The sequence below is a fragment of the Bartonella ancashensis genome (genome assembly GCF_001281405.1).
Lineage (GTDB): Bacteria > Pseudomonadota > Alphaproteobacteria > Rhizobiales > Rhizobiaceae > Bartonella > Bartonella ancashensis.
In genome coordinates, this window is sequence record NZ_CP010401.1 from 97,501 (window position 1) to 155,171 (window position 57,671).

At 39.1% G+C, this 57,671-nt stretch carries 42 protein-coding genes, 1 tRNA gene and 1 pseudogene (2 of these 44 only partly in view); 15 read left to right on the forward strand and 29 right to left on the reverse strand.

Annotated elements, in window-relative coordinates; all coding sequences use genetic code 11:
- Positions 1–335: the end of an HlyD family secretion protein gene (locus PU02_RS00520; RefSeq protein ID WP_053943613.1), read on the forward strand. 769 nt of this gene lie to the left of the window's left edge; only the last 335 of its 1,104 coding nucleotides appear in the window; the start codon falls outside the window, past its left edge; it ends in the stop codon at positions 333–335.
- A 56-nt stretch (positions 336–391) separates the two neighbouring features.
- Entirely contained in the window at positions 392–1,915 is a 1,524-nt protein-coding gene (locus tag PU02_RS00525) for a DHA2 family efflux MFS transporter permease subunit (RefSeq protein ID WP_053944591.1), read from the forward strand.
- Positions 1,916–2,343: 428 nt separating this feature from the next.
- On the opposite strand, the gene PU02_RS00530 is transcribed toward PU02_RS00525, so the two are convergent.
- The 4 genes from PU02_RS00530 to PU02_RS00545 form a co-directional block, all read right to left on the reverse strand.
- Positions 2,344–3,477 carry a type III PLP-dependent enzyme gene (locus PU02_RS00530; RefSeq protein ID WP_053943614.1) on the reverse strand — a complete coding sequence of 378 codons (1,134 nt, stop codon included), beginning with the start codon at positions 3,475–3,477 and terminating at the stop codon, positions 2,344–2,346.
- 60 nt (positions 3,478–3,537) lie between these two features.
- Positions 3,538–3,774 carry a hypothetical protein gene (locus PU02_RS00535; RefSeq protein ID WP_053943615.1) on the reverse strand — a complete coding sequence of 79 codons (237 nt, stop codon included), beginning with the start codon at positions 3,772–3,774 and terminating at the stop codon, positions 3,538–3,540.
- Between the two features lie 335 nt (positions 3,775–4,109).
- Complete coding sequence (trhO, locus tag PU02_RS00540) at positions 4,110–5,030, reverse strand: oxygen-dependent tRNA uridine(34) hydroxylase TrhO (RefSeq protein WP_053943616.1); 921 nt, start codon at positions 5,028–5,030, stop codon at positions 4,110–4,112.
- Positions 5,031–5,441: 411 nt separating this feature from the next.
- The gene (locus PU02_RS00545) at positions 5,442–6,272 is read right to left on the reverse strand and encodes a ferredoxin--NADP reductase (RefSeq protein ID WP_053943617.1); all 831 of its coding nucleotides are present in this window, start codon (positions 6,270–6,272) and stop codon (positions 5,442–5,444) included.
- Positions 6,273–6,856: 584 nt separating this feature from the next.
- Here PU02_RS00545 and alr point away from each other — a divergent pair.
- Positions 6,857–7,978 carry an alanine racemase gene (gene alr, locus PU02_RS00550; RefSeq protein ID WP_053943618.1) on the forward strand — a complete coding sequence of 374 codons (1,122 nt, stop codon included), beginning with the start codon at positions 6,857–6,859 and terminating at the stop codon, positions 7,976–7,978.
- A gap of 256 nt (positions 7,979–8,234) precedes the next feature.
- Here the strand turns inward: alr and gcvP are convergent, their stop codons facing one another.
- Genes gcvP through gcvT form a run of 3 tightly spaced genes read right to left on the reverse strand, consistent with a single transcriptional unit; the run spans position 8,235 to position 12,529 of the window.
- Positions 8,235–11,021 carry an aminomethyl-transferring glycine dehydrogenase gene (gene gcvP / locus PU02_RS00555; protein WP_053944592.1) on the reverse strand — a complete coding sequence of 929 codons (2,787 nt, stop codon included), beginning with the start codon at positions 11,019–11,021 and terminating at the stop codon, positions 8,235–8,237.
- Between the two features lie 11 nt (positions 11,022–11,032).
- Positions 11,033–11,401, reverse strand: a complete 369-nt coding sequence (gene gcvH, locus PU02_RS00560) for a glycine cleavage system protein GcvH (protein ID WP_053943619.1) — start codon at positions 11,399–11,401, stop codon at positions 11,033–11,035.
- A 6-nt stretch (positions 11,402–11,407) separates the two neighbouring features.
- A complete protein-coding gene (gene gcvT, locus PU02_RS00565) occupies positions 11,408–12,529 on the reverse strand; it encodes a glycine cleavage system aminomethyltransferase GcvT (RefSeq protein WP_053943620.1) in 1,122 nt (373 codons plus the stop codon).
- 959 nt (positions 12,530–13,488) lie between these two features.
- Between gcvT and PU02_RS00570 the strand changes: the two genes are divergently transcribed.
- The 5 genes from PU02_RS00570 to PU02_RS00590 all read left to right on the forward strand — a co-directional run bounded on the left by PU02_RS00570 (position 13,489) and on the right by PU02_RS00590 (position 19,905).
- Positions 13,489–13,680: a Trm112 family protein gene (locus PU02_RS00570; protein ID WP_053943621.1), complete on the forward strand. Its 192-nt coding sequence runs from the start codon at positions 13,489–13,491 to the stop codon at positions 13,678–13,680.
- Between the two features lie 1,653 nt (positions 13,681–15,333).
- Complete coding sequence (locus PU02_RS00575; RefSeq protein ID WP_053943622.1) at positions 15,334–16,365, forward strand: aspartate-semialdehyde dehydrogenase; 1,032 nt, start codon at positions 15,334–15,336, stop codon at positions 16,363–16,365.
- Between the two features lie 1,019 nt (positions 16,366–17,384).
- Positions 17,385–18,203, forward strand: a complete 819-nt coding sequence (locus PU02_RS00580; protein ID WP_053943623.1) for a MetQ/NlpA family ABC transporter substrate-binding protein — start codon at positions 17,385–17,387, stop codon at positions 18,201–18,203.
- A gap of 6 nt (positions 18,204–18,209) precedes the next feature.
- Positions 18,210–19,244, forward strand: a complete 1,035-nt coding sequence (locus PU02_RS00585; protein WP_053943624.1) for a methionine ABC transporter ATP-binding protein — start codon at positions 18,210–18,212, stop codon at positions 19,242–19,244.
- Positions 19,237–19,905: a methionine ABC transporter permease gene (locus PU02_RS00590; protein ID WP_053943625.1), complete on the forward strand. Its 669-nt coding sequence runs from the start codon at positions 19,237–19,239 to the stop codon at positions 19,903–19,905. Before PU02_RS00585 ends, PU02_RS00590 begins: the two co-directional genes overlap by 8 nt.
- Here PU02_RS00590 and PU02_RS00595 read toward each other — a convergent pair.
- Positions 19,902–20,381 (reverse strand): MaoC family dehydratase, encoded by a 480-nt coding sequence (locus PU02_RS00595; RefSeq protein WP_053943626.1) that lies wholly within the window; start codon positions 20,379–20,381, stop codon positions 19,902–19,904. The genes PU02_RS00590 and PU02_RS00595 overlap by 4 nt on opposite strands.
- Positions 20,382–20,552: 171 nt before the next feature.
- Here PU02_RS00595 and PU02_RS00600 point away from each other — a divergent pair.
- Positions 20,553–21,883 (forward strand): annotated as a pseudogene (locus tag PU02_RS00600) (NAD(P)H-dependent oxidoreductase).
- Positions 21,884–22,061: 178 nt separating this feature from the next.
- Here PU02_RS00600 and PU02_RS00605 read toward each other — a convergent pair.
- The 7 genes from PU02_RS00605 to PU02_RS06795 all read right to left on the reverse strand — a co-directional run bounded on the left by PU02_RS00605 (position 22,062) and on the right by PU02_RS06795 (position 38,709).
- Complete coding sequence (locus PU02_RS00605) at positions 22,062–25,172, reverse strand: autotransporter outer membrane beta-barrel domain-containing protein (protein WP_053943627.1); 3,111 nt, start codon at positions 25,170–25,172, stop codon at positions 22,062–22,064.
- A 192-nt stretch (positions 25,173–25,364) separates the two neighbouring features.
- Positions 25,365–26,429 (reverse strand): autotransporter outer membrane beta-barrel domain-containing protein, encoded by a 1,065-nt coding sequence (locus PU02_RS00610; protein WP_053943628.1) that lies wholly within the window; start codon positions 26,427–26,429, stop codon positions 25,365–25,367.
- A complete protein-coding gene (locus PU02_RS00615) occupies positions 26,426–31,594 on the reverse strand; it encodes a right-handed parallel beta-helix repeat-containing protein (protein ID WP_053943629.1) in 5,169 nt (1,722 codons plus the stop codon). The genes PU02_RS00610 and PU02_RS00615 overlap by 4 nt, the downstream gene beginning before the upstream one ends.
- Positions 31,595–31,828: 234 nt before the next feature.
- A complete protein-coding gene (locus tag PU02_RS00620; RefSeq protein ID WP_053943628.1) occupies positions 31,829–32,893 on the reverse strand; it encodes an autotransporter outer membrane beta-barrel domain-containing protein in 1,065 nt (354 codons plus the stop codon).
- Positions 32,890–37,821, reverse strand: a complete 4,932-nt coding sequence (locus tag PU02_RS00625; protein ID WP_053943630.1) for a right-handed parallel beta-helix repeat-containing protein — start codon at positions 37,819–37,821, stop codon at positions 32,890–32,892. Before PU02_RS00625 ends, PU02_RS00620 begins: the two co-directional genes overlap by 4 nt.
- A 320-nt stretch (positions 37,822–38,141) precedes the next feature.
- Entirely contained in the window at positions 38,142–38,579 is a 438-nt protein-coding gene (locus PU02_RS00630) for an autotransporter outer membrane beta-barrel domain-containing protein (RefSeq protein WP_053943631.1), read from the reverse strand.
- A complete protein-coding gene (locus PU02_RS06795) occupies positions 38,533–38,709 on the reverse strand; it encodes a hypothetical protein (RefSeq protein WP_158404009.1) in 177 nt (58 codons plus the stop codon). The genes PU02_RS00630 and PU02_RS06795 overlap by 47 nt, the downstream gene beginning before the upstream one ends.
- Before the next feature lie 472 nt (positions 38,710–39,181).
- On the opposite strand from PU02_RS06795, the gene PU02_RS00635 reads away from it, so the two are divergent.
- The 5 genes from PU02_RS00635 (at position 39,182) to PU02_RS00655 (ending at position 43,027) form a co-directional block, all read left to right on the forward strand.
- Entirely contained in the window at positions 39,182–40,102 is a 921-nt protein-coding gene (locus PU02_RS00635) for a siderophore ABC transporter substrate-binding protein (RefSeq protein ID WP_053943632.1), read from the forward strand.
- A 125-nt stretch (positions 40,103–40,227) separates the two neighbouring features.
- Positions 40,228–41,184, forward strand: a complete 957-nt coding sequence (locus PU02_RS00640; RefSeq protein WP_053943633.1) for an ABC transporter permease — start codon at positions 40,228–40,230, stop codon at positions 41,182–41,184.
- The gene (locus PU02_RS00645) at positions 41,177–42,127 is read left to right on the forward strand and encodes an iron chelate uptake ABC transporter family permease subunit (protein WP_053943634.1); all 951 of its coding nucleotides are present in this window, start codon (positions 41,177–41,179) and stop codon (positions 42,125–42,127) included. Before PU02_RS00640 ends, PU02_RS00645 begins: the two co-directional genes overlap by 8 nt.
- Positions 42,124–42,882: an iron ABC transporter ATP-binding protein gene (locus tag PU02_RS00650; protein ID WP_053943635.1), complete on the forward strand. Its 759-nt coding sequence runs from the start codon at positions 42,124–42,126 to the stop codon at positions 42,880–42,882. Before PU02_RS00645 ends, PU02_RS00650 begins: the two co-directional genes overlap by 4 nt.
- A 71-nt stretch (positions 42,883–42,953) precedes the next feature.
- A tRNA-Gln gene (locus PU02_RS00655) sits at positions 42,954–43,027 on the forward strand.
- 518 nt (positions 43,028–43,545) lie between these two features.
- Here PU02_RS00655 and fliQ read toward each other — a convergent pair.
- The 14 genes from fliQ to fliF form a co-directional block, all read right to left on the reverse strand.
- Complete coding sequence (fliQ, locus tag PU02_RS00660; RefSeq protein ID WP_053943636.1) at positions 43,546–43,812, reverse strand: flagellar biosynthesis protein FliQ; 267 nt, start codon at positions 43,810–43,812, stop codon at positions 43,546–43,548.
- Between the two features lie 20 nt (positions 43,813–43,832).
- The gene (flgD, locus tag PU02_RS00665) at positions 43,833–44,324 is read right to left on the reverse strand and encodes a flagellar hook assembly protein FlgD (protein WP_071628350.1); all 492 of its coding nucleotides are present in this window, start codon (positions 44,322–44,324) and stop codon (positions 43,833–43,835) included.
- A gap of 11 nt (positions 44,325–44,335) precedes the next feature.
- A complete protein-coding gene (gene flbT / locus PU02_RS00670) occupies positions 44,336–44,779 on the reverse strand; it encodes a flagellar biosynthesis repressor FlbT (protein WP_071628351.1) in 444 nt (147 codons plus the stop codon).
- A gap of 11 nt (positions 44,780–44,790) precedes the next feature.
- On the reverse strand, positions 44,791–45,159 hold the full coding sequence (gene flaF / locus PU02_RS00675; RefSeq protein ID WP_053943637.1) for a flagellar biosynthesis regulator FlaF: 369 nt from the start codon (positions 45,157–45,159) through the stop codon (positions 44,791–44,793).
- A gap of 13 nt (positions 45,160–45,172) precedes the next feature.
- Positions 45,173–46,255: a flagellar hook-associated family protein gene (locus PU02_RS00680; protein WP_053943638.1), complete on the reverse strand. Its 1,083-nt coding sequence runs from the start codon at positions 46,253–46,255 to the stop codon at positions 45,173–45,175.
- A gap of 7 nt (positions 46,256–46,262) precedes the next feature.
- Positions 46,263–47,633: a flagellar hook-associated protein FlgK gene (gene flgK / locus PU02_RS00685; RefSeq protein WP_053943639.1), complete on the reverse strand. Its 1,371-nt coding sequence runs from the start codon at positions 47,631–47,633 to the stop codon at positions 46,263–46,265.
- 20 nt (positions 47,634–47,653) lie between these two features.
- Positions 47,654–48,868 (reverse strand): flagellar hook protein FlgE, encoded by a 1,215-nt coding sequence (locus PU02_RS00690; RefSeq protein WP_053943640.1) that lies wholly within the window; start codon positions 48,866–48,868, stop codon positions 47,654–47,656.
- 234 nt (positions 48,869–49,102) lie between these two features.
- Positions 49,103–49,789 (reverse strand): response regulator transcription factor, encoded by a 687-nt coding sequence (locus PU02_RS00695; protein WP_053943641.1) that lies wholly within the window; start codon positions 49,787–49,789, stop codon positions 49,103–49,105.
- A 230-nt stretch (positions 49,790–50,019) separates the two neighbouring features.
- Positions 50,020–50,577 (reverse strand): transglycosylase SLT domain-containing protein, encoded by a 558-nt coding sequence (locus PU02_RS00700; RefSeq protein ID WP_053944593.1) that lies wholly within the window; start codon positions 50,575–50,577, stop codon positions 50,020–50,022.
- The gene (gene fliK, locus PU02_RS00705) at positions 50,540–51,652 is read right to left on the reverse strand and encodes a flagellar hook-length control protein FliK (protein WP_053943642.1); all 1,113 of its coding nucleotides are present in this window, start codon (positions 51,650–51,652) and stop codon (positions 50,540–50,542) included. Before fliK ends, PU02_RS00700 begins: the two co-directional genes overlap by 38 nt.
- Positions 51,652–52,899, reverse strand: coding sequence for a chemotaxis protein (locus PU02_RS00710; protein ID WP_236824011.1), 1,248 nt, complete (start codon positions 52,897–52,899; stop codon positions 51,652–51,654). The genes fliK and PU02_RS00710 overlap by 1 nt, the downstream gene beginning before the upstream one ends.
- A 95-nt stretch (positions 52,900–52,994) precedes the next feature.
- Complete coding sequence (locus PU02_RS00715) at positions 52,995–54,143, reverse strand: flagellar motor protein MotB (protein WP_071628352.1); 1,149 nt, start codon at positions 54,141–54,143, stop codon at positions 52,995–52,997.
- Positions 54,140–55,006 (reverse strand): hypothetical protein, encoded by an 867-nt coding sequence (locus tag PU02_RS00720; protein WP_053943644.1) that lies wholly within the window; start codon positions 55,004–55,006, stop codon positions 54,140–54,142. Before PU02_RS00720 ends, PU02_RS00715 begins: the two co-directional genes overlap by 4 nt.
- A 22-nt stretch (positions 55,007–55,028) precedes the next feature.
- On the reverse strand, positions 55,029–56,672 hold the full coding sequence (gene fliF, locus PU02_RS00725) for a flagellar basal-body MS-ring/collar protein FliF (protein WP_053943645.1): 1,644 nt from the start codon (positions 56,670–56,672) through the stop codon (positions 55,029–55,031).
- A 629-nt stretch (positions 56,673–57,301) separates the two neighbouring features.
- Here fliF and PU02_RS00730 point away from each other — a divergent pair.
- Positions 57,302–57,671 carry the start of an autotransporter outer membrane beta-barrel domain-containing protein gene (locus PU02_RS00730; protein ID WP_053944594.1) on the forward strand. 2,198 nt of this gene lie beyond the right edge of the window, so 370 of the gene's 2,568 nt are visible here — the first part of the coding sequence; the start codon lies at positions 57,302–57,304; its stop codon lies off the right edge, out of view.

Consider the following 57,671-nt stretch of genomic DNA (forward strand, 5'->3'; position numbering starts at 1 on the left):
TTCATGCACTCTATGCTGAAGCAAACTATAAAGAGACAGAAATTAAAAATATTCGTAGCGGACAAACCGCTTACATTTCTGTTGATTCCTTCAAAGGTAAAGTCTTTAAAGGAACTGTTCTTTCTGTCTCACCTGCAACAGGAGCTGTTTTTTCTCTCTTACCTCCGCAAAATGCCACGGGTAATTTTACTAAAATTACTCAACGTATACCGGTTCGCATCTCACTCCCTGACGATGCGCTGAAAGATGGGTATTTGCGAGCAGGAATGAGCATTTCAGTAACCATTGATACTCACCCAAAATCACACTATGAAAATCTTTCACGACAAAAGTAAACCTTATACCGAAAGGCACCGTTTTGGCTTCTGCTGACATTCAAAAACGCACAGGAATGCGTGAAATTATAGCTTTCATTGCTATGACCTTTGGTATGTTCATGGCTATCTTGGACATCCAAATCGTTTCCTCATCTCTAGCTGAAATTCAAGCTGGTCTATCAGCAAGCTCCGACGAGATTTCATGGGTTCAAACTTCCTATCTCATTGCAGAAGTTATTATGCTGCCTCTTTCTGGATTTTTGGGGCGTCTACTTTCAACAAGAATTTTATTCAGTTTATCAGCTGCCGGCTTCACCATTGCTTCCATTTTGTGTGCAACAGCAACATCCATCGAACAAATGATCTGTTACCGAGCTCTCCAAGGATTCATTGGCGGAGGAATTATCCCCTGTGTTTTTGTAGCATCCTATACCATGTTTCCACCCTCTAAGCGTTCAATTGTTTCACCAATCATTGGACTTGTGGCGACATTAGCACCTACAATAGGACCAACAGTGGGAGGCTATCTTAACCATGCATTATCTTGGCATTGGCTCTTTCTTATCAATGTTCCTTTTGGAATTATTATTTCGATTTTAGCCTGGAAACTTATTGACATTGATAAAGCTAACCATTCCCTCTTGAAGAAATTCGATTGGTGGGGACTAATCTTCATGGCGCTTTTCTTAGGATCTTTGGAGTATGTTCTAGAAGAAGGAGCGCATCACGACTGGTTTAATGATAGCATGATTACTAACTGCTTTATCATTATGGTTTTATCGGCTATTTTATTCCTATGGCGTGCGTTTACAGCAGAAGAACCAATCGTCGATCTTACTACTTTTGCAAATCGCAATTTTTCAATTTCAGCTGCCTTCTCCTTCATGCTAGGCATAGGTCTCTACGGCCTCACTTACTTATATCCTGTCTACCTCAGTCAAATCCGCCACTATGATGCGCTCCTGATTGGAAAAACACTATTTATCTCAGGTTTATCCATGTTCATGACAGCCCCTCTTGCAGGATTTCTTTCAACACGAATTGATGCTCGTTTTATGATAGCCATCGGATTTGCAGGCTTTGCATGGGGAACTTGGTTGGCCACTTCAATTACAGATAACTGGGGATTTTGGGAACTTTTATGGCCTCAAATCTTTCGCGGTACTTCCATTATGTTATGCATGGTTCCTATAAACAATATTGCCTTTGGCTCACTCCCTCCGGAAAAAATGCAAAATGCCTCAGGACTCTTCAATCTAACACGAAATCTCGGTGGAGCGGTGGGACTTGCTGTTATCAGTACTCTGATAACACAACGCACGAATCTTCACTACGCGCGAATAACTGAAACAATCCAACAAGGAAATATCCAAGCAACTGAAATTCTTGCAAAGCTTTCTAAATTTTTTGAATTTACTTCCTTTGACTCAAAATCTCTTGCATTATCCCAGCTTTCTAATATGATTCGCGCACAAGCTGCTGTTATGGCTTTTGGTGATATCTTCTTTATGATGGTTTCTCTTTTTAGCATTTTGACCTGTTTAACTTTTTTGCTGAAAAAAATACCACCGTCCGCCACAAACTCTCTAGGCCACTAAATAAAGCACAGAGAACATCTTCCTACGTTAATATATGACATAAACTTCATAAAAATATATCAATGCACACTGGATGATTATTGTTAATTCTTCTCACAACCCAGCCGGAGTGATGGATGATCTTGGATCACTGCTTAAAATATACCCGTATAACTCTCAAAGAACACAACCGTACATTCTCCTAAACCATTAAGAGTATTAAAATTAAAACACTTTCTTAAAAACCTAACGAATCACCGGACAACTGCACTACAAAACTACAAAAACCTTTTTAATTTCTCACTAAAGATAATCTTCTATAGTCCTCATATTAAACGCAATGCTTAAAATCGGTTACAAAAATCAGATATTCAAAACATCTTAATTGTAGACAACAACCTAAATCACTATGCGTGGATGCAGTGCTAATTCACCATGACGACAAAAAACTAAATGACATAAGAGCGCAAAGGTTCAAAACCATTAAATGCAACAGAAGCATATGTTGCCGTATAGGCACCAGTTCCATGAATCAATAACTCATCCCCTACCGTTAGAGATAAAGGAAGCAAATAGGGCGCTTTTTCATACATGATATCAGCCGAATCGCACGTTGGTCCTGCTAAAATACAAGGCTCCACAGCTTGATCGTCATGTACCGTTTCAATAGGATAGCGAATCGCTTCATCCATAGTTTCAACCAGGCCATTAAATTTACCAACATCAAGATAAACCCAACGTACGTTATCATTATCTGCTTTCTTAGATATAAGAATGACCTCTGTACGAATAACTCCAGCATTTCCAACCATTGCACGCCCTGGCTCAATAATTGTTTCAGGAATACGATTACCAAAATATTTCTTTAACGAATCAAAAATCGCCATGCCATAAACCTGTGGTGTGGGAACATCGTACAAATAACGTGTTGGAAAGCCCCCTCCCATATTTATCAATTTTAGCTGAATTCCCTCTTTCTCTAAATGCTCAAAAACCATGGCAACATCAGACAAAGCACGATCCCATGCATTCGGGTTTGTTTGCTGAGATCCAACATGAAAAGAGACACCATATGCCTGTAAACCTAATTGATGTGCTCGTCTCAAAACATTCACCGCCATGGCAGGAACACAACCAAACTTGCGTGATAATGGCCATTCCGCACCTTCCCCATCTGTCAGGACTCGGCAAAAGACGCGAGCACCTGGTGCAGCACGTGCAACTTTTTCAACCTCTTCAATACAATCCACGGCATAAAGCGAAACACCGAGCGCATGCGCATAAGCAATGTCACGTTCCTTTTTGATAGTATTGCCGAAAGAAATACGCTCAACCGTCGCACCTGCTTCTAAAACCATTCTAATTTCTGAAACTGAAGCAACATCAAAAGATGACCCCAAAGAAACAAGCAATCGCAAAATTTCAGGTGCAGGATTTGCCTTAACTGCATAAAAAATGCGCGACTGAGGAAGAGCTTTCTCAAAGTTTAAATAATTCTCATGAACAATGTCAAGATCAACAACAAGACACGGACCGTCAGGACGGTGTGTTGAAAGAAAATCACGAATACGCTGTGTTACCATCTGCAACTCTCCCTGAAAAACAAAGGTTACATCCCTTTTTTGTGAACAGCACAAAACCGTTCACAACCAAAGAACAAAACACAGACAACCACCGTTCCATACCCAAAAATAAGGAAGAAACCAGCGTTGCATGCCATAAAAGAACAGCGCGAAAACGCGTTGTCCTACTTTGTCTGCCTCTTTGATTGGAGTTGCACAAAACACTTCCGCACTGAAGGCAATGAGGTGTGCCTCTACAGTTACCCCAGCACTAAAAGCTGGAAGACACCAGAAAGGCCCGCACCGTCGTTGCTTCAAGATGTCCTCATTCTTCCAAAAACTTGAAAAAATGACTGGAGCTGAAAACTCCAGGTACCGTACCGGTTAATCTCATCCCCTTGAGGACCAGCGGACACCCACAGGCACGTGCGACTTTGGGCAATGCTGCGTATAAAGATAATTATTTCTCATTGCAATATTTTTTTTGATTTTAAGATTTTTTTAACTTTAAAATCTAAGATGATGTAAAAAAGCAACAGAATTCTTAAGAAAACAAATTCAAGAGCACGTTATTTTTATACAAAAAGCAACCCAACCAAGTCCCAACATCTATTCTCTAAAACAGAAAATAATAGTAAAAACCCAAGAGGTGATTATAATTCTTCTTGATGAAATTGAAGCGCACGCGCCTTTGATAACTGAAACTGTTTATGACGCTCTCTAAAACGCTGCCTATCCGCTTCACTGCGCGTCTCATAACAGGCATCGCAAGATACCCCTTCTTCATAGTAAGGAGATAACTTTCCTTCAATACCAAGAGGATAGCGGCATGCCCTGCATAACTCACGCCCACACTCCTCAAGACCATGTTTTACGGAAACTCGTTCATCAAAAACAAAACACTCACCCTGCCACAAACTTTCCTCTTTTGAAATTGTCTCCAAATATCGAAGAATACCACCTTTTAAGTGGTAAACCTCATCATAACCTAAACCTTTCAAATAAGACGTGGACTTTTCACACCGAATACCCCCTGTGCAAAACATGGCAATTCTTTTCTTCTTTTTCAAATCACTTTCATGCTTAGCAACCCATTCAGGAAATTCACGGAAAGTTCTGATATGAGGATCAACTGCCCCTTTAAAACTTCCGAGCATATATTCATAATCATTACGCGTATCAATGAGTAGAGTTTCCTCGTCCTGAATCAGGGTATTCCAATCTTCAGGAGCCACGTAAGTGCCAACCGCCTTCAACGGATTAACATCCTCTATCCCCATCGTTACAATCTCTTTTTTCAATCGCACTTTTATGCGATGAAAAGGCATTTTTGATGCCCACGAATATTTAAGTTCAAGCTCTCGAAATACAGGCTTTGCAGTAATAAAGCGCACTAGCACTTCAATCGCATCAGGAGAACCCGCAACAGTCCCATTTATCCCCTCTTTGGCTAAAAGCAATGTGCCCTTGATACCATGTGCTTGACACAAATCAAGCAAAGGTCTTTGTAATTGACAACACTCTCCCAAATCCGCAAAACAGTAAAGAGCAGCGACTTTAAATTTCTTTTCCATGCTTCTTGCTATAGCGTGCGTTTTATTCAATTTCAAGAGTCCATTACGTCCAAACTATCTGTACATTGTATCAATCTTTTTTTGTTATAAATGATTAAATAACAACACCATACACTGAAATGCTCTGTGCAGAATGACCATCTCCCTTCATCCTTCCCTTAAAACATCCCATCTAATCTAATTTGGTGAAGGAGAAAATTCATAGCAATGTTTTTAAAATATGCATGCAGCCGATAAAAGGATAATCAATAACCTTCAAATCATTTCTTGCTAAAACAGTCAAAAACACCCTGCAATCTCATACTTCCTTAAACTCAACTTACGCACATCCCTAATCCCTAGGAAACTTCCCAGCAACCCACCATAACTAAAAATCATAAAATTAATACGCACAAAAGTGCAACAACCACTTTAACCTACAAAAGCACGCTCCACAACATAAGTGGATGGCGCATTATTAGCTCCTTCTACAAGCCCAAAAGACTCACATATTGCCGCACAATCTTTAATCATCTCAATCGAACCACAAATCATGGCTCGATCTTCATCAGGATTAATGGGAGGTAAACCTGCCATTTCAAAAAAAGCACCACTCTTCATAGCTGTCGTAATACGCCCCATATATTGCGAAGGTTCTCGAGTAGTCATGGGATAGAACATTAATTGTTGTGCATATTCACCAATTAACTGATCTTTTCGTAATGATTCAACAAGATCTATCGCATAAGTTAATTCACTACACTCACGTGTTGTTTGAACAAGAATTATTTGAGAAAATTTCTCATATGTCTCAGGATCACGAATCAAACTGGCAAAGGGAGAAACACCTGTCCCCGTTGAAAGAAGATAAAGACGCTTCCCTGGAATAAGTGCATCAAGAACCAACGTTCCCGTCGATTTTTTGCGCATCAAAACTGTATCCCCTACTTTTATTCTTTGAAGATGTTCCGTTAGTGGTCCTCCTGGAACTTTTATTGAAAAAAACTCAAGCTTCTCATCCCAAAACGGACTCGCAATTGAATAAGCACGATAAACTGGTTTTTCTGCATTTGGCAAACCTATCATAACAAATTCACCGGAACGAAAACGAAAATTTTCTGGACGATTGAGGCAAAACTTAAATAAACGATCCGTATAGTGGCAAACTTCTTGGACAGTTAGTGCAAACACATTTTCAGGAATTGGAAAACACGATGCACCACCACTGATAGCCGACTTTAAATTGGTGATAGATGCATTCATAAAATTCTTCTTTTCAGGCTTCTATTAGATACTTGGTTTCAAATCTTGCAGATTGTATAATATCCACAAAACGATCTGCCAATATCTCTATTTAAACATAAACAGCTCTTGGCATTGTAATTACCAAGAAAACCCATAAAAGCTAAGTTAGATTCATTAACTGACATAAATAACTTTACTGTAAATAAATTTTTTGCACTTTTTCACATATAATCACTATCAACATGATTATTAAGCGGTACAGCTTTGACTTCAACAACGACTCGCACGTACTTTCCTTTTAAAAACAAGAAAAACGTCCGAAATTGTATTAAATACTCTTCCTCCACAAGATCCACAATGACACAGGTACTTTAACAAGGTAGGATTATCTAAAAAGATAAAAAATCTGTTCTTTAAATTCTAAACACATTATTCAATAAACAACATAAACAGGAAACATGTGCATTTGCCGTATAAAAATTGAATCTTTTTAAAGATTATTTCATACATCATTGTTGAGTGTAAACTATCAATACTTTAGGCACAACAACATCACCCAAAAGGAGTTTTGTGTCCTTAAACATAAGATTAGGATCCTAAAAATGGATAATCCTGCCAATTATGAAATAAGCACAGTCCTGCCCTATACTGCCGTTGCAACCATTGATATTGGTGCCATTGTTGCAAATTATAAAACTTTAGCCCAACGCGTTGCACCAATAGAGTGTGCAGCTGTCATAAAAGCCAATGCTTATGGAATGGGTGCTGAAAAAGTTGCTCCTGCACTTTATCAAGTAGGCTGTCGCATTTTCTTTGTTGCTCAAATTAATGAAGCACTGCAATTAAAAAATATCCTGCCTCCAAATACTATTCTCGCGATCCTAAATGATTTTCCGCCACAAACTGAAGAGTGGGTAGCTCAAGCTGGGATTGTCCCCGTTCTCAATTCTTGGCAAACGATCGAACGCTGGCAAACACTCTGTCAAAAAAAGAAGCAGAGATTTCCCGCAATCATTCAAATTGATACTAATATGAATCGATTAGGGCTTAATCAAGAAGAACTACATTTATTAATCAAACGTCCCCTTATCTTTGAAAAAGCAACCATAAAATACATTATAAGCCATCTTTCTAGCGGAGATAATGTCGCTCACCCATCTAATAATAACCAATTAGCTGTTATGCAAAATCTTCTCACACAGCTTCCTCCATGTAAAGCTTCTCTTGCTAACTCTGGAGGAATTTTCCTTGATTCAGCATTTCATTTTGACCTCGTTCGTCCAGGTATCACACTCTATGGAATAAACCCTCATGATAAACACCAAACATTCCTCAAACCTGTTTTAAAACTTGAAGCACAAGTCATCCAAAGCCGTTTTGTTGATTCAGGAGCTTCCGTTGGCTACGGAGGAAGCTTTGTTACAAACCGCCCAAGCATCCTCACAACTATTGCCATCGGCTACGCTGACGGTTGGCCATATAGCCTTTCTAACAGAGGTTCCGTTTATTTTAAGGAGCACAGGCTCCCCATTGTTGGGAAGGTATCTATGGACTCCACCATCGTTGATGCAACCGATCTCGAACACAAAAAACCTGAACGAGGTGATTGGGTAGAGCTCATTGGACGGCACCAAAGAATTGAAGATATTGCCGTAGATGCTAACACTATTCCTTATGAAATTTTGACATCTCTCGGTGCGCGCTGCAAACGTATTTACATCTAAATGCTTGAAAATGGGACCCATCAACACATTGATAACATCCCCATACTTTCAGAGAATTCTCTTACTGGTATCGCTTTCCTTGCAGAATATTTCTATAAAGCACACCTTTTTTCGTTCTTCACACATCCACTTCGCAAAAAGCAGAAAAACAATACCAATAATGACAATTCTTTCTCGTAAACAACTCTACTCAAAAAAGAAACATCTGATCCGTCATGCTTTCCCAATATGAACATAACTTCAACAGAGGCTCTCACTACACTAATGGCGGACAAGAACAAATTAGAGTCCTATCACCAGAAACATTATCAATGCGTGATACAGGAGGCCAATACTTATGAGCAGAATCAAAGGAACAACTGGGAAAAGCAGCCTCTTGTCGTGAATAAGGCCTTTTCCAATCATCATTTACGACATCAGCTAATGTATGCGGTGCATTAACTAATGGATTATCATCTTTAGGCCAAACCCCTGCACCCACTTTCTGAGCCTCTTCAGCAATTGCCAATAAAGCGTCACACAAACGATCAATTTCTACCTTTGGTTCCGATTCAGTCGGTTCGATCATCAGTGTTCCAGGTACCGGAAATGACATTGTTGGTGCATGAAACCCATAATCAATTAAACGCTTTGCAACATCGTCGATAGTGATACCGTAGTGCTCTTTCAACAAGCGCATATCAACAATACACTCATGAGCAACATGCCCACGCTTTCCTCGGTAAAGAATGGAGTAAACCTTTGAAAGACGCGCAGCAATATAATTAGCATTCAATATGGCTATCTGCGTCGCATACTTCAAACCATCAGCCCCCATCATTCGAATATACATCCACGTAATGGCCAGAATAGAAGCACTTCCATAAGGAGCTGCTGAAACTGCATGTGTTGTCTTTCCCTGCTCATGGCCAGGTAAAAACGGCTTCAAATGCTCTTTCACACCAATAGGACCAGCACCAGGCCCCCCACCACCATGAGGAATTGCAAAAGTTTTGTGAAGATTCATATGGCAAACATCTGCTCCTATATCTGCCGGACGTGCAAGACCTACTAATGCATTCAAATTAGCACCGTCAAAATAAATCTGTCCCCCATTATCATGGATAATGGCACAAATTTCTTTAATATTCTCCTCATAAACACCATGCGTTGAAGGATATGTTATCATCAATGCTGCTAAAGAATCCCTATACTTCTGTGCTTTCATTTTAAGGTCATCAATATCAACATCTCCGTCACTTAGACATTGAACAACAACAACCTCCATACCAGCCATGTGAGCAGAAGCTGGATTGGTGCCATGAGCAGATGCAGGAACAAGACAAATATTGCGTCCATGATCGCCACGTGACTGATGGTATCGACGAATAGCTAAAAGCCCTGCATATTCACCTTGAGCACCAGAATTTGGTTGAAAAGAAATCTGAGAAAACCCTGTAATTTCACAAAGCCAGACATTCAGATCATTGATCATTTTTTTATAACCCAGCACATCTCCTTGAGGAGCAAAAGGATGGATATTAGCTACCGTAGGCCAACTTAAAGGGATCAATTCAGCTGCTGCGTTCAGCTTCATCGTACAAGAACCAAGTGGTATCATTGCTCGATCCAAGGCCAAATCCTTATCAGATAAACGACGCAAAAAGCGCATCATATCTGTCTCTGAGTGAACCATATGAAAAAATGGCTGCGAAAGAAAAGAGGCATCACGTTCCTTACCAAAAAGCCTTGGAGATGCTTGATCAACCAACTGCGCTCCAAAAAGACGCACCAGAGTACGGACATCATCTTCCGTTGATAATTCATCAAAGTTTATTGCAACATGATCATCATCAAGAATACGAATCAAATATCCTTCCATTTGTGCTTGAGCAGCAATTTCTCGAGCTTTATTCTCAACAAAAATAGTGACACAATCGAAAAAATACTGCCCTTCACAATGAACCCCAGAAGCATCCAAACTACGAGCAAAACGACATGCTAAAGAGTGAATTCGACTAGCCATCGACTGCAAGCCTTGCGGCCCGTGCCAAAGGGCATAGGCCGTTGCCATATTAGCCAACAAAGCCTGTGCCGTACATATATTTGATGTTGCTTTATCGCGTCGAATATGTTGTTCACGAGTTTGCAGTGCTAAACGAAAACCAACACGTCCTTTAGTATCGACTGACTGACCTACAATACGCCCTGGAATTAAACGTGTTAAATCAGCACTAACCGCAAGATAACCTGCATGAGGACCACCATACCCCATGGGAACACCATAGCGCTGCATAGAACCTACCACAATATCAGCACCCCACTGACCAGGAGCTTCCATAAGTGTCAACGCTAAAGGATCTGCAACAACAATTACCAAAGCACCTTTTTCTTTTGCTTCTTTGATAAGATCACTATAATCACTGAAACAGCCTTTTGTGTCTGGCCAAGATAAAATAATAGCTGCTGTATCAGAGCAAACATCGCCATTTTCACTAACCTGAAATCCTTGTGTTTCAGCACGTGTCTGTACAACACTAAGCGTTTGAGGATGTAAAAGACTCTTAATTAAAATCTTTCTTCTCTTCCCACGTGCAAAACGCACAGCTACGGCATTAGCTTCAGCTAAAGCTGTGGCTTCATCAAGAAGAGAAGCAGCAGCAACAGGCAACCCAGTCAACTCGCTAATTAATGTTTGAAAATAAAATAGGAGTTCCAAGCGCCCTTGACTTATCTCTGCCTGATAAGGCGTATAGGCAGTGTACCAAGCAGGATTTTCAAACAAATTACGCAAAATAACGGGAGGAACACATGTTCCATAATATCCTTGGCCAATGAAGCTTTTATGTAAATGATTGCACCCCATCATTTCAGCCAATTCCTCTAACGCCCGCCTTTCACTTACCGCTGCAGGCAAATTAAGTGAATGCTCTAAATGGATAGACTGTGGAACTGCTTGAGAAACCAATGTTTCGACAGAATCAAGTTCTAAGATATCTAGCATTTCCTGAATTTCACTGGGACGAACCCCCACGTGCCGTGAAAAAAAACTCCGTTCCTGCATATGCATAACACTCATCCAACTAATAACTTATAAGCATCCTCGTCAAGCAATTCATCTAGCTGCGTTTCATCATGTAATTTCATTTTCCATAACCAGCCTTCTTTTTCAGCTTTTTGATTTACCAACGCAGGATCATCTGCCAACGCAGAATTTACTTCGAGAACTTCTCCATCAATAGGCGCATAAACATCTGATGCTGCCTTTACTGATTCCACAACAGCAGCAGAATCTCCCTTAGAAATCTGCGTCCCTACCTGTGGTAAATCAACAAAAACCAAATCTCCTAATTGCTCTTGAGCATAGTGAGTGATGCCAATTGTGGCAACCTGCCCCTCAATGCTCAACCATTCGTGATCTTGTGTGAAGTAAATTTTAGACATTAGATATCACCCTTTAAAATAACGCTGCTCAACAAAAGGAAGCTTAGAAACGGAAAGCACAATCTTCTTGCCTCGCAATTCAGTGAATACTTCTTTTCCTAAAGTATTCCAGCCAAATGCAACATAACCCATAGCTACTGGTCCATCAACCGAAGGACCAAAACCACCAGATGTCACCATTCCAATCTGATTACCTTGATCATCTAAGAGAACTGCACCTGCACGAACGGGTTGACGACCTTGTGGTATCAAACCAACCCGACAACGGGAAGGTCCCTTTTGATAAGCATCAAGAAAAGCTTTTGATCCATAAAACCTTGCATTTTCTCGAACATTCTTGGAAACAGCCCATGTTAATGAAGCTTCAATGGGAGTAATATCAGGCGTAATATCTTGACCATGCAAACATAACCCTGCTTCTAGCCGAAGGCTATCACGCGCGGCAAGACCAACCCATTTGACACGGTGATCATGAAGTAATTTTTCGGCTAGTGAATATGCCTGGTCTTCTGGTAATGCAATCTCAAAACCATCTTCCCCTGTATAACCAGAACGCGCAACAAGCCAATCCTTTTTGGGTTCAAAACCTTGCATGAACAATAAATGATTATAAGACAAACCTGCATCTGCCATAACAGCCGCAGCCTGCGGACCTTGAAGAGCAAGTATAACCCTCTCAAGTGCTACTAATTGACACTCAAAACCATCCATCCGTCGTTCTAATTCAACAAAATCAGCATGTGCATTACCCGCATTCACAACAAGCATAAAACGTCTTTCACCTAAGCGAGTGAGAATAAGATCATCTAGAATACCAGCCTGCTCATTGAGTAAATAGCTATACCGTGATTGATTTTCCTTTAAAAGAGCTGCATCTACAGGAAGAGCATACGATAAAAACTCGATCGCTTCAGCCCCCTCAACCATAATTAATTTCATGTGAGAAATATCAAAAAGGCCAGCATGAGAACGTGTATGAAGATGTTCTTTCAAAACACCCAAGGGATAAGTTAGAGGCATCTCCCAACCTGCAAAAGCACCAAACCTTGCTCCAGCCTCTCTGTGTAACTCGTACAGAGGAAGTTTTTTTAAAGAAACTTCCTTAAATTCTTGCGATACAGTACCCATCACTTCTCCATCACAGCTCCCCAACAACACAACGAATCCTACCCTTTATAAGTTTCTTAAACTTATAAATAAGATCCTGCCCCGTCTTTGGTGCAGATCTTTTCAAATTCCTAAATCTTCTCCATTATTTCATGGTTCTTATTAACTTGGAAAATCACAGACAACTCATCTCCTTCAACAAAACGTGGAACTTGCACTATATCCACCTCTTACAAAAAAGATAACAGAACCCTTTTAGCATACCGTCGCCTATAACCTATCTTCTCCCTGCTGTCATTAACAAAGATTATATAACCCCGGATTTTAACATTCTTTCATCACTTCTAAGTTACCAAAAATTTTATCCCTAACATACAATAAGAATAACGGTTATCCTACCCGTGTAAAACATGAAGTAGACTGTTTTACCAAATTATACAAAACCAAAAATTACATTCTCTTCCGCTGCTCATAACTTAATGAATAATAAACCATTACTCTTAAATCGTACAAAGAATTGTACAACAACGATAACACCTAAAATAGGGGAACATACACAACTTCGAATTCTTTTATCAGAACCGTTTATCAGAACCGTTACTTTTTCATGTAATAAGCAAGCAATTGATCATTTCACTTATGAGTAAAGTCGATAAAATCTTTGTAAATATTGGGATCACATAATTATCCTACCACACTGCAATACCATACCATAAATTCTAAGTGGTATGAGATAAAGGCTATCAAACCACTACAAAAATTTAAAATATCAGATACAATAGCGGTGAAAATTCACTGAAAGTAGCCTTTTACCTCTGTCTTAAAGAAATACAACCACTGTTACCTGGAGATATACCCGCTGTAGCAAAATACTTTTGGAGTAGCTAGGGTGTTATAGCACGCAATCGTCTATCGTGATATTTTCAGTCCCTTGCAGAATAAAAATACCACACTATCACCTATTGAGTAAACTTTGCGATATGCCTAAAAAAATAACCACTGACCCTAAAATGCTTGAACTTCTTGTCTGCCCGATCACAGGGGGAACACTTTCCCTAAATAAGAAAACACACGAATTAATTTCACGCAAAGCAAAAATTGCTTACCCTATTCGCAATGGTATCCCTATCATGCTTCCTTCAGAAGCCCGTTCTTTACAACCCGATGAATGATACCTTTTCTCGCAAGAATTATCTTGTTGAATATCCCCAATCTTAACTAAAATCATATTTTCTCCTCTCCAACTAAAGAAGTTAGAAAATATCCTAAATAACTAGAGAAAAGTGATCACCTTTTAACTCAAAAAATGAGTGCAAATTAACTTCATCATTCCATACGTTTCAAACTTTTTTAACAAGAAATAGCTGCAAAAATTGTATCGCAAACGATAATTACTTCTTTTCGCAAATAATACCTATAATAATTTTGATAAAAAAGTCGCAAATAAAACAAAAGAAGAAGAATAAAACAGTATATTTACAAATATTTTTTGATACTAACAACTAATTACAAATAATATAATTGACAAAAATTAAGTATGCACACATAATGTCATAAATAATACTTACTATAAATGTAAAATTATCTTTATCTAAGTATTAAAAATATAAATCAATTATCAATTTGAGGGGAATCATTATGATTGGTATTTTTTTAGGTCTTTTCAGTTTTGCAGTAGCCGTCGCTGATTTTGTGAATGGCATCCTTCACCACGCTGTTTAGGTTTTTCTAGATAATCCTTCAACAAGAAGGTATACAACAACCTATCACCCATTCTGAATAAAAAATTTGGGTGATATCTTTTTCATTGAACAGTGAATCCGCCATAACTGAGAATTTAGCTCACCACCTTATTTATACGAAAAAGATCAGTCTTTTACACTGAAATACTTGTCACTTTAAACAAATTTCCTACAGTTTATACCATTGCTGCAGCCTTAAAATACCGATCCAAAATCAGTAACTCGGCAACGCCTCATTAATAACTGAAAACACCCATCTCCAATCAACATAGATGGATCATATAAGTACCATGCTCACAACAAGAAAATAATTACATCTCTACCAAATATACTAGATAAACTAAACTAATGATAATAAAACAATTTCAAAATATTATCTTACAAAATCAAGTATAAATTTCAAAATATAAAAACATGAAATCTTTAATTAACAAGAGATCTTCATTAACTGAGTTAATGACTTTTCTTTTATAGTTACTTTTACTTTAATTTGAAAACATAAAAAATGCAGAGTCTGTCGGAAAATTTCTTCCCAACTTCAACATATAACACCCAAACAGTTTTTACTTTACCAAATTAACTTTAGTGAAATGACACGTGACAGGCTTTAAGCTCATTAAGAATATAATTCTTGGACCTGTTATTTAGTTTTTTAAATTATTATACAAATCTGTTTTAAATTTTCACAAGATGTATAATATTGATACCAATAATTTCATCTTTATGAAACAATTTGCTAAATTTCAAAGTTTCAAGCCATAATACATAATAATTGACAGAACACCGTAAAATCTCTAGACTTCGGGGATATCAGAAGGTTTCTTAAAGACTCTGCCATGGAGTACTTAGATTCTATCTGCTTTTATTCGAGGTTAAGTGGAATAAAGCGTTGTGGATAAAATTTCTCCGAACGTTGTGATTACGGCTATATAACTATGGCTATAAAAATCTAGAAAATATGATTTAAAATGACTGAATATCCCTTTAGCCAACTCCTCCTTCTTAAACCTATTATCAAGGGGAAGACCGGCAGCGTATCAATTCGATTGTGCAAAATATCAAGAAGAACAGGAGTATAGGGTAATGACTTTTAAAATTGCTGTCGTCGGCGCAACCGGCAATGTAGGGCGTGAGATGCTGAAAATTTTAGAAGAACGAGGCTTCCCCTCAAATCAAGTCGTTCCTCTAGCTTCACGGCGCTCGTTAGGACAAGATGTTTCCTATGGTGATAAAACCTTAAAAGTGAAAGCACTTGACACATATGACTTTTCCGACACAGACTTATGTCTCATGTCTGCTGGTGGAAACGTTGCCAAAGAATATGCTCCTAAAATTGGCGCTGCTGGTTGTGTGGTGATCGATAACTCATCTTTTTGGCGTTATAACACAGACGTCCCCTTGATTGTACCAGAAGTAAACGCAAAAGCTATAAGTGGATTTTCTAACCGAAACATTATCGCTAACCCAAATTGTTCAACAATCCAACTTGTCATGGCCTTAAATCCTCTCCACAACGCTGCAGCTATCAAACGCGTTGTTGTTTCTACATATCAATCAGTTTCTGGAGCTGGAAAAGAAGGCATGGATGAACTATTCGAACAATCACGGGCTGTCTTTGTCGCAGACCCAATCTCATCAAAAAAATTCACCAAGCGCATTGCCTTTAACGTCATCCCTCATATTGATGTTTTCATGGAAGATGGATATACCAAAGAAGAGTGGAAAATGATGGCTGAAACAAAAAAAATTCTTGATCCAAAGATCAAATTAACAGCTACTGCTGTTCGAGTTCCTGTCTTCATAGGTCACGCTGAAGCGGTCCATGTTGAATTTGAGAAACCACTAAGTGCCCACGACGCACAAAAACTCCTACGTCATGCACCGGGTTGCCAACTCATCGATAAACATGAAGATGGTGCTTATGTAACTCCCTATGAATGTGCAGGAGAAGATGATACCTTCATTAGCCGTGTACGTGAGGATATCACCGTTGAAAATGGCTTAGCTTTTTGGATTGTTGCTGACAACTTAAGAAAAGGAGCAGCACTAAATGCAGTTCAAATTGCTGAATTACTCATTTCTCAAAATATGATTAGACCCAAATCAACGCTCTAAGACAAAAATTTTTCTAACATGGAGCGTAAAGCTACAATAACTTTCTTCCTTTTACAATAACAAACCTCGTTTCATCATTGAAGACGAAAACAACATAACGATATCTCATGATATTCAACGTAGCTAGGATTAATACACCTAGAAACAACGAAATTATACATTAGCTCTCAATGAAAATAGCAAGACCACTCCGGAAGAAAACGAGCTTAAAATACTCGTTTACTCATCCAAGATTACGTTTTGCATCACTGCAGTATGTTCTTATGGATTCATCTTTACTCCTTTGAGATCGTAGCAAACTCAAAAGAAGAAATTCACTATACAAAATAATTCTTATAATTTTGTCACAAAAATTAGTTTAACCCATATTTATGTAAAATATCTGCAAGAATATTATTGCATTTAAGCAAGCTATAGGCGCTTTCTAACTATTCTCTTATAATAAAGTTAATATATAAGCTTCTACTTAAACATGAAATTGTTATTATTTTTATTTATGTAAAAGAACAATAAAACCATTAACTAAATTTCAATAAGTATATAGAAGTAATATTTACCGTTTTACTTAAAAAGTGTTCTTACAAACTCATCACAAAATAACACCAATTCTACATATTACTCAAAAATTCTTAAATCATCATGGTGCTTAATTTTTTTAAATATGATACCTTAATTCATAAAATCATAATAAAATTTTTTTGAAAATTGATCATGTGCTAGTTAAACAGTAAAAAAATATTCTCTGTTAAAAGAGAAGTTTATATTTTTAAAAATTCCTCTTCATACACGCACAGTGGTCACACATATTGAAACGATTACTCCAAAAAAAATCCCCATTAATAACTGTTCTAAAGAGCATATTTGTGTCATCCACTCACTCTCAAAGTAAGATTTTTTGAAAAAATGTAGTATTTATTTCCTTTTTACATATATTTTACAATATTAATGTTTAATATATAAGTAGTTTTAATAAAAATTAAATAATAATATTAATTTTACAAATAAAGAAAGAAAAATGTATGATATTAAAACTACATTGCAAATACACAATAGCTTTACTGTTCCTTTCCTTAGTTGCATTCTTCTTTTATGCTCCTTTTACCATAGCTGCAAATAAATCTACGATCAGACTCGGTGTCATGGAAGGAGAAGAAGCAACCATTTGGAAAGTTGCTGTTGAACAAGCTAAAAAAACAGGGCTAGATATTGAACTTGTTTATTTCTCCGACTACACACTCCCTAATGATGCTGTTAATGCAGGAGATATCGATGCCAACGCTTTCCAACATGCACCATACCTCGATACTCAAATGAAGCAGCGTGGCTATAAGCTTGCAATTGCTGGATATACTTTTATTACTCCAATCGGTATCTATTCACATAAAATTGAGGGCCTAAAAGATCTCCGTGATAAAGCAAGTATAGGTATTCCTAATGACCCATCTAATGGTGGTAGAGCATTACTTTTGCTTGATTCTTTAGAAATCATTAAACTGAAAGACCCACGTAATGTCCTTGCATCTCCACTTAATATTGTTGAAAATCCTAAAAGTGTAAAAATCCATGAATTAGATGCTGGTATTTTAGGACGAGCAATTGATGATTTTGACATTATAATTGTCAATACAAACTGGGCTCTGACTACGGGGCTAAATTTACAAAAAGATGCTATTGCGTGGGAAAAAGCAGAAAACAATCCCTATAATAATATTATTGTTGTACGCACTGAAGATAAAGACGAGCCATGGGTTAAAAAATTAGTCTCTGCTTATAACAGTGAACCAGTTCGTGCAAAATTAAAAGAAATATTCGGTATAGCAGCCCAAACATCTTGGTAAATATTTATGGAATATCCTACACTCATCTCTTTACAAAATATTAGCCGTCGCTTTTCTACAACAGCCTCCATACCAGTCCTTAAAAACTTATCTCTTAACATTTATGCAGGTGAAATCCTTGGTATTATTGGACGTAGTGGTGCAGGGAAATCAACACTTCTGCGCTGCTTGAATGGATTAGAACGTATTGATGAAGGAAATATCTTTTTTGAAGGAGTGAATGTTTCAAATTTACCAGAAGAAGGATGGATAGCTTATCGTCAACGTATTGGTATGATTTTTCAAAATTTTAATCTTTTATCATCCCAAAAAGTCATTGATAACATCGCATTACCCCTAAAATTAATGGGTGTTAAAAAAAACAACGTCACGAAAAAATCCCTTGAACTTATTGAATTGGTAGGGCTATGCGGTAAAGAATCCCATTATCCAATAGAATTATCAGGAGGGCAAAAACAACGTGTCGGCATAGCACGCTCGCTAGCAGCCAATCCTCAAATATTACTATCAGATGAAGCTACTTCTGCTCTCGATCCTGAAACAACGCAATCCATTCTACAACTCCTTTCTGATATTAATAATCGCCTTAATCTCACTATCGTCCTCATTACTCATGAAATGGAAGTTATCCGTACTATCGCACATCGTGTCGTTGTCCTTAATCAGGGGAGCATTGTGGAAGAGGGAAAAGTAAAGGATATTTTTACATCACCACAAGAAGACACGACTATTGCCATGCTCAAACTCGTAACACCGCAACTACCTATAGAGATAGCTCAGAAACTTAAACCAACTGGCCAAGAAGCTGTCATTGAAATTAATATTGATGGTGAAATTGTTCAACAGCCTTTTTTAAATATTCTCGAAGATCAAACAAATTTAAGAGCATGTATTCTACATGGTGGTATTGATACCGTTCAAGGAGAAACTATTGGACGTCTTTTTTTAGGTATACCTAGCCAAAACAAAATAGCCTTAGAAAAAGCCATCACATGGTTAAAAAAGAAAAGCCGATATTGCGAGGTACTAGGCTATGTCTAACCTTTTTTTTCATGAATTGCCTAATGCTATTATTGATACACTATTTATGACAACTAGTTCTTCTTTGATAGCACTTATCATAGGGCTCCCTATCGGATTAATACTATGTATAACAGCTCGCGAAGGACCCTGCACATCCTTCCTTATTAATTATCCTCTGAGCATCATTATTGACTGTATTCGTGCAATTCCTTTCATTATTCTTGCCTTTTATCTCTTGCCAATCACTCGTAAAGTCGTAGGAAGTGGAATAGGAGTTTCTGCAGTAATATTTGTTTTAACCATTTCAGCCATTCCTTTTTATGCACGTATGGCAGAGCTATCTTTTAAAACAGTTGATATTAGTTTGATAAGGGCCGTTCGTTCTATGGGTGCTAGCTACTTGCAGATTGTTAAATATGTGCTCATCCCCGAAGCGTTACCAAGCTTAATTAAAGGTTTTGCAGTTATGACTATTTCTCTCATCGGAGCAACCTCACTTGCAGGATATCTTGGTGGAGGAGGTCTGGGTGACATGGCAATCCGCTACGGTTACCAACGTTACAATACCTCCGTGATGACAACCGTTATCGTTGCATTGATTATCCTCAATGTTACTGTTCAATGGTCCTTCGACAAAATTGCACAAAAATTAGATAAAACAAAAATTAAAAATATCTAATTGCCTAATTTTTCGCCTTCAATGGCTGTGATAATAATCCAATGAGCAGTCAGAGCCGGATTTTTTAACTGATCAATTTCTACTGTAACCTGATAATGGAAAATAACTCTGCCAGAAGGACGAACTTTAGCATCGTCCAGAACGAAGTGAGCGCGCACTCGTGCACCTGCTTTTACAGGACTTATAAACCGCACTTTATCAAAACCATAATTAATCCCCATGGTTGCTCCTTCCAGCTCCGGTAACGCTTCATGAGCCAATGCAGACAAAAGTGACAACGTCAAAAAACCGTGAGCAATTGTACCTTTAAAAGGCGTGTTTTTTGCTTTTTCTTCATCTACATGGATCCATTGATGATCATCTGTTGCACATGCAAATTGATTGATCATATCTTGTGTCACTAGACGCCACTGCGAAACACCAACCTTCTTCCCAATAAAGCCAGTTATATCTTGTAGTGCTACCTTCCGCTGCATGATATCATTCCTACTTTATTTGGTGAAAGCATATATTCTTCTCTCTTGCTTTTATAAAACCCATTGATTAGAGCATCAACAATAAAAGAAACAAAATATCTTAAAAATAAACATAACCTATTAAGGGAGCTACTCCACCTAAATGGGTAAAATACAAATAGGAAAAAAATAATGACCAGTAATGTGAATTTAACGGGTCTAGCACGCGATTTGAAACAACATGCAGAAAACCATAAACCTATTCGTATTGGACTTATTGGCTGTGGCGAAATGGGAATGGATTTAATATCAAGTGTTGCACATATGGATGGTATAATCATCGCTGCAGTTGTTAGTCGAAAACCATCACGTGTTCTTGAAGCTGCTGCTTTAGCTTATGGTGAAGAAGGTCATGCACGCGAAGTTGAAAATACTCACGCATTAACCCAAACTATCGAAAAAGGCTTAATTGCTGCCACAGGTGATCTTGATCTTGTTTTAGGTCATGAGCAAATCGATATCATCATTGATGCAACAGGACATCCTGAATCTGGTGCTGAAATTGGGTTTAAAACACTCAAAAATAATAAACATCTTGTTATGATGAATGTTGAAGCAGACGTTACAATCGGCACTTATCTGAAACATGAGGCGGATAAAAAAGGCCTTATTTATACATTAGGAGCTGGTGATGAACCTTCTTCTTGTATGGAGCTTATCGAATTTGTTTCAGCACTCGGACATCAAATTGTTGCAGCTGGTAAAGGAAAAAATAATCCACTGATTTTCGATGCAACACCTGATGCTTATGAAGAAGAAGCTTCACGACGTTATATGAATGTTCGTATGTTAGTCGAATTTATTGATGGATCCAAAACTATGGTTGAAATGGCTGCTATCGCTAACGCAACAGGACTTGTTCCTGACTGCCCAGGGATGCACGGTCCACAAACCGCACTAAAAGATTTAAGTACAGTTTTTATTCCAAAAAAAGATGGTGGTATCTTAGAAAGATATGGTGTTGTCGATTATTCTACAGGTCAAGGAGTTTCCCCTGGTGTCTTTGTTATTGCAAAAATAGAACACCCACGTTTGCGTGAGCGCATGGAAGATTTAAAAATCGGAAAGGGACCGTATTTTACTTTTCATCGTCCATATCACTTAACTTCAATGGAAGTCCCTCTCACCTGTGCACGTGCTGTACTTTACGGTAAAACAGATATGGCCCCTCTTCATCAACCCGTAGCAGAAGTATGTGCTGTTGCTAAAAAAGATCTGTACCCTGGTGATAAATTAGATTTTATCGGCCTTTACAGCTACCGTGCTTGGATCATGAGCGTTTCAGAAGCACGTCATCAAAAAGCTATCCCTTGCGGTCTTTTAGAAAGGGCAACAGTTACAGCAAAAATTAAAAAAATGAACTCATTACAGTGCACAACACAGCTGTCCGTAAGGAGCAGTGGATTACACGTCTTCGTACTCAACAAGATCTATTACTTAATCTTCCTTCTTCTTGGAACTGAGTAACGATATCTTACATCTTTACAGTATTCATAAAAATTATTTTAAAACAAATAAATCGGAATCATCTCCCAATAATCCAACTGTAAAGCAATTTTCTTATTTTCACACAAAAAAACTGCCCCTCCACAGCTTAAAACTCACGGAGGGGCAATCAAAAAAGACTAACTTAAATTCACATTAGAAACGGTAACGCAAACCTCCGGAGAAACTTATCCCTGAAAAACCTGCATCTCCGAGTCTATGCTGATACAAAACATCACCATGGAGAACAACAGCTGAGGATAACTCTGCATTAACGCCTACCCCTCCTTCTAAGTAAGAACCGAATGAACTTAAGCGGAACGCATCCTTAAAGAACACAGACTGCTCTTTCCCATAACTTTTGGTCATGTAAAGCTTTCCATAAAGGGATACTGCACCATCCTTTTCTAAATCCCAAACCATCTTACTCACATCTCCCCCGATACGCGCTGTAAATTGATCCGGATGATCGAAATTTACATCAAAACCATCGACATCACGTACCTTGCTCATGAAAAGCTTCTGATAGACAACTTGAAACTGCGGCTCAACCGTGAATTTTCCATACTTTACTGCAAAGGGACGACCACCTGTCAAAGAAAGATTCACAGGGATCCCTCTCAGATGAGCTGTCTTTCCCCGTGCTGCTGTCGTAACATCACCACGGACAAAACCATAGGAGATAGAACCTTCTGCATAGAGACCACCGTCACGTTGTACACGTGCATAGGTCATCACGGAAAATTTATCAAACGTATCCCTTAAGCTGTACTCAACTTCTTTAGGCTTCAGAAGCAAGTGACCATAAGACCCTGCTGCTCCAAAAGAAAGAACATTTTTGCCAATTTCCGTTGTTTTCAACACAGCCCCAATCTGCAGCGCACTGTAGCTAACATCCGCTCCATAACCATACTCACGCGCAGACAAATCAGAAGCGTATTTGTAAGCACCACCATAACCATTCATAATGAAAGCTGAAGGTCTTAGAAGATTTACTGCTGTTTCAAATAATTTATGCTGATTCTTAACATCCATTAAATCAACATGAAACAGAGTATTTGGCAAAAGCAAATATGTCGGGACCTGCGGAACAACAGCTCTTATTGGTAACTTAGGCCCTCCATCCTGTCCATATTCTGCTTCAATATACTTATTTTCTAAACGGAAATCCCAAAAATCTCTATCACTATCAATTAACTTCCGGGAAGATTCACCCTTACGTAACTGAGTATTTGGACCATAAGCTTTCAACACATACTGATAGGGGAAACCATCAACCGCAGTATAAGGACCATCCAAGACAAAAGAGTCATCTTGCGCGGCACCAAAGACCTGGATAAGAGAAACATCCCGATATCTAACACCATCAACACTCTCTACGTCCGCTTCACATCTAACACGGCCTACTACACGCACCTTTGTTGCAGCACTCTCCTTAGAAATATCTCCATCAATCACAACATGATCCGCTCTGCGACTATCAAGCCAGCCTTCACTATCTAAGTGAACGTTCAGATGTAACCGTGCATCACCAGAAGCGCTATAAACAACTCTCCTTTCTTTTTGATGGACTTCCTGCTGTCCCTGCACCCTATCTTCCCTTTGCACAGAAGAAACTCTATGACCAATATGAAGCGTCTGATAGCCATAATTCTTCAGTGAAGAAGGAGCAAAAACAATCTCGCTATCCTCAAGAGCTATAGAGGAAATATTTGAATGAACTGCGGAGTGTAAACGACCTTGAGAACGATTCTCTCCTCCTACTAAGGTCCACCTAGAACCATTCCTTAAATCGAGTTTAGCAAAAGACCCACTATCAACATGAGTTCCTCCAGTCAAAGAAGACTGATCTGCATAAACCTCTACCAAAGGAGAAAAATTGACAACACGCAGCAATTCTTTCCCAGAAATCTTTGATCCCTTCGATAAACGCACATGACCAGAAGAACCACTACTATAGATAGCCGCATTATCCGAAACCGAAAGAGCTGCAGCCTCCAAAGAAATTATCCCTCCAGACCTCTTCTCTTCACTACCTCCTTTACCTTGCACAAGAAGTTCTTCTCCATCTTCTCTTTCATGTAAGAAGTACACCCCATAAAACTTCTTCCCTTTTACTGCGATATCGGAACCTACAACACCCACCCTGTAACCACTACTACATCCACCATAAGCCCCATCTCCAGATCGAACTAAAAAAGCATGAGAGTGAGAAAGATCAACCTTCCCCCCCTTAAAAAGGGTCGAGCCACCGCAGCCCAAACTAAAAGCGGCATTCTCTCGATCCTTTTCACTATCGCGCACTACGTCTGAAGAGGAATCTGAGACGGTTACACCCGTAGCAACAAAGGAACCATCCTTGTGTACACGAATTGCATCCCCCCCCTCAAAACGAAGCGATCCACCTACCATGGTAGCACTCGCTTTATCATAAACATAAACAGCTACGTTGCTTAAAAAGAGTCGTGTATTTTTTGCATGCTCAGATACATCTTCACGCACCTCAACAGACACACCCTGTAGCTGTACAGCCGCGTTCCTCCCAACATGAACTCCTACATTTCTTGACGAAATCTTACCACCCGCCATTTTAACAACCGCAAATTCTTCAGCATGAATACCCCTACTCACATCTTCAAAAGAAACCTTATCCAAAATGACCTCTGCACCATTCTCCCACACAGACACCCCTTCAACCGCCTCTATAATCGACCCACCGACCATATGGACTTTCCCGTTTCCTGCAAGACCTACATTCACGTCCTTAAAGTTAGAATTCTTTAAATTTATCTGGCTTCCCTTGAAAAGAATGACCCCAGAAAAAGGAACTCTCTTAAGACGAGAAACACCCTGAAAAGTCTCATAAGTATATAAATCAGAAGGACCAACAACATTCACGTTTGTTGCAACAACGGTAGCACCCTCCTTCAAGTCTATGGCGGAGACATTGCTTCTTAAAATCCTCCTTTCCTTTCCTAAATCGCTATCCTTAACTCTCGATATTGTCACATTATCAAGATTGACACTTGCATTACCTACCGAAATACCATTCGCATCCCTAAATAGGATAGAAGTATCCCTCAGGTTAAGAGCGCCCTCAGAAACATCATACCCTTCATAAATATCATGAGACAGCCCCCCGTATAAACCCTGCACACCTGCAACAACATCTGCACCGTGAAGAGCCAAAAAAACACCTCCTGTAAAAACAATCGCACGAAAAAAGCTATACAAACGACTTATATTCCCAAATTTCATAATCATCATTACCGCCAAATTTCCTAACAAATACAAAAATGCCCCCTATACAGCATCCACAGTGCGCTCCGCGTTTTGTGAGGTAAAATTAAATTATGGCAATAATAAGTTACCCCTTTACTGGGGATAAACCAACAAAGGGGTACAAAATAATCAATCTTTTCAGAAAAAAATAAGCGTTACATTAAATATAATGAAGAACTAAAAGCGATAACGAAAACCTCCAGAAAAGCTGCTCCCTGAATGACCTGAAGAACCTAACTTATGCTTGTAAACTATATCTCCATGGAACGCTACAGAAGACGATAATTCAGCATTAACTCCTAACCCCCCTTCTAAGGACGAACCAAAATCACTCAACGCGAATGAGTCCTTAAATGATACAAACTGTCTTCCTCCATAACTACTCGTCACATGGAACGTACTGTAAAGCGAAACAGCACCATCTCCCTGGAAGGATGAAACCGCCTTACTTAAACGACCTCCGGCACGCATCGTCAATTGATCAGGACGACCAAGCCTGATATCAAAGCCATCAACATCACGCGCAGGATCTGAAAGTAATAATTGGTAAACAAGATGAACCTGAGGTTCAACAACAACACCCCCTAAACGGTTAGTGAATGACTGACCTCCCTTGAACAAAACTGTAAACGGTTGTCCTGTTAAACGAGCCGTCTTCCCACGGGCCAATGTAGTAACATTTCCACGGAATAGACCATATGACAGAGAACCATCCACATAAAGCCCGCTATCACGTTGCATATGCGCATAGGCCGAAACAGACCACTTATCAAAAACGCTAGTCTGACTTCCCTCAACATTCTGAGGGCTCAAAGATACACGACCATATGTTCCTACTCCTCCAAGCAAAAGAATTCCATGATCACTCTCTATTGCCTTCAAAATAACACCTGCCTGCATCGCGCGGTAACCAATATTTCCTCCATAACCATATTCACGGGCTGAAAGGTTCGAGGCATAACGATGATTACTATCATAACCATGTACAGAAAAAGCTGGAGAATTATCAAAAAAACCATGCAGTAATACGCGCATACTCTTCAATAATTGATCCTGACGACCTATATCCAACAACTCAGAATGGAACAATGCATTCGGCAATAATAAGTAAGTCGGAATTTGAGGAACAACAGCTTTCACAACTGGCCCAGTTCCAGCCGAACCTTCATCATCCGAATGATCTGTCTTAACATGCCTGCTCTTTAAGCGGAAATCCCAAGAACTACCGTCTCCCTTAATCAACCTCTGGAAGAGGATCCCTTCTTTGATGAAGAAGAAGGACCATAAGCTTTCAGTTCATACTGATAAGGAAAACCATTCAGAGCAACATAACTGCTTACCAATTTAAAGGAATTTTCCTGTGCACGACCAGAAACCTGAATAAGTGAAACACTGTCATCAATGCTCTCTGCATCATCAACTATATTACTGACGTGACCTATGACATGAACATTAGTGGATAAACCAGCAACATCCCCATGAACTAACACACGATCTGCTTTCGCACCATAAAGGTTACCACGATTATCCATAGCAACATTAAGGAAAAGATGAGCATTACCTCCTGCAATATAAGCACTCCCCACGCCAGAACCAATATGAAGGGTTTGATACTGAGCGCCTGCTGCTTCAGGAGGAGAAAATGCTACTACACTATCTCCAAGAAATAGACGTGTAATATGAGAACTAAATGGATCCCTATCATTAAATGCACTGCGTGTTAACGTCCATTTAGAATCGTTAACTAAATAAAGCTCTGCAGTTGAAGTATCTGCAAGGCGGCTATTCCCTGTTAACGAAGACTGATCCGCATGAACAATAACATTCGAACCATTACTTGCCTCCAATAATAAATCACCAGAAATATGTGACCGCTTAGATAATTCAAGATACCCTGAAGAATTATGACTGTAGATAGCTACACCTTTCGGGACACTGTAATTTGTTGCTTTCAAACGAACAACACCAAAGGAATCCTTCTTTACGACCTGTTCTGCTGGAGAAGAAACCCCCGCTTCATAAAAATACACACCATAAGCACCAGCTCCTTCAACAGATACGGATGAATGCTCCATATTAACCTCATAGCGATCATAATTACCAGAGGGCCTATATGAGCTATAATCACTCGTAATCCACAAGCCATGAACACCGGAAACATCAACTTTGCTTCCCCTTAAAGTCAAAGTTCCACTCTTTGAGATATAAAACGCTGAGCTCTCTACTGGACCATTCTCATCACCTTGAACAACTCTCCTGATAGTAGTACCATCAGCAGTAAAGGAACCACTACCAGAAAGCTTATCACCCCATAAAGCAACGGCGTGCCCATCTGTAAATTCAAGCGATCCTCCTTTCATGCTAACATCTCCGTTATAGGTAACGAAAACACCCGCATAACCATCTCGAACTCTAACTAATGTATTCGTCAAAGTTACAGAACTACCCATTTCTGTCAATTCTTTGGAACCATCATAACCTGCAAAAGCTAAAGGATTAATACCTTCTGTCAAAACACCTATACCAGCTACTGTAATTGATCCACCGGCCATATTGATAGTGCCGCGCACAGCATGAAGACCCGTATTACGAAAATCTGTACCAGTAAGTTCAATCACTGAATCATTTAAAGTAACAGCTCCCCCATTCAAAGCTTCCACAGCATAGTAAGTCGGCCGCAACGTTGTACCTGTCACCTTACTTGACGCATCCTTAACTGTAACATTCGTTGCCACGATAGTACTACCAGAATCCTCTGATCGTATAGCACTAACTGACCATCTAGAATGAGTTCCTAGAGCTGAATTACTGGATTTAGAAATTTCAACGTTACTCAAGGACATTTTGCTTGCATTAGTCGCATGAACACCTGCATTTACGAAAGAAACAGCCCTTCCATCCATAGACAATGACCCCCCTCCTTTACCAAAAAGACCAGTCTTTCCTTCCACATGCGTACCAACAAGGGTAGTTGTACCACTACCCTCAACATGCACACCTTTGCCAAATGCAAGAACCGTTCCTTTTTCTATTCTTAACGATCCACCATTATTAAAAACAGCTGCATGCGAATATGACTTGCTCTCTATGGATGAATCAGTGAACGTGATGTCCCCTCCCGCTACCTCAACAGCAACAGTCTTACGTGACTCAATCTTCCCTTTCTTAAAGCGAACTGTTCCGCCTTCTACAAAAATCCCTCTTCTGCCTGTAGAAACGGCAACATCTTTTAAACGAGAATTCCCTCCTACAATGTGAAAACCGTCATTCATAGTGATAACCTCCCCCTCCGTCATCACAAACTCTCCACTTTTGACAAAAATTGCTCGTGGAGATGAAACACTCCTCACTTTTGTAGCAAACAAATCAGCTTTCCCACCTCCTACGTAGATAGCCGAATACAAACCTGAAGAATTTAGCGACCCTCTCTGCATCTTAACAGTTCCACCTAAAACAAACATCCCCTCTAAATCACTTGTAACAGTAACATCACTTAAGGAAACCAAGCTGCTAGGATCTATACGAAGCCCCATACCTTTTGAAGTGACCTTTCCTCTCTGCATCTTAACAGCTCCACCTGAAACAAAAACCCCAACAGGTCCCTTGCTACTTACTGAAACATCATGTAAATTAACAAAGCTTTCTCCTCCAGAATAAATCCCATAAGAGGCGGCAACAACATTACCACCTTGCATCGATAAAACACCGCTCATGCCTAAAATAGCTGCATTATTATCATTATCTGATTTACTCTCTATATTCGTATTAGTTAAGGAAACATGCCCTCCCCAAATATACAAGCCCACATTCTTAGCCGATTCAATCTTTCCTTTCTTTATCTTAACTTCTTTAGCGCTTGTCGATATCCCTCCCAAATTCGTACCAGTTACTTGAACACCGGTTAAAGAAATAGACACCCCTCCAGAAGCCATAATACCCATACCTCCTGAAGTAATATCTCCCCCCTCTATCTTAAGCTTCCCACCACCGGCAAAAATAGCAGCATGTGAATCTGATTTACTTGTCACCTTTACATCACTTAAGGAAACCGATACCTCACTTGAGAAAACCGAGCTGCTAGGACTTACACGAAGCCCCATATTTTTTGAAGTAACCTTTCCTCCCTGCATCTTAAGATCTCCACCCTCAACAAAAATAGCAGCATATGAATCCGACTTACTTTTCGTACTAACAGACACCCGTTCTTCTCCTTCAGCTTCTGTTATCTCAACATTGTCTAAAGTAACAGATCCACTTCCTCTGACCCTAATACCCCTCCCCTCTGAAATCACCCGTCCCCCCCCCATCTTAAGCTTCCCACCACCAACAAAAATAGATGCACGTGAAATTGACTTACCTGTCACCGTTACATCTGTGAGATTAGCTTCTCCGTTCACCATACAAATGGCATTGCTAGTTTCTGATAGGAAGCTTCCCCCATTTGATATAACAGACCCTACACCCGTGGTTATAATTCCGGTAGATCTCCTCCAAACAGAAATCATTTTGCTTCTTCGTCCCACTGCTCTATGACGTATGGTAGAGTTTTCACGACTTTTTTCAAAAAAATAAGAAGAATGACCACCAATATAAAGACCTATACCATCTCCACTAATTGATGCCTCTGTCGTCCGGAGTACACCACCATTAACAATGACAGCAGCATCTTCTAAAACTTCTTGCGACGGTGGAGCCACAGTATCTCCTCGCAGACGTACTTGTCTATTATATTCTCCCTTCACAATTGTTTTCGTCAAAGAAACATTACCTCCTTTTACATTGAGAGCTGCATTTTTATTTGAACTAACCCATCCATCGCCAATCTTAACGCTCCCCTTCTCAGCCAATATTGCTATACCTTCTGAACTTTTTACCTCAACACTATTTAAATCAACTCTAGAAGATTCATTACCTTTCACATAAAGACCTATACCACTTGCATCAAGTTCCCCAGCTGACATCTCGAATGTCCCAGTTTCATCAATAACGATAGCAGCATCTCTTCTCCCTCCTTCCATCTCATGCTTCACAATCACATTTTTGAAAGTCGCTTTTCCTCCCTGTATTGAAATACTACCCCCTCTCCCTTCTGAGGTAATCGTCCCATCATCTACGGTAAGGGTCCCACCTTCAACTAGAATCCCACCTGCCCCTAGATTTTTTACTTCAACACTCTCTAATGTAGCAACACCTCCAGATTTTACGCTGAGCACTTTACCTTTCGAGGTAATGCTCCCTAACTGCATCTCAAACTGCCCACCACTATCAACGAAAATCGTCGTACTGTCTCGCACATTACCACCCTTCACATCCACAAACGACAAATTAACATTTCCCTCTTCCTTTACTGAAATACCTATCTCACTATTTGCAGTAATCGACCCATTCATAAAATAAGCTTTTCCGCCTTCAACCGATAGCGTATTATTTCCCCCTCCTGTCATCTTAACATTAATAAATTTAGCCTCTTTTGAAGAATTGAGATCAACAAAAAGAGCTCCACCATCCTTTGAAACAATAGATGTATTCATTATCTCAGAACTCACCTCACTTAGAAGGGAAACTGCATACACATCCCCAGCTCCTTCACTTACAATAGATGCCTTATCTACAAAAACACTTCCTAGCAAAGCTTGAAGAGCCGTTGATTTTTCACTCTTTAACTGAGCTCCACCTAAACTGACGTCCCCTCCCGTTACAGAAAGTACATTAAGAGAAGCATCAATACTCCCTTTCCACATTTCGAATTTTCCGAAACTAACCAAAAATCCACGCTGAACATTCTTCAGCTCTACCCCCGTTAATGCAACGCCTCCATCCCAAGTTATCACCCCCGCGGCATACACATTATCAAATTTTGCATCCCTCACAGTAACCTTTCCTCCATCAGCAAGAATACCCACGCTAACATTTTCAATACTGAGATCACGCGCAGACAAATCTATTTTTCCACCTTTTTTCGCAAGAAGCGCTACATTAGCACGTTTAATTTCTCTCCCAGTAATACCAGACCCCGCAGAATCCTCTCTTCTTAAACCCCCGAAACGAGCAAGCGATGGTATAATTATCTCTCCACCTTCATCGCTTCGAAGGGCTACGTCTGCATTCTCAATTTCTAAATCAAGAACTTCAATTCGTTTATTTGCCGCGGTTACGGCAGCTACATTATCAGCTCCTATAACTTCCTCAATATATTTTTGATATTCTTGATATCCTTGTGGTCCTGAAGAAAAATCCAGCCATCCTTGACGAGGCCCTCGCCTACCTGGGTACTTATAAGAACACCCATACTTGTTGCCGCCAACATTTGTATCCAAAGGTCCTCCACTACTGCTCCCTGAAGAACATTCTTGCTGCAAAATCTCATCCTCCAAACTACTCGCTGCATAACAAGAAAAAGTTAACATACAAATGCATAAGCATGCGAAGTAACCGCCTTTCTTCATTGCCACTATCTTTCCCAGAATAACCATAATCATATGCAAATAAACACTTTGTGCTTAAAAAAACACGTTGCACATGGTAGTGACACATTATGGCAATAATAAGTTACCCCTTTACTGGGGATAAACCAACAAAGGGGTACAAAATAATCAATCTTTTCAGAAAAAAATAAGCGTTACATTAAATATAATGAAGAACTAAAAGCGATAACGAAAACCTCCAGAAAAGCTGCTCCCTGAATGACCTGAAGAACCTAACTTATGCTTGTAAACTATATCTCCATGGAACGCTACAGAAGACGATAATTCAGCATTAACTCCTAACCCCCCTTCTAAGGACGAACCAAAATCACTCAACGCGAATGAGTCCTTAAATGATACAAACTGTCTTCCTCCATAACTACTCGTCACATGGAACGTACTGTAAAGCGAAACAGCACCATCTCCCTGGAAGGATGAAACCGCCTTACTTAAACGACCTCCGGCACGCATCGTCAATTGATCAGGACGACCAAGCCTGATATCAAAGCCATCAACATCACGCGCAGGATCTGAAAGTAATAATTGGTAAACAAGATGAACCTGAGGTTCAACAACAACACCCCCTAAACGGTTAGTGAATGACTGACCTCCCTTGAACAAAACTGTAAACGGTTGTCCTGTTAAACGAGCCGTCTTCCCACGGGCCAATGTAGTAACATTTCCACGGAATAGACCATATGACAGAGAACCATCCACATAAAGCCCGCTATCACGTTGCATATGCGCATAGGCCGAAACAGACCACTTATCAAAAACGCTAGTCTGACTTCCCTCAACATTCTGAGGGCTCAAAGATACACGACCATATGTTCCTACTCCTCCAAGCAAAAGAATTCCATGATCACTCTCTATTGCCTTCAAAATAACACCTGCCTGCATCGCGCGGTAACCAATATTTCCTCCATAACCATATTCACGGGCTGAAAGGTTCGAGGCATAACGATGATTACTATCATAACCATGTACAGAAAAAGCTGGAGAATTATCAAAAAAACCATGCAGTAATACGCGCATACTCTTCAATAATTGATCCTGACGACCTATATCCAACAACTCAGAATGGAACAATGCATTCGGCAATAATAAGTAAGTCGGAATTTGAGGAACAACAGCTTTCACAACTGGCCCAGTTCCAGCCGAACCTTCATCATCCGAATGATCTGTCTTAACATGCCTGCTCTTTAAGCGGAAATCCCAAGAACTACCGTCTCCCTTAATCAACCTCTGGAAGAGGATCCCTTCTTTGATGAAGAAGAAGGACCATAAGCTTTCAGTTCATACTGATAAGGAAAACCATTCAGAGCAACATAACTGCTTACCAATTTAAAGGAATTTTCCTGTGCACGACCAGAAACCTGAATAAGTGAAACACTGTCATCAATGCTCTCTGCATCATCAACTATATTACTGACGTGACCTATGACATGAACATTAGTGGATAAACCAGCAACATCCCCATGAACTAACACACGATCTGCTTTCGCACCATAAAGGTTACCACGATTATCCATAGCAACATTAAGGAAAAGATGAGCATTACCTCCTGCAATATAAGCACTCCCCACGCCAGAACCAATATGAAGGGTTTGATACTGAGCGCCTGCTGCTTCAGGAGGAGAAAATGCTACTACACTATCTCCAAGAAATAGACGTGTAATATGAGAACTAAATGGATCCCTATCATTAAATGCACTGCGTGTTAACGTCCATTTAGAATCGTTAACTAAATAAAGCTCTGCAGTTGAAGTATCTGCAAGGCGGCTATTCCCTGTTAACGAAGACTGATCCGCATGAACAATAACATTCGAACCATTACTTGCCTCCAATAATAAATCACCAGAAATATGTGACCGCTTAGATAATTCAAGATACCCTGAAGAATTATGACTGTAGATAGCTACACCTTTCGGGACACTGTAATTTGTTGCTTTCAAACGAACAACACCAAAGGAATCCTTCTTTACGACCTGTTCTGCTGGAGAAGAAACCCCCGCTTCATAAAAATACACACCATAAGCACCAGCTCCTTCAACAGATACGGATGAATGCTCCATATTAACCTCATAGCGATCATAATTACCAGAGGGCCTATATGAGCTATAATCACTCGTAATCCACAAGCCATGAACACCGGAAACATCAACTTTGCTTCCCCTTAAAGTCAAAGTTCCACTCTTTGAGATATAAAACGCTGAGCTCTCTACTGGACCATTCTCATCACCTTGAACAACTCTCCTGATAGTAGTACCATCAGCAGTAAAGGAACCACTACCAGAAAGCTTATCACCCCATAAAGCAACGGCGTGCCCATCTGTAAATTCAAGCGATCCTCCTTTCATGCTAACATCTCCGTTATAGGTAACGAAAACACCCGCATAACCATCTCGAACTCTAACTAATGTATTCGTCAAAGTTACAGAACTACCCATTTCTGTCAATTCTTTGGAACCATCATAACCTGCAAAAGCTAAAGGATTAATACCTTCTGTCAAAACACCTATACCAGCTACTGTAATTGATCCACCGGCCATATTGATAGTGCCGCGCACAGCATGAAGACCCGTATTACGAAAATCTGTACCAGTAAGTTCAATCACTGAATCATTTAAAGTAACAGCTCCCCCATTCAAAGCTTCCACAGCATAGTAAGTCGGCCGCAACGTTGTACCTGTCACCTTACTTGACGCATCCTTAACTGTAACATTCGTTGCCACGATAGTACTACCAGAATCCTCTGATCGTATAGCACTAACTGACCATCTAGAATGAGTTCCTAGAGCTGAATTACTGGATTTAGAAATTTCAACGTTACTCAAGGACATTTTGCTTGCATTAGTCGCATGAACACCTGCATTTACGAAAGAAACAGCCCTTCCATCCATAGACAATGACCCCCCTCCTTTACCAAAAAGACCAGTCTTTCCTTCCACATGCGTACCAACAAGGGTAGTTGTACCACTACCCTCAACATGCACACCTTTGCCAAATGCAAGAACCGTTCCTTTTTCTATTCTTAACGATCCACCATTATTAAAAACAGCTGCATGCGAATATGACTTGCTCTCTATGGATGAATCAGTGAACGTGATGTCCCCTCCCGCTACCTCAACAGCAACAGTCTTACGTGACTCAATCTTCCCTTTCTTAAAGCGAACTGTTCCGCCTTCTACAAAAATCCCTCTTCTGCCTGTAGAAACGGCAACATCTTTTAAACGAGAATTCCCTCCTACAATGTGAAAACCGTCATTCATAGTGATAACCTCCCCCTCCGTCATCACAAACTCTCCACTTTTGACAAAAATTGCTCGTGGAGATGAAACACTCCTCACTTTTGTAGCAAACAAATCAGCTTTCCCACCTCCTACGTAGATAGCCGAATACAAACCTGAAGAATTTAGCGAAGGTGGAACTGTTAAGATGCAGAGAGGGGAAACAAAAACCCCAACAGGTCCCTTGCTACTTACTGAAACATCATGTAAATTAACAAAGCTTTCTCCTCCAGAATAAATCCCATAAGAGGCGGCAACAACATTACCACCTTGCATCGATAAAACACCGCTCATGCCTAAAATAGCTGCATTATTATCATTATCTGATTTACTCTCTATATTCGTATTAGTTAAGGAAACATGCCCTCCCCAAATATACAAGCCCACATTCTTAGCCGATTCAATCTTTCCTTTCTTTATCTTAACTTCTTTAGCGCTTGTCGATATCCCTCCCAAATTCGTACCAGTTACTTGAACACCGGTTAAAGAAATAGACACCCCTCCAGAAGCCATAATACCCATACCTCCTGAAGTAATATCTCCCCCCTCTATCTTAAGCTTCCCACCACCGGCAAAAATAGCAGCATGTGAATCTGATTTACTTGTCACCTTTACATCACTTAAGGAAACCGATACCTCACTTGAGAAAACCGAGCTGCTAGGACTTACACGAAGCCCCATATTTTTTGAAGTAACCTTTCCTCCCTGCATCTTAAGATCTCCACCCTCAACAAAAATAGCAGCATATGAATCCGACTTACTTTTCGTACTAACAGACACCCGTTCTTCTCCTTCAGCTTCTGTTATCTCAACATTGTCTAAAGTAACAGATCCACTTCCTCTGACCCTAATACCCCTCCCCTCTGAAATCACCCGTCCCCCCCCCATCTTAAGCTTCCCACCACCAACAAAAATAGATGCACGTGAAATTGACTTACCTGTCACCGTTACATCTGTGAGATTAGCTTCTCCGTTCACCATACAAATGGCATTGCTAGTTTCTGATAGGAAGCTTCCCCCATTTGATATAACAGACCCTACACCCGTGGTTATAATTCCGGTAGATCTCCTCCAAACAGAAATCATTTTGCTTCTTCGTCCCACTGCTCTATGACGTATGGTAGAGTTTTCACGACTTTTTTCAAAAAAATAAGAAGAATGACCACCAATATAAAGACCTATACCATCTCCACTAATTGATGCCTCTGTCGTCCGGAGTACACCACCATTAACAATGACAGCAGCATCTTCTAAAACTTCTTGCGACGGTGGAGCCACAGTATCTCCTCGCAGACGTACTTGTCTATTATATTCTCCCTTCACAATTGTTTTCGTCAAAGAAACATTACCTCCTTTTACATTGAGAGCTGCATTTTTATTTGAACTAACCCATCCATCGCCAATCTTAACGCTCCCCTTCTCAGCCAATATTGCTATACCTTCTGAACTTTTTACCTCAACACTATTTAAATCAACTCTAGAAGATTCATTACCTTTCACATAAAGACCTATACCACTTGCATCAAGTTCCCCAGCTGACATCTCGAATGTCCCAGTTTCATCAATAACGATAGCAGCATCTCTTCTCCCTCCTTCCATCTCATGCTTCACAATCACATTTTTGAAAGTCGCTTTTCCTCCCTGTATTGAAATACTACCCCCTCTCCCTTCTGAGGTAATCGTCCCATCATCTACGGTAAGGGTCCCACCTTCAACTAGAATCCCACCTGCCCCTAGATTTTTTACTTCAACACTCTCTAATGTAGCAACACCTCCAGATTTTACGCTGAGCACTTTACCTTTCGAGGTAATGCTCCCTGACTGCATCTCAAACCGCCCACTATCAACGGAAATCACTGTACTTCCTTCTGTCTCACCTTTCACAGTCACAGCAGACAAATTAACATCTCCCTTTCCCTTTACTGAAATACCTATCTTACCACTTGCCGTGACCGACCCATTCGTAAAAGAAGCTTTTCCTCCTTCAACCAATAGCGTACCATCATCTCCCCCTCCTGTCATCGTAACATTAGTAATTTCAGCCACTTTTGAAGAACTGCTATTCAACTGAATTTTATATAAACTGATGTCCTTTCCCACTACAGAAAGCGCATTAGAAGAAGTACTAATACTCCCTCCCTCCATTTTGAATTTTCCAGAATTAACCACAAATCCATGCTGAACATCCTTTAGTTCTACCCCCTTTAATACAACGTCTCCATTCTGAGATATCACCCCCGCAAGATACACATTGTCAAATTTTGCATCCTCCACAGTAACCTTTCCTCCAGCAGCCAAAATACCTATACGAACATCCTCAATACCAATATGCGTAGACAAATTTATTTTTCCATCCTTTTCCGCAAAAAGCGCTACATTAGCACGTTTAATTTCTCCCCCAATATTATCAGATTCCACAGAATCCTCACTATCTTTCGTAGAATCCCCTCTAAGCTCTCCCACATCTCTAGGATTATCGGAATGATGCGATGATATAATTATCTCTCCATCTTTACCGCTTTGAAGGGCTACGCCTACACTCTCAATTTCTAAACGAAAACCTTTAATTTGTTTATTCGTATCCGCATCCGCATCCGTATGTATGGCAACTACATGACCAATTATTGCATCTCTATCAGCATCAAGATATTCTTGCAAATTTACTGGTCCTATAGTAAAACCTGCCCAACCTGATGAAGGCATTTGATTACCTCGGTACTTATAAGAACACTTCTCGCCCCCGTCGTCAACATCTACATCCAAACGTCCTCCACTACCTCTCCCTGAAGAACATATTCTTTGCAAACTACTTTTCCGCGAGCTAACCGTTGCACCACTTCTCTGCAAGCCAACCGTTGCATAACAAGAAAAAGTTAACATACAAACACATAAACATACGAAGTAACCGCTTTTCTTCATTGCCACTGTCTTTCCCAGAATAACCATAATCATACGCAAACAAACACTTTGTGCTTAAAAAAAACACGTTACACACGGTAGTGACACATTATGGCAATAATAAGTCACCCCTTTGCTGGGGATAAACCAACAAAGGGGTACAAAATAATCAATCTTTTCAGAAAAAAAGGAATTCTCGTTTAAAAAATGTTGCCGTTTCTACGGGTAGAAGAGGGATTTTTGTAGAAGGCGGAACAGTTCGCTTTGAGAAAGGCAAGCGTTACATTAAATATAATGAAGCACTAAAAGCGATAACGAAAACCTCCAGAAAAGCTGCTCCCTGAATGACCTAAAGAACCTAACTTATGCTTATAAACTATATCTCCATGGAACGCTACAGAAGACGACAATTCAGCATTAACTCCTAACCCCCCTTCTAAGGACGAACCAAAATCACTCAACGCGAATGAGTCCTTAAATGATACAAACTGTCTTCCTCCATAACTACTCGTCACATGGAACGTACTGTAAAGCGAAACAGCACCATCTCCCCGGAAGGATGAAACCGCCTTACTTAAACGACCTCCGGCACGCATCGTCAACTGATCAGGACGACCAAGCCTGATATCAAAGCCATCAACATCACGCGCAGGATCTGAAAGTAATAATTGGTAAACAAGATGAACCTGAGGTTCAACAACAATACCCCCTAAACGGATAGACCCTAGCAGCTGGACCATCCCGAATATATGCTCCACCTACCAACGAAAAATCAGCAGCATAAACAATAATGCCATAACCATAGACTGTCTTTAACAGTAGATCATCTTCAACAAGTGTATTTTCTGATAACTTAGGAACAGGCAGCACGAAAAATTACCATATAATGGCCATATTATCAAAACTCTAAGAGTTTTTTCTTTTCAATGAAGTATTCTAAACTTCATCTCCTCTGTTTTTTCTACAATCACTCATTCATTTTTTTCTCTAAAAATTTTATCATTTCCATAAAAATACAAAAACAAGTATATTTCAATTTCGTAAATGTACTCCACTATGAATTATTCAAAAAACTCTGCACATCTACGCGACTTATTGAAAATAACATTTCTGTTTTTATATGAATACGAAATGTATACTTATTGCGAAATATATTGTATACATACAACACATTATTGCAATCTGTATAAAAATTGGCATTTTATAAATTTTGCCATAAAGTTTTGCATATTTATTCCTGCGTTAATTGTGAGGAAAATGAATTGTCTTGCAGTTATGCCATTTATACTAACTATCTTAACCTACAAAACCCTTTAAGGAATATTTAAAAAAAGGACAAAAGATGATTACAAAACGTATGACATGGGCAGCCTTTATTTTTGCTGTATTTGTAAATTTCATAACCATTTCATGGGCAGCTATTACAATTGAGCACTCTTCGGGAAGTACTGCTGTAGTTAAAAACCCTCAAAGAGTTGTCGTTTTTGACCTTGCGTCTCTTGATAATATGGTGCGTCTTGGCATTAATCCAACTTTTGGTGTCACAGAGGGGAAAAAACCTGCATATTTAACACAATTTGATGACCCGAAATATGAGAAGATTGGAACACGTACCGACCCAAATTATGAAAAAATAGCTACTTTTCAACCTGATCTTATCCTTATTGCTTCACGAGTACGGGCCAATTATCCAGAATTTTCTAAGCTCGCTCCAACTCTTGATATGACTGTTGGATATCAAACGACTCTCAAGGATATTGAGCGTAATCTTAACATTCTTGGAGAAATTTTTGATAAAAAGAGAGAAGCTCAAGCAGAAATAACAAACCTTCATAAAGCTTTAGAAGAAGTTCGTAAACATACCAAAGGAAAAGGAAAAGCACTCATTATCATGACTTCCGGTGGTAAAATAAGTGCATTTGGTCCTGGAGCACGTTTTGATCTACTCCATTCCGCTTTTGGCATTGCTCCTGTGACAGATAAAATAACTAAAGAGAGACATGGTCAATTGGTTTCCTATGAGTTTATTTTAGAACATAATCCTGATTGGTTATTGGTTGTTGATCGGGATGCTGCTATCGGACGCGAAGGACAATCTGCCGCAGAATTACTAGATAATGAGCTTATTCGCCGCACAACTGCTGGAAAAAAGGGCCAAATTATCTACTTAGATCCTCAAAGTTGGTATCTAGCAAGTGGAAACCTTACCGGACTTCATAACACAATAAAACAAATTAGCGAAGTTTTTCAAAAAAGCCGATAGGCCTACTGGCAACTGGCTTGCCATAAAAAATTTCTTGCTATAAAATTTGTCAGAAATGACACTTAATAACAGAGGGATAAATCTCTTTTGAGGGCCTCTGTTATTTTTTACAGAAAGCACTGAACGTGAAGAATTATTGGATAGCCGTAGCTGCTATTATTATGCTTTCCGCTGTCAGTCTCTTCGTTGGTTACTCTAGTGTAACGCCTTATGACTTGCTCTCAAATGATGCAAATGCATGGCTTTTGTTTTGGAAAACACGTTTTCCACGAACGATGGCTGCACTTTTATCAGGCATGGCACTTGCCCTTTCAGGAATGATCATGCAGATGCTTATACGTAATCGTTTTGTTGAACCTTCAACAACAGGAACTACGGAGTTTGCATCTCTTGGCATTCTTTTTGTTATGATCTTTGCTCCTGGCATCCCTACCTTTGGAAAAATGGCCGTTGCTACAATTTTTGCGATGACAGGATCGTTACTCTTCATATTTTTATTGCGCCAAATCCCTATAAAATCTGCTCTCATTGTACCACTTACAGGTATTATGCTTGGATATATAGTCAGCTCCTTAGTAAATGCCATTGCAGATTACGAAACACTTCTTCCCTCTCTCCAAGCCTATTTGTTTGGTAGCTTTTCAATGATCCTTGAAGGACGTTACGAACTCTTGTGGCTTGCTCTTCCCACATGTATCTTAGCTTACTGTGTTGCTGATCGTTTTACAGTTGCTGGCCTCGGAGAGGATTTAACCAGCAATTTAGGACTAAATTATCGTAATGTAATGTTTTTTGGCCTCTTTGTTATCGCATTAACATCTGCTGTAGTAATTTGCACAGTTGGCCGGATTCCTTTTGTAGGACTCATTATTCCAAACATTATCTCAAAGATCATGGGTGATAATATGCGCCACAGTGCACCTTGGATAGCAATCAGTGGTGCAGGACTTGTCCTACTTTGCGATCTTTTGGGACGACTTGCACAACGGAGCAACGAAATCCCTATCAGCACCACTATGGGTGTTGTTGGAAGTTTTGTTTTTATTGTGCTTCTTTTGCACTGGAGAAAGCGCCTTGGATAAACAAAAAACAACCCTGTGGATGCTCATAACACTCACTGTCAGTGCTTGCATTGTTGTTGCCCTCTATATGACATGGAATGTTAATACTTATACATGGTCATTGCGGTTAACAAAGTTGGCTTCTCTTTTACTTGTTTCCTACACGATCGCAGTCTCTACCGTCCTGTTTCAGACAGTTGTAAATAACCGCCTTTTAACGCCATCTATTATGGGGTTTGATCAACTTTACATCTTAATTAAAACCGTACTCGTTTATCATATTGGATCTCTTTCTTTACCCTTTTTAAATGCACAAGGACAATTTCTACTTGAAGCCGTTATTTTAATCATTTTTTCAGTTACTCTTTTTCGGTATTTCTTGTCAGGGAACCTTAAAGGAGTCCACTTCACTCTTTTAGTTGGTGTGGTTTTAGGTGGCTTTTTTTTCAGCCTACGCATGTTTATGCAATTGCGATTAGATCCAGATCAAATAATGAATTTAACGAGCATCATGTTTGCTAACTTCAATAAATTTAACTCACCATTGATCGGCCTTGCCACAGGAATTGTTTTCATTACCAGTATAATTGGTTGGCGTTTACGCCATACACTCGATATCCTTGCTCTTGGAAATGAAACTGCTCTCAACCTTGGAGTCCATTATAATAAAATTGTTACAACCATTCTCATCTTTGTTTCTATTCTTGTCTCTATTTCAACATCACTTGTTGGGCCCATTACTTTCTTCGGCCTACTTGTTGCAAACCTCGCTTACTACCTCACACCTCAAACAAAACACAGTGTCATGGTACCAATTGCAGTATTATTAGCTGTTATTTTTTTAGTTGGTGGTCAATTTATCTGGGAACAAATTTTCAACATGGTAGGACGTTTAAGCTTTATCATTGAATTTTTAGGTGGAACTGTCTTTCTAACTTTATTGATGAAAGGAAAGTTCAAGTGATCGAAATTAGTAACCTCTCTAAATCTTATGGAGCTAAATTAGTTATTGATAATCTATCCATTCATCTTCCGAAAGGAGGAATAACTTCTCTCATCGGTCCAAATGGTTCTGGAAAGTCGACTTTTTTAATGATGATAAGACGCCTTCTGCAAAAAAATAATGGCCAAATCCATATTGATGGCCTTAATATTGATAAAATACCGCATGACATTTTAGCCCAAAAATTATCACTCCTCCGTCAGGATAACCCTTTATCCATTCGTCTTACTGTGTATGATTTAGTGAGCTTTGGGCGCTATCCCTATTCCAAAGGACGTTATAATAATGAAGATAAACAATTTATCGAAAGAGCTATCCAATATCTTGGATTAAGCGGTTTGGAAACACAATTTTTAGATGAACTCTCTGGAGGGCAGCGCCAACGGGCTTTTATTGCGATGATCATCTGCCAAGATACCCATTACGTATTATTGGATGAACCCCTGAATAACCTGGATATGAAACATTCTATTTCCATGATGAAACTGTTACGTCGTGCTGCGGACGAACTTAAAAAAACCATTCTTCTTGTAATGCATGATATCAACTTTGCCGCATCTTACTCAGACAGAATTGTTGCACTCAAAGATGGTAAAGTGGCTTACTTTGGAACCCCAAAAGAAATTATTCAACCTAAAACTCTTAAAGAAATCTATGATGTAGATATTCAAGTGAAAATGATCAACGATATTCCTACGGCTCTTTATTACCAATAATTTTAGCAATTATTTTTTTTAAGCTTGCAGACATTTTAAAATCTGTTAGAAGCGATAAAACTTATGTTCTTTGGGGAATAGTTTAATGGTAGAACTGCGGACTCTGACTCCGTCAATCTTGGTTCGAATCCAAGTTCCCCAGCCATTGTTAATCTCACAATCCGCTCATGCTTAGACTTCTTTTATTTACCGAATGGTTTTACTTCTATCGTTACAATTTTCAGCAAATTATCAAAACACGATGGATTGTATATAACAACTTCAAAGGCCCAATTCATAAAGCTAACTAACAGGGAAAACTAGCCTTTTAAGATTAAATATTCTACAAGAAACACTTCTTTGCATAATCAGCAATAAATCTTAAAATCATACCCATCCCATGGCACTAACATTGGTATCCGCAAGCATAATAGTTTCTTTAAATACTACTTAAAGTACTACCATCTTTATTAATAAGTCCATTTCCGTAATTTAGCCTTATAAAAGCTCTCAGTAAAAGCCGTACTTTTCTGTAAAAATAAACTAATATTTTTCTAAACTTTTGAAATTATTTCCTAAATTCATAACAAAAAAACTCTAATCTTGAGCTTTTAACCGATAAAAACAGAAATAACTATTCAGATACAATAAAAGATCACAAAGTTTTATTACCGAAAGAGAGTATTAAAATCCCGTTTCTATTCGATTATAAACCAATTGTGTAAAAGCATAGATCTGCCCTCCAATAAATGGAGCTGTAAATGCTAATACAAAAAAGATTACTATAATTTTCGGAATAAATGTCAGAGTCATTTCTTGGATTTGCGTTAATGCTTGAACCAAAGCAATGATTATTCCAACAAACATAGCAGAAAAAACTGCTGGACCGCTTGCAATCAAAACGGTCCAGATAGCAGCAGTAACCATATCAATGGCATCAGCCTCATTCATACTTCAACTCTACTACGCAATTAAGCAGCTTTTTCATCTGGTTTTTCAGTTTCACCTCCATCTGGCTTTTCGGTTTCACTTCCATCTGGCTTTTCATCCATAACCGTGACACCAGGTCCTATTAAGACTTTTTCACCATTATCTAATACGGCAACTACACCATCACTATAAATGTCAACGGACTTAACATAACCTTCAACTATGTTTCCATCTTTATCCTTAAACTGAATATATTTACCAACATAACTTGCTGCGTTATTTGTTGTTCCATTTGCGAGAACCTGCTCAAGTTTCTCATTCATTTTTATGGTTTGTTCAACCATTGAAAAACTTGCCAATTGTGCCACAAATTCTGTTGAATTCATTGGGTTAGTTGGATCTTGATTTTTCATTTGTGCTACTAGCAACTTCACGAATGTATCATAATCCGCATTTTGCTTTTCCCCTGAAGACTCTGGCCTTGAATCACCGTCCCGAAGAAATCCAGGATTTCCAACTGTGCTAACTGTCATCTCATACCTTTCTAATACTGCATTTCAATATTTCTTACATTCACATCTGCTGTGGTGTTGATGTCTGAAGTAAGCATTTTTTCTATAACTTTAGCCTCTTTCTGAAACAAACCCCGAATTACTTTCAAAATCTCAAAGACTTTGTTTTTTCTATCAGGTAAGTACACTCTTTTAACCCTTCCAAAAGATCGGGATCCGTAAAAGTTTGTAAAAGTTTTTTTCAATAATTCGACAAACACAGCCAGCGCTTGCTTGGCTTCTTCTGGATTAATTAATATAAGCTGCGCCGAGAAATAAAGTTGTTTAAGCGGCGTATCTGTATCTTCTACCTGTAAAACATGCCCTTCTAAAAGAAACGTTGCATCATTGAGTAACTCAAAAGTTACCTTACGATCGACACGTAAAACAGCACCATTAAGAAAAATTTTTTCATTTGGCTTCAACGTCAAATACATGCTCTTCTCCCTCATTCATATCTTTCTGAATTTGTAGCAAGACCATCACGAATTGATTCAGAAATTTCAACGAGAACATCAAAATCTGCAATTTCTCCTTCATCTAACCTCTGAATTTCCTTTAAAATAAAAAAACCTATGGAAATAAGCGATGCCTTCAACGCTTGTGGCAAAGCATTATCTGCTTGTCCTAAATCTTCGATTAGAATAATCCAAAGTTTCCGGGAAAACTGAACCGCTTCACTAGACTCGTGTGTACCAGGGCCTTTTTCCTTCGCATCACGGAGAAGCTTAATGCATCGATCAAACAGTGAGCGCTCGCGTTCACGTGCGCTCATTGCGTCATCTTCCATAACGTCTTCGTATCGCATTTGATACATAAAAAGCCTCTATTTACCTAAGATAATTTACAAGACTTAACTGCCCCATACGAGCAGTTAACGTGTAAGAAAGATTAAGCATCGCTTCCAAATCTTTAACTCTTTGGGCTACTCCAGCTGCATCAACACCAATCATATTCAGCTCTGCATTCTTTAAAAGATCTGTCTGCACCTCAATTTGATATGTTGCTGATTTTATTCTTTCTTCTGCGCTCCCTAATCTAGAAGCTGTCATAATGATATCATTGATAGCTGTCGTTGTAGACGTTCCGTCAGAAGATGCACGAGCATTTGCAAAGACACTTGCTTGCGCTTCTTTTGATAGACCTCTATCACCAAATTCAGCTACTAAAATCATATTTTTCATGGCATCACGAAAACCTTTTTCGTTAGCGCTTACAGCCACATCAACAACTTCACCATTAGGCCCAATACGTTTTTCTGCAGAACCGTCTTTAGCATTTGAAAAAATCTTGCTAAAATTCTCTTCATCAAATAAGGCATTAAAAACCTCATCGATGAATTTATCCATATCTTCACCGGTAAGATCTTCAGGATTTCTTCCGTCCAGAAATTCTTCAAATGCGTCTTGAATAACTTTACTTGGACCTTCCTGACTTCCCACCTTATAAGGTTTTAACGGAGGTTCCTTGCTATTAACACCACCAAATACATATTCACCATTATAGTTTGTATTTAAAGCGGATATAAATGAAGCTAATGCACTTTCTGCCACTGATTTTGCGGTACCTGGTGTTTCCTCTCCTATATTACCAATAAGCATATTACTAAAAAGCACTAATGCTCCTGGTACTGTTTCATCATCACCTTGTCCGATCAAACTTTGAATTGCAGCCTGCGCTGAAGACATCCTCAAAGCCAACAATTTATTACTGTTACTAAACCCTTCGAGATAACTCATCTGATTTTGAATTTCCATCAAGCGCCCTGTACCACGACCCAACGTTAAACCAATATCATATACCCGCCCGGTCATTAATTCATAAGCAGCCTGCGTCAATTCAGACTGCCCCTGATTAATCATATCGCGCCTTGCATTATTAAAAACATATGTCGAAACTGATTGAATTTTCATTATACACCTACCGAATTGCAACCATAAGATCATCTAACATTTTGCCAATCGTACTAAGAATACGCGTTGTCGCTGCGTATGCTTGCTCCAATTGCAACATAACTGCCATCTCATCATCTGTATTAACGCCCGTTTCATTGGATAATGCCTCAGCAGCACGCGCAAACATTGTTCTTTGATATTTCGCATTTTTATCTGCATCTGCACGTAGGCCTTCAAGCCAACTCACTGAATTTTTACTAAAACTCATCAAAGATTGTGACGAAGACAGCCCCGTATCAGAGCCAAATTCTCTCTCTTTATCAAAAGCATCAACTAGTGATTGAATATCTTTACCAAAGTGTTCCGGGCCACCACCTTCTGTCTTGCTATCAAACAGGGGATTAAGCTTAATCCGCCCCGATAAACCTGCAAGAGAACCTATCTGACCTTCTGGCATATCACCATCTAAAAATAAAGAAGGAGGACCAGAAAATATTGACATCAAGGCATTGGCTGTTTCATCCAATTGCTTTTGATATTGTGGTGCTATTTCATCACGAGACTTTAAAAGACCACCGATATTGCCACTTCCATTTGGATCCATAAAAGATGAATGACCTAAAGGAACACCATCAATAAAAACTTGCTTTCCTGAAACACCGGCTGGCAAAGACGTACTCGATTGAAACGTCACTTTACGTGGATTTTTGTCATATAGTGTACTGCCATCCATACCATAGATACTTGTACTTCCATCAGAATGGCTTACTGTATTGATACCAATTTCTTGAGATAACTCTTTTAAAACGGCATCACGTTGATCCATATAGCTATATGCATCTCGACCTGAATTTTTTTCTTGGACAACTTTTTGATCGAGTTCATGAAACCTTTGCAAAAGGGCATTAATATGGTCAACAGAATCTTGAATGTCACTATCTGCATCATTACGCAATTTTTCAATTTCACGATTTCCCTTGTTGAGAGAATTTATCAAATCGCGTGCACGATCAACTGCAGCATCCCCAGCAGAACGCTGATCTGGATCATTTGCATAAGCTTGAAGTGCTTTTTGAAACTCACTGAGCAACTGAGAAGGTGCATGTGAATATCCATCCGCACCATGAATCTCAGATAAGCGGGTCAACCCATTTGCCAAACTACCGGCAGCGGTAGCTTGGCTTGATTTAACTAGATAATTATCTAGCAAATATGGGTTATCATCACGACGGACGAGAACATGAACAGCTCCATTCTGCCCTGACTCCAGATATGAAATCTTTCGAGTATAATTAGGATCTCGAGCACCAGTTATATTTTGTGCAACAACACTAAACTGACCTGTTGTTGCCTTCAAAGAATTTCGAGCTGAATTCAACGCTGAACTAAGAGTCATAGCCTCATCCCCCCTTTAAATTATCGTTTTAGATTAACAATGACATCCATTAATTCAGAACCAGTTTGAAAAACTTTAGAATTAGCTGTGTAATTGCGCTGTGATTCAATCATGTCTGTTAATTCTTCACTCATATCAACATTTGAATCTTCAAGATAACCAGAATGTAACGAACCAAAGACACCATCATTGGGACGCCCTTGCATTTTAGCCCCTGTGTAAATATTTGTTTGAAAAACAGTTCCACTTAAAACAGTCAAACTTTCTGGTGACGTAACAGTAGTAACTCCTACATGCCCAATGACACGGGTTTGTCGATTGGTGTATTTGACCTGAATTTCACCATTTTTACCAAAAGAAAAATCATCAAAAGCACCTGCTTCCATACCATTTGCTTCTGCTTCAAAGGCATAGCTATTGCCCTTCTGCGTTACCAAAGAAGCGTCTCCAACGCCTCCAAAATCAACAACAACTTCAAAAGTCCCCGGAGGGTCTCCCCCATCATTTTCCGGTAATATTAGTTTGAAATCTGATATAGGCTCTATAAGATTGCCTTCTTTATCAAAATTAAAGTCCGTAGTGCCAACCTTATTATCTCCATGATAAGCATCAACCGTCCATTTGTTATCGGCGGTCTTACGCATATAAAAATCGACTTGAACTTTTTTACCCTGACTATCATAAACAGTTACAGACTTCTTCTGATTATAACTTTTAGGATCATTAGGATCGATATCTCCATCCCCTAAAGCTTCCGCACTAGCGTCAAAATTTGCTTTAAAATCAATCATCGTTGTGACTTCAGGATCAAATAAATCCGTCGGGCCACCTTTAATTTGAATTCTCTCTCCTTCATCATTCAAAAGATAATATCCAGCTGTATTACGCAGATAACCATCTTTATCACGCACGAAAGAACCTGCACGGGTTAAAAATTCATTCCCATTTTCGTCTTCAACACGAAAAAAACCATTCCCATCGATCATTGCATCACCAGAACGCCCTGTCGCACGCGCAGGACCACTGAGAGAAATATCATGACCAACATGGCTTTTTACACCACCGGGAATATATGCATAATCCCCCGAAGGCGTCACATAATTGGAAAATTGCACATTAGTACGTTTGTACCCAACTGTACCAGCATTAGAGACATTTTCTGCAACACCAGCAAGGCGCTTTCCCTGAGCGTTCATCCCTGAAATACCCGAGTGCATCATACCGTAAATACTCATCTCACCTCCTTATATTAATGCGTCCTAGAGACACGTTTTAAAATTAACTTACAAACTTCTTTACAGAAACTTTCTTGCGTGAAGCTGTTGCTTAAGTAGTTTTACGAAAAATAAAGGTGATTTTTAAATTAAGGGCATATCTTCTGATGTTATTTTAACACAAGCAAATACAAAAACAGATTTTCATGAAATATTCATTAAACAAAGGTAAAAACTATATTACGTGAAGCCTAATTAATTTTTGACTATTAAACTATAGCCAAGAAAACGCTTCGAATCGATAATATCGTAACCAACTTTGAATTTTAATTTTTTGCGAAGTTTACTTATATGGCTTTCAATGACATTTTCTTCAATAGTATCATCAAAAACACCATAGACAGCGTTGAATATTTGAGTCTTATTGACACGCCGTCCAAAATTAGAAGCAAGATATTCAAGAATACGCCTCTCACGACGAGGTAACGGAAAGTCTACCTCGTTAATACGTGGATCACGTCCATCATTAAAAACGCTAATAGGCCCAACTCTCACTGCAGCATCAATGCCGCGGACATCCCCTCCCATACGGCGACGAATAGCAGCAATTCGTGCTAAAATTTCGCGAACATGAATGGGTTTACGCAAAACATCATCAATACCCGCTTGAAACAATTCTATCGTATGATCAAGCAAATTGATCTCTGTCATAGCCAATACGGGCACAGAACTATAAAATCTGATTTCCTTAGGAAGTTCAATCTGGTTTTTGCAGCTACCCAATAAGACTGCTTCAATTGAAGAAACCTCATTACTTGAAGCCTTAGAAATCCACTCACTAAAATCAGTAGATGAGAGACCTGTCGTTGCAACACCTTCTTGAGAAAAAAGTGCAGCATAGCCATCCGTCACCAATCTACGGTCATCTACGACAACTATCATTGATAGTTTCCCCCTCGAAAACATAAATCGTGTGTGCGACCCAAACCCCGCACCACTTACAACTTTCTTACTATAACTTTAATTTCTATAAAAAAACAAGTTATTTTTCTAATTTATTATCCATAAATATTATACCTATACTATAAATTAGACATTTTTTCTTTGGTGAACAATTTATAGTTGCAAGTAACATAATCAAAAAATACCATTTTTATCAGAAATACATTAGTTTAATCTTTACAGAAAGATTTGGAATTAGCGGTCCACTTACCAAAACCACTAGCAACCATATTATGGATAACGCGGCAAACATAACGCTTTTGAGCTGGATCATTATTAGGGCCTGCATGATACCGTGCAACGGCCATTGTCCAACTCCCCTCCCTTTTGTGTAAAATTTGCAGAAAACGTGCTGCATAATCTACATTTTCACGTGGTTGAAACATTTCTTCGACAGAAGAAAAATGCAACCCGTGATAATAATGATTAATTTGCATACATCCTATGTCAATTAATCTGATGCCACGACGCCGAGCATTTTTAAACAGAATCACCCCTTCTGCACGTGTTTTAGCAAAAACAGCACGGCCATCAATATTCAATGCATAAGGCTGGAGAGATTCTTTGTGACCTGTTTCTGTCAACCCAACAGCATAAAGAATGCCTAAAGGAACACCATAGCGCTTAGAAGCATTGATCATTTCTGCTTCACATGCATTTTCAGCTGCAAAACCACTGAATGCGATGAAATTATACAAACAGACGGTGAGAACTACGCGGATAAGCATCTTCATGCAAAGGCTCTATTAACAGTGAATCTTCCAATAAAAACTGTTTAAAAAATTGTTTTGATCCGTTGTGTCTACCTTGATCATTGCGGTCAAATGCTTGACGCTGTCCATCAAAATTTTGTTGATTATAACCCTGACCTAACCCTTGCCCTACCTGTATTAGCTGGTTTTCTGAAATAGATTTATCAACGATAGTTACCAATGAGCGTATACCATCTCGGGCATGCACTTTTTCTAAAATACGCATCAACATTTGCTGATTATCAGCTAGGAGACGTGCTGTTTCCTGACGCTGAACTTGTAATTCAATATGCAACCCTTGTGTTGTCATCCGTAACTTTGCGTCAATCGTTCCAAGCTCACCTGGTGTTAACTTCAAATGCAAAAGCTGCACAGAACCAACCTTTTTATTTAAAGTAATCTGAACATCATTCAATGGACTGAGAAAATTTTTCTTTCCTGCCTTTAAAGAAAGTTTATCTCCTATCTTCAAATTATCAAGCGATTGAGAATGTCCCATTGTATGAGAATGCCCTACTTCTGCATCAAAGCGAACTACTAAGGGATCATTGCTTTGTGCAGAATTATGCGTAAAACGATCCAAAAGTTTTTGAGATTGCAGATCCTGCTTTACTTCCCTTTTTTGAACCGCTTCTTCATCCACATCCACCTGTTGTATACCGTTAATCCATTGATTAGTTTTTTCATCCTTTATGAAACCTGGATCATTTTCACCATTTACAAACGCACTTAATTTTTCTTCAATTTTATCTTGTTGCATCAATTTTTGAACCAAACATACAGAATTAATCTCTCGTTGATGGAGAAAATCCTTCTGGCACTCTAAATGCTTCTTTTTTTCTTTAAGGATCTCTATGCTCTCTCTCTCTTGCTCTTCTTCTGTTTGTATAAGTAAGGAGTCTTCGCTGGCGTTCTCCTGACCCTTATTAACTAAAGTTTCAAATTTTCCGCGCATCTCATCGCTTATATCTTCATCAAATTGAGTTTGCCCCTTACCCAATATAGGCGATACGGAAGAAAAGAGATCCTGCAACTTATCTGCATTAATCATCACATCTTGTCTCCCAATGATTGATCAATAATATTGATCTTTTCTTGTGTCTTCTCGATAAACTGATCCGTCTCTGCCATAACAGGCAAGATATTATTATTTTTTTCTTCAATAGATCTCCCTAGCCTTATTAATATCTCTTCACGAGGAGAAGAGTGAGCAGCAACTTGTTTTTCGATCTCTCCCTGAGTATCTGACAAAGCAAAGGAAACTCTATTTGCCACATTTTGCGCGGCACTCAGCAACAAGCAATCTCTTTCTGACACCCCTTCACAAGAAACTTCTTGCAACATTCGCGCAGCTTCTTCTGCTGATGTTGAACCAGCCAAACTCGCTGCATAATAGAGGCGAATAGACATATCATTCATGCTCAAATCGCGTGCCAATGTTAAAGCTCTTTGAGTCGTTAAATGAACTCTTTCCATACGTGCATCGAGTAATGCTGTACGACTAATATCCGTATACGTCGCCAATTGAACCATTTTTGGAGCATATGAAATCAAAGTCTCTAATTGTTCATCATTTAATTTTTTATCGATGTTGGAAACCGCAATTCTAAATTCACGCCAGAAATAAGGAGAATACGGTGATTTTTTAAATCTATATCTATAATTACGGACTAATAAAGTTAACAGATCTATATCACCAAGTGTTGCGGCAACCTTTATTTCACTGCGAATTGCACTCTCCTCAAATAAGGTACCTACGGCAAGAAGTCTTACCTGATCCAATTTTTTCATGGCTAAAACTGAATCTCTTTCAAGTGTATTCACTATAGTGGAAAGAATGATAGAAAGAAATAAAGCAGGAGGTAACGATTGAAGACTTTCATCACCCACATCTTCAAAGGCCCTTAAAAATTCTCCTCTTTTATAAGATGCATAAGCTAAAGCACCCTTTATCATATTTTGAGGAATTTTCTTTTCTGCCTTGTTTTCTAAGATCATCTTTACAGCTTGGGGATTTCCTCCATTAAAAAGATAGATCAATAATGCGTGAAGATTGCTCTCATTTTGCCAAATATTGGCGTCAAAAGTCAAAAACTCTTCTCCAATTTCTTTTAAAAGAGCTCCCTGTTTTTGCAATGCTCCTTCTTGGCCTAATACAACTTGATCCTGCAAACTTTGCAATGAACGAACAAGCTGAACGGGTCGGGATAAAGCAGTATCTGATACAGATGATGAGGATACTGCTGAAGAAACTTCTACTTGAGCCACCAAAAGCCTATTCTCTTTTGTATGATCCACTCGTTTTTCTCCATACGAAGACGCTCCTCCCCCCCGCAGAAAAATTCCCTGAGTAACAGCAATAAAAAGGAAAAATTTACATATTTTTTTCGTTATCATGGTGCAACTTTTCCCTCTGGAAGCGGAATTTTTTGTGCTGGACTTTTAACTGCAGCATCAGCTTCCTGAATCCGTTCACTCTCTGAAAATTTTACCAAAATGGATATACGCCGATTTTCAGCAGCAAATGGATCTTGTTGATTTTTTAGCTTTCTATCTGCGTACCCTTCAATGCGCAAAACTCGTCTTTCATCTAAACCACCCCGCACTAGCATATAGTAAGACATCTGCGCTCGCGCTGTTGAGAGTTGCCAATTATCATAAGTAGAGTGACGATAAGGTCGAGCATCAGTATGACCGCCAACGATAACATCTCCCTCATGTTTTCCAATAATTTTTGCTACATTACCGATAATTTCAACCATCTCTGCTGTGGGGACAGAAGAACCAATCTTGAACATTTCACCTTGAGATTGATCCATCAATTCAATCATTACTCCTTCGCTGACTAAATCAACAGAAGCGCGCACAGGATAATCATCGCCCATCTCTTTTACGAGATCTACTAATTCATTTGCAAAACCACGCTCTTTTTTGGAAGCTAAACTATTCTGCATTTCTCCTTCCTGTTGTGTCCCTTTTTCAACAAGGGAAGGATCAGAAACAACATGCTGTTTCCAATAGTTCAAAGAAAATGGCTCACCATAACTACCCCACATCTCAATACCATCACGTGGCTCTCCACTACCTTCTTCTCCTACGGCCTCACTTTTGATTTCTTTATTGATAGAATTCTGCATGATTTGGTGTGTCTGAATAATCTTCTCTAATCCCGCATAGGGATCACGCATTAATTTTGCTTCTTCTCCGGTATTGAATCGACCATTTTCCAAGCTCTCTTCTTCGCTTTTTTGATTTACAGAACCTTGCGTATCACCCTTGCTATCACTTTGCTTAACATCACGCTTACTTGTGTCATGATCAACCAACTTAATTGGGTTAAAATAGTTTGCAATAACGGCCTTTGCTTTTTCATCTTTGATGTTTACTAGCCACATCACAAGAAAAAGTGCCATCATTGCTGTCATGAAATCAGCATACGCAATTTTCCAAACACCACCATGATGATCATCATTATTATCGTGCCCTCCACGACGAACGATAACAATTTCTGAATGAGGATGTTGCGGATCACCTGATTTCACTGAATCAACTCCTGCAATGTTGTCAATAATGAGGAAAGCTGTGTAGTGATGACTGTCTCATCACGACGCAAGCGTATCTCCGTACTGTCAGTCGGCTGAAATTTAAATTGGGAAGAATTAAATCCTTTTTGCTTTTTTAGTTGTTCAAGAAGTTTTTCATTGCCTTCAAGAATAAGAGGATGCTTTGCATCAACAGCCTGTTTTGCTACTTCTTCAGCAAAATTCTGCAATATTTCATTTGTCATTTTTTTACCAACAATAACAGAAAGAATTTGTACAACATCTTGAGCAATCTCTTGACGTAAAGATGAAAAATCTCCTGTTAATTGATGACTTATACGGTCCCCTAGAGCTACAACCGCATTTTGTTGGATCTCCTCAAGAGCTTGTGCATGCTCCTCCTCCATACGCTTCTTTTCAACTGAAAAATCTGTTTGTAACTTTTCTGTTATTTCTTTTACTGCCTGATCGACAGCTTCTTTTTGAATTACATCAGAAACATTAATATCTTTAGAAATAGGAGAGTTCTTAAGTGACAAAAAGTCTGTCATTCTCTCTTCCAAAACTGCATCATTGATCAATGATGATGCCTTTTGCATGTCATCATCATACATAATCTCTTTCTTATCCTTGAGAGGTAAAATAGCTGTTCCTTGATCCCCAAAAGAAAAATCACTTAAACGAGAAGAAAGAGGAACTACACCACCATATTCTTTTTCACTTCCATAACTGGATAAAAAAACATCTTCTTCTTTATCAACAATACAAGTTGGCGAAAAATCATTCAAAAAAGAAAAAAGTTGCGGACCTACTTTTCCCTGAAACACGTCACTTGTCTTTTCCATTTTATTCTTCACATCCATTTAATGAGATGCCCCCATCAATTTACGTAACCTGCGCAGTTGTATCATGAACCCACTCACGTAAAATCCCAACAAAACGTTCTTCGTCCATTTCTATCATTTTTTCAAGACGATCCTGCGGAGGAACACGCATACGATTACGCAAATCACGGAGTGCATCATCATTTGTCTTTGTTATCTTTTCGGATTCAGAACTCCCTGATTGATTTTGCAAAGCGGGAACAGCACCTAAATCTGTCAATGTCCTTGCATTAAGTGCTTTTTCTCTTTCACGCATTAATGGACGCACACCAAGAAATAAAATCAGCAAAACGGCAGCTAACAAAGCAATCCCATTGATTATACTTGGCAGATAAGGAGACAATGATCTCCAAAGAGGTGCTTTGACAGGCTCCAAATCTGCATCAGAATTACCAACAAAGTCTACTGCTGTTACGTTAATAATATCTCCACGGTTTGGATCCAATCCTGCAGCTGCTGAAACCATATGTTGAATGCGATCTATCTCTTCATTAATAAACTCTTCAGAGCCTGCCTTTTCACCACCTGCAGAAACTAAACGTGAACGATCTACTATGATAGCAACAGCCAATTTTTTCACGCTGTAGCCATCTCTAACTGTAGAAATAACTTTAGAGCTGATCTCATAATTTGTTGTCTCTTCACGACGATCTTTTTTATCAGTTGATCTTTCCCCATTGCTGCTTACAATTTCTTCTTGCGGGATATTTTGTTCTACCCCAACAGCATCATTATTACGACTATTTTGGCTATCTGCCTGATCACGTATAGAACGCACAGAACGTACTACCTGCGATTCTGGATCAAAAATGGTTTCACTAATTTGACGTCGATCTGTGTCTAACTCAACCTGTACGCTAGTTTGAAAATGATCAAACCCTAAATAAGGAACCAACTGCTTACGAATATTGGTATCAATCTGTGATGCTACCTGATGCTCGAGAGAAGCCATCGCTATAGGAGCTCCATTTAATGCATCAACCCCTGAAGCCAACATATGCCCCCGTGTATCCATTACCGTCACCGAGCTTGCTTCAAGCGAAGGAACTGCAGCTGCAACCAATTGCCTAATAGATTGCGCAGATTCAACAGAAAAACCACCATCTGTGCGGATCACGACAGATGCCGTAGGTTTCTGATTAACTCTACGAAAAGAGCCCTTATCAGGCAAAACAATATGAACACGCGCAGCTTTTACACCTTGCACAGCTTGAATAGTGCGAGAAATTTCACCTTCCAATGCACGTTGACGCGTAATTTCTTGCATAAAAGAGGTTAATCCTAATGACCCCATATTATCAAATAATTCATATCCTGCATTATTCGATGTTGGGAGACCTTTTTCTGCAAGAAACATTCTCGCTTTTTCTGCGTTCCCTATGGGGACTTGAACGGAATTCCCTTCAGAAGAAACATCAAAAGCAATTCCAGCCTCACCCAAAGCCATTCCTATACGATTTACATCATCACGAGAAAGACCAATATAAAGTGTTTCATATGAAGGACGTGTTAGATAAAAACTGGAGAATAAAATTGTTCCAAAGAGTGTTATTCCAACCAAACCAAGGGCTACTAAACGCCTCGCTCCCAGTTTATGGAGAGCATTTCCTGAAGAAGAAAGAAAAGCAAAAAGTTTATCAAGCATACATTCATACCGTCATCATTAAAAAATCTATCATGAGATATGGCAACACAACGTGTTTAGAGTTATTCACCCACTCACTCCTCTAGATGATAAAAAATAAAGCTTGCGCGAAAATGATGTCTGTTCTCAGATCAGGATAACAGAACATCTAGTAATCGTAATCACATCACTTCCCAGAGAAAAGAACCTGTTCTTGAGAACATGTAAAATGATATTCTTTCTGCAAAATTCTTAATATAAATCATTTTAAAATTTATCCCCCTACTCTTTATGAAGTATAAAATCCCTTTATAAAAGAAATCTTATCACAAAAGTGACACTCTCCATCAAAATTCCTATGTCACCTGCATAAAATATACTATAAAATACAAAAAACAAATACCTACTTATCACTCAATACAAGATAATATGCTTTAAGCTGATATTAACTATCAAGACAAACTTAAAGCTAAATATAACCTAAAGCACTACTTTGCCCTATGCAGGCTATTGACATAAAAATTACAAGAATGATACCGTCGTCGCTATAAAACGTAGGGGACTTTCTGCAATAATTTTAAATAGCTAATTTATCTTTCTTCTTCAATCGGAGAGGAATGGATTGTGGCAAATTAAGTTGGAATATTTTTATGCATAAAAAATATCTTTTATCATGCACAGCCATCGCTAACTTATTTTTAAGCATCCTTAATTTTGATGCAAATGCTCAAAACCCAAAAAATGATATCACCAGTAAGGCTAATGAAACAATAAATAATAAAGGACCTACTGTTGGCGCTATTGCTGATGGTCCCGATGGGAAAATTGAATTAAATGGTGGCGCGGTAATCAAAGACGTTGATATTGGTCTTTTTGCGCAAAATGGTGGTACAATCACTATGAAAGATGGTTCCATTCTAGCGAATGAAACAGGTGTGCTTATTTTGCAAGAATCTCCAGAGTCATTGGCCAATCCAAATAGTCTAACCGTCATTACCCTAAAAAATGTTACCATTAGTG

What these genes read in the sequence shown, in the direction of transcription:
- PU02_RS00580 (WP_053943623.1), top strand. Translation starts at nt 17,385, where the DNA reads ATGATATTAAAACTACATTGCAAATACACAATAGCTTTACTGTTCCTT.
- PU02_RS00595 (WP_053943626.1), bottom strand. Translation starts at nt 20,381, where the DNA reads ATGCAGCGGAAGGTAGCACTACAAGATATAACTGGCTTTATTGGGAAG.
- PU02_RS00615 (WP_053943629.1), bottom strand. Translation starts at nt 31,594, where the DNA reads ATGTTAACTTTTTCTTGTTATGCAGCGAGTAGTTTGGAGGATGAGATT.
- PU02_RS00695 (WP_053943641.1), bottom strand. Translation starts at nt 49,789, where the DNA reads ATGATAGTTGTCGTAGATGACCGTAGATTGGTGACGGATGGCTATGCT.
- flgK (WP_053943639.1), bottom strand. Translation starts at nt 47,633, where the DNA reads ATGACTCTTAGTTCAGCGTTGAATTCAGCTCGAAATTCTTTGAAGGCA.
- alr (WP_053943618.1), top strand. Translation starts at nt 6,857, where the DNA reads ATGGATAATCCTGCCAATTATGAAATAAGCACAGTCCTGCCCTATACT.
- PU02_RS00605 (WP_053943627.1), bottom strand. Translation starts at nt 25,172, where the DNA reads ATGATGATTATGAAATTTGGGAATATAAGTCGTTTGTATAGCTTTTTT.
- PU02_RS00635 (WP_053943632.1), top strand. Translation starts at nt 39,182, where the DNA reads ATGATTACAAAACGTATGACATGGGCAGCCTTTATTTTTGCTGTATTT.
- PU02_RS00630 (WP_053943631.1), bottom strand. Translation starts at nt 38,579, where the DNA reads ATGGTCCAGCTGCTAGGGTCTATCCGTTTAGGGGGTATTGTTGTTGAA.
- PU02_RS00700 (WP_053944593.1), bottom strand. Translation starts at nt 50,577, where the DNA reads ATGCTTATCCGCGTAGTTCTCACCGTCTGTTTGTATAATTTCATCGCA.
- PU02_RS00575 (WP_053943622.1), top strand. Translation starts at nt 15,334, where the DNA reads ATGACTTTTAAAATTGCTGTCGTCGGCGCAACCGGCAATGTAGGGCGT.
- PU02_RS00690 (WP_053943640.1), bottom strand. Translation starts at nt 48,868, where the DNA reads ATGAGTATTTACGGTATGATGCACTCGGGTATTTCAGGGATGAACGCT.
- PU02_RS00625 (WP_053943630.1), bottom strand. Translation starts at nt 37,821, where the DNA reads ATGTTAACTTTTTCTTGTTATGCAACGGTTGGCTTGCAGAGAAGTGGT.
- PU02_RS00720 (WP_053943644.1), bottom strand. Translation starts at nt 55,006, where the DNA reads ATGGATGTGAAGAATAAAATGGAAAAGACAAGTGACGTGTTTCAGGGA.
- PU02_RS00590 (WP_053943625.1), top strand. Translation starts at nt 19,237, where the DNA reads ATGTCTAACCTTTTTTTTCATGAATTGCCTAATGCTATTATTGATACA.
- PU02_RS00570 (WP_053943621.1), top strand. Translation starts at nt 13,489, where the DNA reads ATGCCTAAAAAAATAACCACTGACCCTAAAATGCTTGAACTTCTTGTC.
- PU02_RS00680 (WP_053943638.1), bottom strand. Translation starts at nt 46,255, where the DNA reads ATGAAAATTCAATCAGTTTCGACATATGTTTTTAATAATGCAAGGCGC.
- flgD (WP_071628350.1), bottom strand. Translation starts at nt 44,324, where the DNA reads ATGACAGTTAGCACAGTTGGAAATCCTGGATTTCTTCGGGACGGTGAT.
- PU02_RS00585 (WP_053943624.1), top strand. Translation starts at nt 18,210, where the DNA reads ATGGAATATCCTACACTCATCTCTTTACAAAATATTAGCCGTCGCTTT.
- gcvP (WP_053944592.1), bottom strand. Translation starts at nt 11,021, where the DNA reads ATGCAGGAACGGAGTTTTTTTTCACGGCACGTGGGGGTTCGTCCCAGT.
- gcvH (WP_053943619.1), bottom strand. Translation starts at nt 11,401, where the DNA reads ATGTCTAAAATTTACTTCACACAAGATCACGAATGGTTGAGCATTGAG.
- PU02_RS00545 (WP_053943617.1), bottom strand. Translation starts at nt 6,272, where the DNA reads ATGAATGCATCTATCACCAATTTAAAGTCGGCTATCAGTGGTGGTGCA.
- flbT (WP_071628351.1), bottom strand. Translation starts at nt 44,779, where the DNA reads ATGTATTTGACGTTGAAGCCAAATGAAAAAATTTTTCTTAATGGTGCT.
- fliQ (WP_053943636.1), bottom strand. Translation starts at nt 43,812, where the DNA reads ATGAATGAGGCTGATGCCATTGATATGGTTACTGCTGCTATCTGGACC.
- flaF (WP_053943637.1), bottom strand. Translation starts at nt 45,159, where the DNA reads ATGTATCAAATGCGATACGAAGACGTTATGGAAGATGACGCAATGAGC.
- PU02_RS00530 (WP_053943614.1), bottom strand. Translation starts at nt 3,477, where the DNA reads ATGGTAACACAGCGTATTCGTGATTTTCTTTCAACACACCGTCCTGAC.
- gcvT (WP_053943620.1), bottom strand. Translation starts at nt 12,529, where the DNA reads ATGGGTACTGTATCGCAAGAATTTAAGGAAGTTTCTTTAAAAAAACTT.
- fliF (WP_053943645.1), bottom strand. Translation starts at nt 56,672, where the DNA reads ATGCTTGATAAACTTTTTGCTTTTCTTTCTTCTTCAGGAAATGCTCTC.
- fliK (WP_053943642.1), bottom strand. Translation starts at nt 51,652, where the DNA reads ATGATTAATGCAGATAAGTTGCAGGATCTCTTTTCTTCCGTATCGCCT.
- PU02_RS00525 (WP_053944591.1), top strand. Translation starts at nt 392, where the DNA reads ATGCGTGAAATTATAGCTTTCATTGCTATGACCTTTGGTATGTTCATG.
- trhO (WP_053943616.1), bottom strand. Translation starts at nt 5,030, where the DNA reads ATGGAAAAGAAATTTAAAGTCGCTGCTCTTTACTGTTTTGCGGATTTG.